Origin of the sequence: Sulfitobacter sp. 1A13421 (assembly GCF_043557285.1) — a bacterium.
Classification (GTDB): domain Bacteria; phylum Pseudomonadota; class Alphaproteobacteria; order Rhodobacterales; family Rhodobacteraceae; genus Sulfitobacter; species Sulfitobacter faviae.
The window spans coordinates 508,036-561,814 of record NZ_JBIFFQ010000002.1 but is presented as its reverse complement, the minus strand read 5'-3'; the positions used below and the strand labels follow the sequence as shown (position 1 = coordinate 561,814).

Genomic DNA, 53,779 nt, shown 5'->3' with positions numbered 1-53,779 from the left:
TTTGCGTAGATCGCGGCGAAAGCTGCGGGCGCTGAGCATCAGCAGGCAGACCGCAAGGCCCAGCAGAATGCCGATCAGCGCCACCGATCCGCCGGTAAGCGCGGCGACCACATGGGCGATACCATCTGGCGGCCCGGCGTTCATCTGGCGCGGGAAGAGCAGAGCGCGCGCCGGGGCAAGGGGGCCGGAGAGCACGGTAAAGGCCGCAAGCCCCATGATCAAGACAATCACGAAGGCGCGCAGATCACCGCCGCCCAACCGCGCCAAAGCGCCAAAGCCGCAGGTGCCCGCCAGCGCCATGCCATAGCCGAAGATCAGCCCGCCAAAGACCGCAGGCGCCCATGAGAAGGCAATCGTCAGGTGAAAGGCGCGGTCGAGGTTGATCAGCCCCAAGCTGGCAAGGGTGAAACTGCCCAGCATCGCTACCCCGATGGCCAGCCCCCACATTCGCATTCGGTCGCCCGATCCGCCATAAAGCAGATCTTCGATCGCGCCGAGGGTACAAAACCGCCCCAGTCGTGCGGCGAGGCCCAGCAACACGCCGCCCAGCCCGCCCAGAAGGGCGGCGGTCAACGGCTGGCCCCAAAGCTCAATCATCCTTGCAGAACAATTCGTAGACCAGTTCCAGCATCCTGCGCGGGCGGTCGTCGGCCAGCCGGTAATAGATCGTCTTGCCATCGCGGCGCGGCGTGACCAGACCTTCGAGTCTGAGCCGCGACAGCTGCTGCGACACCGCCGCCTGCCGGGTGGACAGCAGCGCCTCCAACTCACTCACCGATTTTTCGCCAGAGACGAGGTGGCACAGGATCATCAACCGACCCTCATGGCTGATCGCCTTAAGGAAATTCGACGCGGTCACGGCATTTGTCAGCATCCGGTCCATGTCCTCTTGGGACATGTCGGGGGTCATCACGGGCAGGCTTGTCATTCGGTCGGGTCCTCGAAATCGGTCTTGTCGTGCAAGAGCGTATCAAGCATGGGCCAGAAGAACTCCGCACCGGGGTAGCCTTCGAGGCGACCCAATTCGACATCGTCTTCGACCAGCAAAAAGGTCGGGGTGAAGATCACCGCACGCTGCGGGGTGACGCTCTCTTCCACGGCGGAGATATCGACGCGGCGCAGCGGGGCAAAAGCCCCTTCGGCGGTCTTGGGGTAGGCGGGGGCAATCTCTTCGTCCCAACGTTGGCAATAGATGCAGCCGGGCTGTTCGACCATGACCAGTTCCACCGCTCCAAGGGGCAGGGCGGTCAGGGCCGCGAGGCTCAAGGCGGTCACTGTGCGGATCATTGGCTTGCCTGATTGACGTTTGGACGACACACAACGTAATTTGAATATGTGAATTGTTCAAGCGCGGCGGACCAGCGCGGCGCGGGCGGGGGGTAACATGTTCGACATCACCTATGCAGGCGCGCTTTTCGCAGGGCTGCTCAGCTTCTTTACGCCCTGCATTCTGCCGATGGTTCCATTCTACCTCAGCTATATGGCGGGGCTCAGCGTGACCGAATTGCGTGGCGATGGCGCAATCGCACCGGGGGCGCAGCGGCGCTTGGTGCTGTCCTCGGTGCTCTTCGCGCTTGGGGTCACGACGATCTTCGTTCTGCTCGGCATGGGCGCTACGGCCATCGGGCAGGTGTTCACCCAGTACCTTGAGCCGCTGAGCTGGGTGGCGGCAGCGATCCTGACGGTCTTTGGCCTGCACTTCCTCGGCGTGATCAAAGTGCCGCTGCTCTACCGCGAGGCGCGGTTGGAGGGGGGCGGCAAGCCCACCTCGGTCTGGGGCGCCTATGTCATGGGGCTGGCCTTCGGCTTTGGCTGGACACCGTGTGTCGGCCCCGCGCTGGCGGCGATTTTGATGATCGCCTCAGGCATGGGCGATATCGCCCGGGGCGGGCTGTTGCTGGCCGCCTATGGCGCGGGGATGACCGCGCCTTTCGTGGTGGCCGCGCTGTTTGCCAAACCGTTCCTCAACTGGGCCGCGCGGCATATGGCGCTGGTGCAAAAGGTGGAAAAGGCGATGGGGGTGATGCTGATCCTCTTTGCCGTGCTGATCGTGACCGGCGGGGTGCAACTGATCGCGGATGCGATGATCCGTTGGTTCCCCAGCTTCACGACGTTAGGATAGACGCAACAATCAGGAGGAGGACGCCAAGATGATCGGATCGAGGATAGGGGCCGCAGTGGCGGCGGCGATGCTGGCATGGCCTTTGGCCGCGGCGGAACTGGGCGACGACGGGCTGCACAAGACGCCCTGGATGCGCGACACCTTCAAAGACCTGCGTGAGGATCTGGAGGAGGCTAGGGGCGAGGACAAACGTCTGATGCTGATGTTCGAACAGCGCGGCTGCATCTATTGCACCAAGATGCACGAAGAGGTTTTTCCCACCCCCGAAATCGCCAATTACATCGAAGAGAATTATTTCGTTGTGCAGCTGAACCTGCATGGCGATATCGAGGTGACCGATTTCGACGGGGAGACGCTCTCGGAAAAGCAGATGGCGCGGAAATGGGGGATTCTCTTCACCCCGACGCTGATGTTCCTGCCCCATGAGGTGGCCGAAGACGCGACCGCGCCGCAGGCGGCGGTCGCGGTGATGCCGGGGGCGTTCGGCAAGGGCACAACGCTAGATATGCTCACATGGGTAAACGAGGAACGCTACGCGCTCGACGGCGATGAGGATTTCCAACGCTACCACGCGCGGATGATCCAAGAGCGCAACAATGGCAGCACGGATTGACCTACGAAAAGCGGCGCTGCGCGTGTAAAGCTATTCAAAAGTTTGAATTTGTTGTTGCGCCGCGCCGCGTCCCTGTCTTAGGGTCAGGTAAACCGGATCACACATCACCGTGATCGGCACTGGGAGGAAGTTTTCGATGATGAGATGGATCGCCGCCGCAATTGTGTCGGGCGCGCCCGTTCTGGCCGCCGCTGAAACCGTGGCACCTGCCGACGTGACCTATGATGACTATGGTTCGGTTGAACAATCCCTGACCGGGACACCCGGCGATGCCGCCAAGGGTGCGGCCATCGTCGGCAGCAAGAAGGCGGGCAACTGCGTGGCCTGCCACCAGATCACCGCGCTTAGCGAGGTTCCCTTTCAGGGCGAAATAGGTCCGATGCTCGACGGGGCTGGCGACCGCTGGAACGAGGCCGAGTTGCGCGGCATCGTGGCCAATAGCAAGATGACCTTCGAAGGCTCGATGATGCCGTCCTATTACAAGACCAGCGGCTATATCCGCCCCGGCGACGGCTTCACTGGCAAAGCGGGGACCGAACCTTTGCCGCCGCTGCTGGACGCGCAGCAAATCGAAGATGTCGTGGCCTTTCTGGCGACGCTTAAGGAAGAGTAACGCGGCCCCGCCGCCCTGCGAGAGCAGGAGGCGTCGGTGGACCGGTGCAAGAGATCGCGAGCCCAAGCCTCGTGGAACGGAATGACGGCGCCCCGCGCCGCAGACGAACAAGGAGATGAGAGATGAACTTCTCAAGACGTGAAACTCTGGGCCTCGGCCTTGGCGCCATGGCGCTGACCATCCTGCCGGTGGGGGCTTCGGCCGCCACGGTGGACGAACTGATCGCAGAATTCACCGGCGGGGCCGACATGGCCGACACCGGCGTGACCCTGACCGCACCTGAAATTGCCGAGAATGGCAACACCGTGCCGATCTCGGTCGAGGCACCGGGCGCCTCGGCGATCATGGTGCTGGCTGCGGGCAACCCGACACCGCCCGTGGGCACCTTCAACTTCGGCCCGCTGGCGGGCAGCCGCAGCGCCTCCACCCGGATCCGACTGGCCAAGACGCAGGACGTCATCGCCATCGCCAAGCTGGAAGACGGCACCTTCGCCCGCACCAGCGCCGAGATCAAAGTTACAATCGGTGGCTGCGGCGGCTAAGCCCGCGCGCCCCAAATCAGGAGTTTAGAAAATGGCAGAAGGTGTAACACCCCGCGTCAAAGTGCCGAAAAAGGCCGAGGCCGGCGAGGTCGTCACGATCAAGACGCTGATCAGCCACCCGATGGAATCGGGCCAGCGCAAGGACAGCGACGGCAACGTCATCCCGCGTTCGATCATCAACCGCTTCACCGCCGAGTTCAACGGCGAGAGCGTGATCGATGTGAAGATGGAACCGGCGATGTCGACCAACCCCTATTTCGAATTCGACGCCACCGTTCCGGAAGCGGGTGAGTTCAAATTCACGTGGTACGACGACGACGGTTCGGTCTACGAAGAAGTCAAATCCATCGCCATCGGCTGACCCATCGGGTCAGCCAAGCGGCGCATGGAACAGGGAGGAAAGACATGAATTTCAAGGCAATGACCGCGGTCGCGGCGCTTTTGGTGGCCGCCCCCACGCTGGGGGCCGCCGATGAGGAGGCCGAGCTTGTCGTCAACGGCGAGATCGAGATGGTGACCAAGACCGATGCGCCTGCGCATCTCGACGGCGCCTTGCCCGAGATCATGTCTGGCTGGCGTTTCCGCTCGGACGAGACGCAGCAGCTTCAAATGGACGACTTCGACAACTCTGGCATGATCTTCGTCGATCAGGCGCAGGCGGCTTGGGACACGGCAGAGGGCAGCGAGGGCAAGTCTTGCGCCTCCTGCCACAACGATGTCGAAACCTCGATGAAGGGGGTCCGCGCGGTCTATCCGAAGTGGAACGAGGATGCCGGTGAAGTGCGCACGCTGGCGCAGCAGATCAACGACTGCCGCGAGAACCAGATGGGCGCGGAGCCCTACAAGTACACCGGCAACCAGATGACCGCGATGGAGGCGCTGATCTCGGTCCAGTCGCGCGGCATGCCGGTCAACGTGGCAATCGACGGCCCGGCCCAGAGCACATGGGAGCAGGGCAAGGAGATGTACTACACCCGCTACGGCCAGCTGGAACTCAGCTGCGCCAATTGTCACGAGGACAACTACGGCAACATGATCCGGGCCGACCACCTGAGCCAGGGCCAGATCAACGGCTTCCCGGTCTACCGTCTGAAAAACACCAAGCTCAACAGCGCCCATGCGCGTTTCAAGGGCTGCGTGCGCGACACGCGGGCCGAGACCTTCAGCCCCGGCAGCCCCGAGTTCGTGGCGCTGGAACTCTACGTCGCCAGCCGCGGCAACGGCCTGTCGGTCGAAGCCCCCTCGGTGCGTAACTGATTTAATTTCCGGGCGTTTCGCCTGACCTGATCCCGCCCCCCGCATGGGGGCGGGGCCTTTCCCTGTTTTCAAGTGCTGGAGCGTAACATGCTGTCTCGCCGTGATTTTCTGCAAATGTCAATGGCCGCGGCCTCCATCTATGGCGGCTCGGGCTTCGGCAACTGGGCGCGGCTGGCGGCGCAGGACCGCTTTGATCAGGATGCGCTGCTGGAGTTCGAGAAGTTCGGCAATGTCACCCTGATGCATGTGACCGACATCCATGCGCAGCTGAAACCGATCTATTTCCGCGAGCCGTCGGTCAACATCGGCGTGGGCGAGAACCGCGGCAAGGTGCCCCATATCACCGGCGAGGATTTCCGCGTCCGCTACGGCATCGGCGGCGGCACGCCGTTGGATTATGCCCTGACCTACGACGATTTCGTGGCCCAAGCACAGGCCTACGGGAAGGTCGGCGGGCTCGACCGCGTGGCCACCGTGCTGAACGCCATCCGCGCCGACCGTCCCGACGCGCTGCTATTGGATGGCGGCGATACATGGCACGGCTCGATGACCTGTCTCAAGACCGAAGGGCAGGACATGGTTAACGTGATGAACGCGCTGAAGCCCGATGCGATGACCTTCCACTGGGAGTTCACGCTGGGCTCCGAGCGGGTACAGGAGATCGTCGAGGGGCTGCCCTTTGCCGCCCTCGGCCAGAACATTTTCGACCGCGAATGGGACGAGCCGGCGGAGCTGTTCAAGCCTTACGAATTCTTCGAGCGCGGCGGCGTGAAGATCGCCGTGATCGGGCAGGCCTTTCCCTATATGCCCATCGCCAACCCCGGCTGGATGTTCCCCGAATACTCCTTTGGCATCCGCGACGAGCATATGCAGCAGATGGTCGACGAGGTGCGCAGCAAGGGCGCCGAACTGGTCGTCTGCCTCAGCCACAACGGTTTCGACGTCGACAAGAAGATGGCCGGGATCGTCAAAGGGATCGACGTGATCCTCTCGGGCCACACCCATGACGCGCTGCCCGAACCGGTGCTGGTGGGCGAGACGCATATCATCGCCTCCGGCTCGAACGGGAAATTCGTCTCTCGCGTCGATCTGGACGTGCGCGACGGCAAGATGATGGGGCTGCGGCACAAGCTGATCCCGATCTTCTCAGATCTCATCACGCCCGATGCCGAGGTGGCAAAGCTGATCGACGCACAGCGCGCGCCCTTCCTTGAGGATCTGACCCATGTGGTGGGGCAGAGCGATGCGCTGCTCTACCGCCGGGGCAATTTCAACGGGACGTGGGATGACCTCATCTGCGACGCGCTGCTGAGCGAGCGCGACGCCGAGATCGCGCTCAGCCCCGGGGTGCGTTGGGGGCCGTCGATCTTGCCCGGTCAGGACATTACGCGCGAGGATATCTTCAACGTCACCTCGATGACCTACCCAAATGCCTATCGCACCGAAATGACAGGCGAATTCCTGAAAGTCGTGCTGGAAGACGTGGGCGACAACCTGTTCAACCCGGACCCCTATTACCAGCAGGGCGGCGACATGGTGCGCGTCGGTGGCATGGGCTTCAAGATGGACATCGCCAAGCCGCAGGGCGAGCGGATTAGCGAGATGACCTTGCTCAGCACCGGCGAGCCAATTGATCCGCAGCGCAGCTATGTCGTGGCCGGCTGGGCCTCGGTCAACGAGGGCACCGAAGGCCCGCCGATCTGGGATGTGGTGGAAAGCCATATCTCGAAACTGAACACCGTGGGCGAAGGCGCCCGGACCCCGGTGAAAATCGTTCTGCCAAAGTAAGAAAAATGAGAATAGGGGTTCTCACATAGATACAAATTCAATAAAATGAATTTGAATATGTGAGGGCCACGACATGACAGAAGAGAACCATAAGGGGCCATCGCGCCGTGCCTTTCTAACGGGGGCAGGGGCGGCGGCCGCGGGGACGCTGGCGGGCCAAGCCAGTGCTGCCCAGTCCGACAAAGGCATCGCGATCCATCCTTGGATGCAGGAATTGGGCGACGGCGTCGATGTCGCCCCCTACGGCATGCCCTCGCCGCATGAGGCGGATGTGAAACGCCGCACCGTGGAATGGCTGACCGCCGACCCGGTGAGCTCGATCAACTTCACCCCGCTCCATGCGCTGGATGGCACGATCACCCCCAACGGCGTCTGCTTCGAGCGGCACCACTCGGGGGTGGCCAAGGTCGATCCGGCGGAACACCGCTTGATGATCAATGGTTTGGTGGACCGCGAACTGGTCTTTACCATGGAAGACCTGATGCGTTTCCCGCGTGAGAACCACGTCTACTTCCTCGAATGCGCGGCCAACTCCGGGATGGAGTGGCGCGGATCGCAGCTTAATGGCTGCCAGTTCACCCATGGCATGATCCACAACGTGCAATACACCGGCGTGCCGCTGCGGCTGGTGCTGGAGGAGGCGGGTGTGAAGCCCGAGGGCAAGTGGCTTCTGGCCGAGGGCGCGGATGCCGCGGCGATGAGCCGGTCGATCCCAATGGAAAAGGCGCTCGACGATTGCCTCGTGGCCTTCAAGATGAACGGCGAGGCGCTGCGCCCCGAACAGGGCTACCCGGTGCGCCTTGTCGTGCCCGGTTGGGAGGGCAACATGTGGGTCAAATGGCTGCGCCGGCTTGAGGTCGGCGATCAGCCTTGGCACCACCGCGAGGAGACCAGCAAATACACCGACCTCATGGCCGACGGTGTGGCGCGGCGCTTCACTTGGGAGATGGACGCGAAATCGGTTATCACCAGCCCCAGCCCGCAGGCGCCGATCACCCATGGCCCGGGGCCGACGGTTCTGACCGGTCTGGCATGGTCGGGCCGCGGTACGATTCCGCGCGTGGACGTGACGCTCGACGGTGGCATCACATGGCATCAGGCGCGGATGGACGGGCCGAGCACGCCAAAGGCGCTGCACCGCTTCTACTTCGACTTCGAATGGGACGGCAAACCCCTGCTGCTGCAAAGCCGTGCACATGACAGCACCGGCTACGTCCAGCCCACGAAGGACGCGCTGCGCGCGGTCCGGGGCGAGAATTCGATCTACCACAACAATGGCATCCAGACCTGGGCGGTCGATGCAGACGGAAAGGCCGAAAATGTCGAGATTTCTTAAAGCTGCCCTCCTGAGTACCGCGCTGGCAAGCCCGCTGGCCGCTGAGCCTTTGGGCCTTGGCCGCGCCGCCACCCCCGAGGAAGTGGCGCTGTGGGATATCGACGTGCGCCCTGACGGCACAGGTCTGCCCGAGGGCCGTGGCGACGTGATGACCGGGGATGAGATTTACACCGTGAAATGCGCCTCCTGCCACGGCGTCTTTGGCGAGGGCACGGGCCGTTGGCCGGTGCTCGCGGGCGGGCAGGGCAGCCTGACCGATATGCGCCCCGTCAAAACGATCGGCAGCTATTGGCCATACCTTTCAACGGTTTACGACTATGTGAACCGGGCGATGCCCTTTGGTGATGCGCAGTCGTTGAGCGATGATGAGGTCTATGCGATCACCGCTTATCTGCTCTATCTCAATGACGAGGTGGATGAGGATTTCGTGCTCTCGTCAGAGAACTTCGCCGAGCTGCGCTTGCCGAATGAGGAGGCCTTCAAACCCGATGACCGGGCGGAGGTCGAGTTTGCGTCCTTCAAGCAAGAGCCCTGTATGAGCGATTGCAAACCCTCGGTCGAGATCACCATGCGCGCAGCCGTGCTGGACGTGACGCCCGAGGAGACCGCCGCCAAGGCCGCAGCCGAACAGGCTAAGGCCGAAGAGGTCAAAACCGCGGCAGAGCCTGCCCCCGAAGAGACCCCCGCGCCGGTCGAGGTGGCCGAAGCCCCCGCCGCCGATCCCGCGCTGATCAAGGCCGGGGAGAAGGCGTTTCGCAAATGCAAATCCTGCCATCAGATCGGCGCCAAGGCGAAGAACCGTGTCGGCCCGATGCTGAACGGCATCGTGGATGGCCCGGCGGGCGCGGTTGACGGCTTTCGCTACTCCAAAGCCATGCAGGCCGCGGCAGCGGAGGGGTTGGTCTGGTCTCACGATGAGTTGAGCGCCTTTCTGGCGGACCCTAAGGGCTTCATGAAAGGCACTAAAATGTCGTTCCGGGGTGTGCGCAAGCCCGAGGATATCGACGCGTTGATCGCCTACCTGCGCGACGCGTCGGAGTGATCGGCGCGATTAGCGCAGACTGTCGTGCCTGCCCCCCTTGAACCCCCATACCGGGGGGACTAATCTCTGGGTAACAGTTTTGCGGGTATGGTCCCGCGAACAGGAACTGAGGCAGGCACGCATGAACGATCCGATCAACACCTATATGAACACGCTTGTCCCGATGGTGGTTGAGCAAACCAGCCGGGGCGAGCGGTCCTACGACATCTTCTCGCGTCTGTTGAAAGAGCGGATCATCTTCGTCAACGGCCCGATCCACAGTGGGATGAGCCATCTGGTCGTCGCCCAGCTGTTGCACCTTGAGGCCGAGAACCCCTCCAAGGAAATCAGCATGTACATCAACTCGCCCGGTGGCGAGGTGACGGCGGGCCTGTCGATCTACGACACGATGCAATATATCAAGCCCAAGGTCTCGACCTTGATCTGCGGCATGGCGGCCTCCATGGGGTCGGTCATCGCGATCGGCGGCGAAAAGGGCATGCGTTTCGCGCTGCCCAATGCCGAAGTGATGATCCACCAGCCCTCCGGCGGCTCGCAGGGCATGGCCGAAGATATCCTGATCTCGGCGCGGCACATCGAACGCACCCGTGAGCGGATGTATCAGCTTTATGTCAAACACTCCGGCCAGCCGCTGGAAACCGTTCAAAAAGCGCTCGACCGTGATCTGTGGATGACGCCCGAGGAAGCCAAGGAATGGGGCCATCTGGATGAGATCGTCGAAAGCCGTGGCAAGGCCGATGAGGCTGCCGCCGGTGGCAAGGACAAGAAAGACAAGTAATCGAAGGGGCCCGGCGCTGCATATTTTGCGATTGTAGCGCCGGGGTCACTGGCCTAAGCTTGAGGCCAAATCTCGCGGCCCCAAGACCGGGGCGGACATACACGACAGACCTGAAAGGTTTGAGATGGCGAATAATTCCGGCAACGACAGCAAAAATACGCTCTACTGTAGCTTCTGCGGCAAGAGCCAGCACGAGGTGCGCAAGCTGATTGCGGGGCCGACCGTGTTCATCTGCGACGAATGCGTCGAGCTGTGCATGGATATCATCCGAGAAGAGACCAAGGCCTCGGGCCTCAAGGCGACCGATGGCGTGCCCACGCCCCGCGACATCTGCGGCGTGTTGGACGACTATGTGATCGGTCAGGCGATGGCCAAGCGCGTGCTCTCGGTGGCGGTCCACAACCACTACAAGCGGTTGAACCACGCCCAGAAGGGCGGCGATATCGAACTGGCGAAATCCAACATCCTGCTGATCGGCCCCACCGGCTGCGGCAAGACGTTGCTGGCGCAGACGCTGGCGCGCATCCTTGATGTGCCCTTCACCATGGCCGATGCGACCACGCTGACCGAAGCCGGTTATGTGGGCGAGGATGTGGAGAACATCATTCTCAAACTGTTGCAGGCGTCGGAATACAACGTCGAGCGGGCACAGCGCGGCATCGTCTATATCGACGAGGTCGACAAGATTACCCGCAAGTCTGAAAACCCCTCGATCACCCGCGATGTATCGGGGGAGGGCGTGCAGCAGGCGCTGCTGAAGCTGATGGAAGGGACCGTGGCCTCCGTGCCGCCGCAGGGCGGGCGCAAGCATCCGCAGCAGGAGTTCCTGCAGGTGGACACCACGAACATCCTCTTCATCTGCGGCGGTGCTTTTGCCGGTCTCGACAAGATCATCGCGCAGCGCGGCAAAGGCTCTGCCATGGGTTTTGGTGCCGATGTGCGTGACAATGACGCCCGCGGCATTGGTGAGATTTTCACCGACCTCGAACCCGAAGACCTGCTGAAGTTCGGTTTGATCCCGGAATTCGTGGGCCGTCTGCCGGTTCTGGCGACGCTCGAAGATCTGGACGAGGACGCTCTGGTCACCATCCTGACCGAGCCGAAGAACGCTCTGGTCAAACAGTATCAGCGTTTGTTCGAGTTGGAAGACACGCAGCTGACCTTCACCGACGATGCGCTGCAAGCGATTGCCAAACGTGCCATCGAGCGGAAAACCGGCGCGCGGGGGCTTCGCTCCATCCTCGAAGACATCCTGCTCGACACGATGTTCGAACTGCCGGGGCTGGAGACGGTGAGCGAAGTGGTCGTCAACGAGGAGGCCGTCACATCCGAGGCCAAGCCGCTGATGATCCACGCCGACAGCGAAAGCAAAGAACCAGCCAGCGCGGGCTAAGCGCGTAGGGCAAAGTCATCGGGGCGGGCCATCAGGTCCGCCCTTTCGCGTTTCAGGGGAGGGTTTCATGCGGCGCATTTCATCTGGCGGTATCTATGAGGACAAGATCGGCTACAGCCGCGCGGTAGTGGCGGGGGGCATGGTCCATGTCTCGGGCACCGTGGGTGAGGGGGCAGAGGTGACAACGCAATGCGCGGCGGCACTAGCAACGATCAAGGCGGCCTTGGCCGAGGCAGGAAGTGATTTCGCCCATGTGGTGCGCGTCACCTATATGCTGCCCGACGCGGCGGAGTTCGAAGCCTGCTGGCCGCTTCTACGCGCGGCCTTCGGCGCGCATCCGCCCGCCGCGACGATGATCGAATGCGGGCTGATCGACCCGAAATACCGGATTGAGATCGAATGCACGGCCCTTTTGCGCGCGGCGGCAGATGGCTGATTTTCGGCGACGAATCCTGCCGCGCGTGGAACCTCCTGCGCGGTGAGGCTAGACGCCCAAGCCTCCATGGTGCATATAACGGGCAACAGGAACGGAGACCTCAATGGGCATTCTCAATTCACTTCTGCGCAGTGTCACGTGGTGGAACGGCCAGACGCTGAACACCCAGCTTTTCACTTGGCGCAAGGGCAGCAAGGTGGGCGAAGACGCGCAGGGCAACGTCTATTACCGCAACGCCGATGACAGCAAACGCTGGGTCATTTTCAACGGTGAAGCCGAGGCGAGCCGCGTGAGCCCCGATTGGCATGGCTGGCTGCACCGCACATGGGATGAGCCGCCGACCGACAAGCCGCTGGCGCATAAGCCCTGGGAAAAGGCCCATGTCGAGAATCAGACCGGCACCGCCATGGCCTATGCGCCCGCAGGATCGCTGCGCCGCGCCGAACCTGTCGAGCGTAAGGACTATGAGGCCTGGCAGCCTGAATGATCGGTTGGCCGCGCCTTCCGCGCGGCCCCAAAGCTCACGCAATCCGGGTGGACCCATGAAAAAGCTTCTCTTGGCCGCGCTTGTGCTGGCCGCGCCGCTTCACGCTCAAGAAGGGGGGCAGGTCGCCAGTGCCTCGGGCGGTGTATTGCGTGCCTTGGACAAGATTTCGGGCGATACGACCGATTTGGAGATCGCTAAGGGTGACCGCCTGACCTTGGGCAATTTGCAGATCACCATGGTCGACTGCCGCTATCCGGCGGGGGATCCGGCGGCCAATGCCTATGCCGCGCTTGAGATCACCGAAAAGGGCAGCGAAAGCGCCTTGTTTTCCGGTTGGATGATCGCCTCGGCCCCCGCGCTGCACGCGCTGGAGCATTTTCGCTATGACATCTGGGTCATGCGCTGCAGCACGTCCTGAAAGCTGTCCAACTCAGGCGCGCTGAACCGCGCATTGCCGCGTTTCGCCGCATCGAGCTGCGCGTGATATTCCGCCCGCGAAATCTCCACCGCGCCGAGAGAGGCGAGATGATCGGTCAGAAACTGCGTGTCAAAGAGGATGAACCCCGCGCGGCGCAGCCGATCCACCAGCGCTGCCAGCGCCATTTTTGACGCATTGGTCCGGCGCGAAAACATGCTCTCGCCGAAAAACGCCCGGCCCAGCGTGACGCCATAGACACCGCCCACCAACGCGTCACCGTCCCAAACCTCAAGCGAATGGGCATAGCCCGCGCGGTGCAGTGCGGTGTAAAGCGCGGTGATCTCGGCATTGATCCATGTGTCTTCGCGGTCGGCACAACCGGCGACGACAGCTTGGAAATCACGGTTGATCGTGTGGTGAAAGGGGCTGCGCCGGATGGCGCGGGCCAGAGAGCGCGAGATGTGGAAACCATTGAGCGGCATCACCCCACGGTGCCGCGGATCGACCCAGAAAATTTCCGGGTCGTCGCGGTGTTCCGCCATGGGGAAAATCCCGATGGAATAGCCGTGGATCAGGATCTCGGGCGTCAGATCCGACATGTCATGTCAGCCGTCGCCGAGGTTGGTTTCCAGCCAATGCTCAAGCCAGTGGATGTTGTAGCCGCCCGATTGGATGTCCTCCTCGGCCAGCAACGCGTGGAACAGTGGCACGGTGGTATCGACACCGTCCACGATCAGCTCACCCAGAGCGCGCCCCAGACGCGCCAGCGCCTCGGGCCGGTCGCGGCCATGCACGATGAGCTTGCCGATCAGGCTGTCGTAGAAGGGCGGGATCGAATAGCCGTCATACAACGCCGAATCCATCCGCACGCCAAGCCCGCCGGGGGCGTGATACTGCGTGATCTTGCCCGGGCAGGGCGCGAAGTTCGGCAATTTCTCGGCATTAATGCGCACCTCGATGGCATGGCCGTTGATCTGCAAATCCTCCTGCGTGAAGGACATCGGCAGGCCTTCGGCCACGCGAATCTGTTCGCGCACCAGATCGACGCCAAAGATCGCCTCGGTCACCGGGTGTTCCACCTGCAGACGTGTGTTCATCTCGATGAAGTAGAACTCGCCGTTCTCATAAAGGAACTCGATCGTGCCGGCACCGATGTAGTTGATGTTGGCCACGGCGTCGGCGCAGGTCTTGCCGATGCGCGCGCGTTCCTCGGCAGTGATCGAGGGGCCGGGGGCCTCCTCAAAGACCTTCTGGTGGCGGCGTTGCAGCGAACAGTCACGCTCGCCCAGATGCACGGCATTGCCCTTGCCGTCGCCAAAGACCTGAATCTCGATGTGGCGCGGCGTGGTGAGGTATTTCTCGATGTAGACTTCGTCGTTGCCGAAGTTCGACTTGCCCTCGGCGCGGGCGGTCTGGAAGGCTTTCTCCATGTCGGCTGCGGTCTGGGCCACTTTCATGCCCTTGCCGCCGCCACCGGCGGTCGCCTTGATGATGACCGGATAGCCAATCTCCTCACCGATGCGCTTGGCTTCCTCCAGCGAGGTGACCCCGCCGTCGGAGCCGGGCACGCAAGGCACGCCGAGCTTTTTCATCGTGTCCTTTGCGGTGATCTTGTCGCCCATGACGCGGATATGCTCGGCGGTGGGGCCGATGAAGGTGAGCCCGTGATCTTCGATCACCTGCACGAAATTCGCGTTCTCGGACAGGAATCCGTAGCCGGGGTGGATCGCCTCGGCGCCGGTGATCTCGCAGGCCGCGATGATCGCGGGGATCGAGAGGTAGGATTGGGTCGAGGAGGGTGGGCCGATGCAGACGGATTCGTCGGCCATACGCACGTGCATCGCGTCACTGTCGGCGGTGGAATGCACCGCGACGGTCTGGATGCCCATCTCGCGGGCCGCGCGGATGACGCGCAGCGCGATCTCTCCCCGGTTGGCGACTAGGATTTTGCTGAACATGTCCGGCCCTTATTCCAGAATGACCAGCGGGGCGCCGAATTCTACCGCATCGCCGTCGCCGACGAGGATGCGCTTGACGGTGCCAGCGCGGGGGGCGGGGATATGGTTCATGGTCTTCATCGCCTCGACGATCAGAAGCGTGTCACCTTCGGAGACCGAGGCCCCGACGGAGATGAAGGCGGGCGCGCCCGGCTCGGCCTGAAGATACACGGTGCCCACCATCGGCGAGGTCACGGCGCCGGGGTGATCAGCCGGATCGGCGTCGGCAGCAGGGGCCGGAGCAGCGGGGGCGGCAGCGGCGGGCGCCGGTGCGGCGGCAGGCGCCGGGGCGGCTTGGTACTGCTGCTGGGGGGCGGCCATGACCTGCTGCGGCGGCTTGCGGCTGACGCGCACGTTCAGGCTGTCATCCTCGGCATAGTCGCGTTTCACCTGAAGCTCGGTCAGGTCGTTTTCGTTCAGCAGCTCGGCGAGGGCCTTGATGAAGGCCACGTCAGCGTCATGGGTGTTGTTTGTCATTGGATCCTCGAAGATTTCGGCAGGCCTGCGGCCCGTCGCTGCGCGATTGATTGGCACGCTTATAGGGCATGGGCAAAGCCATGAAAAGCCAACTGTTGTCTAGGGGGTAGGATCGGTTTTTTGTCGCGCAAAGCGGTCCGGGGCGCGAGAAAGAGGCTGTGCCTCAGCCGCGCGCGCCGGACCTGAGTGACCTTAGGTCAGATCGCGAGGTATTCTGCGCGCAGTTCCGCGTTGTCCAGCACCTCGGCGGCGGTGCCGTCAAAGACCACGCCGCCGGTGTCGAGGATCACCGCCCGGTCGGCCAGTTTCAGCGCCCGCACCGCGTTTTGTTCGACCAGAATCGTGGTGATGCCCTGCGCTTTGATCAGCCCCAGCGTTTTCTCGATCTCATCCACGATCACCGGCGCCAGCCCTTCGTAGGGTTCATCGAGCAGCAACACCTTGATGTCACGGGCCAAAGCGCGGGCGATGGCAAGCATCTGCTGCTCCCCGCCCGAGAGGGTCACCCCCTCTTGATGGCGCCGTTCGCGCAGGCGGGGGAAGAGGTCATAGAGCCGGTCGAGCGACCAGCCGATGGGCGGGGCGATCTGGGCGAGTTTGAGGTTCTCTTCGACCGTGAGGCCGGAAATGATGCGCCGGTCTTCGGGAACCAGCGCCAGCCCTGCGGCAGAGGCTTGGTGGCTGGCCATATTATGCAGCGGCTGATGGTCGAGCCAGACCTCGCCGCGTTTCAGCTCCGGGTCGCTCACCCGCGCGATGGCCCGCAGGGTCGAGGTTTTGCCCGCCCCGTTGCGGCCCAGCAGGGCGAGAATCTCCCCTTCATGGACGTTAAAGCTCACCCCCTGCACGATGTAGCTTTCGCCGTAATAGGCGTGAATGTCCCAGACCGAGAGGAAGGCGGGGGCGGTTTGGGCGTGGTTGGCGTTCTTGTCGAGCGTGCTGGTGGTCATATGCTGTCCTAGATCTGCGGCAAAGGGAGGGGGTCAGGCGGCGTCTTGGCTTTCGCCGAGGTAGGCTTCGCGCACCTTGGGGTGGCCCTTGATCCGGTCGGGCGTGTCTTCGACCAGCGGCGTGCCTTGGGCCAGCACGGTAATCCGCTCGGCGAGTGAAAAGACGACATGCATGTCGTGTTCGATGATGGCGATGGTGATGTCGCGCTCGTCCTTGATCTGTTTGAGCAGGTCGATGGTGTTGTTGGTGTCGGCCCGCGCCATCCCGGCGGTCGGTTCGTCCAAAAGCAGCAGGCGGGGGTCTTGGGCGAGACACATGGCGATCTCCAACCGCCGTTTGTCCCCGCGCGACATGGAGGCTGCGGGCATGTGCCGTTTGTCGATCATACGCATGTCGCGCAGCATTTCCTCGGCCTTGTCGATCATGTCGCGCTGGCCCACGACCCGCGACCAGCCGTTCAGTTGAAATGCCCCGTCGCGTTTGGCAAGGCAGGGGATCAGCATATTCTCCATCACCGTCAGATCACCAAAGATCTCGGGCGTTTGGAATACGCGGGAAATGCCCATCTGGTTGATCTCATAGGGTTTGCGCCCCAGCACCGACTGCCCGTCGAACATGACAGAGCCGGTGTCGGGGATGAGCTTGCCCACCAGACAGTTCAGCAGCGTGGATTTGCCCGCCCCATTGGGGCCGATGATCGCGTGGACGGAGTTCTCCGCCACGCTGAGGTTTACATCGCTCAGCGCCTGCAACCCGCCAAAGCGCTTGCCGACATTTTTGACTTCGAGAATGGCCATGATGTCTCTCCTATTCCGCGGCTTCGCTGCGCTGTTGGGCGGCGTCGGCCTCGACCGAGCCTGCGTTCTTGTCACGGCGGCGGAAGACCCGGCCCAGACGTTGGCCACCCTCGACCAGCCCCCCGGGCAGGAAGATCACGACCAGCATGAACAGAAGGCCAAGCGTCAGGTGCCAGCCCTTGCCGACGAAGGGGTGGATGATCGCGACCATCGCGTCTTCGATCCCGTCGGGCATGAAGGCGAACCAGCCGTGCAGCACGTTGTCGTTGATCTTGGCGAAGATGTTCTCGAAATACTTGATGAAGCCTGCACCCAGCACCGGCCCGATCAAAGTGCCCGCGCCGCCAAGGATCGTCATCAGCACCACTTCGCCCGATGCGGTCCATTGCATCCGCTCGGCCCCCGCCAGCGGGTCCATCGCCGCCAGCAGACCGCCCGCCAGCCCGGCATACATGCCCGAGATGACAAAGGCCGCCAGCGTGTAGGGCCGCGTGTTCAACCCGGTGTAGTTCATCCGCTGCTGGTTCGATTTCACCGCCCGCAGCATCATGCCGAAGGGCGAGCGGAAGATGCGGATCGCCAGATAGAAGGCGAGGATCAGGAAGACCGCGCAGAAATAGTAGCCGACTGAGAAGGTGAAGGTCCAACCGCCGAAGAACAGCGTCGTCGAGGAGTTCATCGCGGCACCGAAGAGATTCGGGAACGAAGGCGCGTCGACGGATTGGAGGTACTGCGGATCGGAGGTGTAGATCTGCAACCCCGTCTCACCGTTGGTGATCGGCGTCAGCACCGAATAGGCGAGGTTGAAGGACATCTGCGCGAAGGCCAGCGTCAGGATTGAAAAGTAGATGCCCGAGCGCCGCAGGCTGATGTAGCCGATCAGTGCGGAGAAAAGCCCCGCCATGATGACGGCCAGCACCAGCGCGGGCACGACGTTGTAGCTGAGCAGTTTGAACATCCAGACGGCAGAGTAGGAACCGACCCCCAGAAAGGCTGCATGGCCAAAAGAGAGATAGCCGGTCAGCCCGAAGAGGATGTTGAACCCGATGGCAAATATGCCAAAGATCACAAAGCGTTGCATCAGGTCGGGGTAGCCCGCGTTAAACTGTGCAAGGCCCGAATCCGCCGGAAATGGGTTGAGGATGAAGGGGGCGAAGAGCGTGAGGACGATCACGACCCCCAAAAGAAGCGTATCGCGTTTTTCCAGTCCGAACATGTCTTATTCCTCCATCACGCCGCGGCGTCCCATCAGACCGCGCGGGCGGACCAGCAGGATCACGATGGCAACGACGTAGATGATGATCTGGTCGATACCGTAGATGATGCTTTTGATTTCATTCATGGAAGCGAGGCTTTCGAGGATTCCCAGCAGGAACCCCGCCAGCACCGCGCCGGGCAGAGAGCCCATGCCGCCGACCACGACGACGACGAAGCTCAGCACCAGAAAGTCCATGCCCATGTGATAATTGGGTGAGTTGATCGGCGCATACATCACGCCCGCAAGCCCCGCCACGGCGGCGGCGATGCCGAACATGATGGTAAAGCGGCGGTCGATGTCGATGCCCAAAAGCCCAACGGTTTCGCGGTCTGCCATGCCGGCGCGGACAACCATGCCGAAGGTGGTGAATTGCAAAAAGGCAAAGACCGCGGCGATGATGAGGGTCGAAAAGCCAAAGTAGACCAAGCGCCAATAGGGGTAGGCCAAAGACGTGTCCAAACCCAAGAGCGGCGCGAAATCGAAGCTGCCGACAAAGGCCTCGGGCGCGGGTGTGGGGATTGGGTTGGCGCCGTAGAAATATTTGACGACTTCCTGCAAAACGATGGCAAGGCCGAAGGTCACGAGGATCTGATCCGCATGGGGGCGTTTGTAGAAATGTTTGATCAGCCCGCGTTCCATGATGAAGCCAATGAGCAGCATCACCGGGATCGCAAAGAGGATCGCCAGCGGCACCGACCAATCAATGATCGCCTGTCCCGTTTCCGGCCCGAACCACTGTTCGACATAGGGGGTTTTGACCTTCAGCGGATTGCCGAGGAAATCCTTCTTGGTCTCGTCGATGGTCTCGACGCTGAGCGTCAGAATGCGTTGCAGCGTGACCGAACAGAAGGCCCCGATCATGAAAAGCGCCCCATGGGCGAAATTGACCACGCCAAGGGTGCCGAAGATCAGCGTCAGCCCAAGCGCGATCAGCGCATAGGCCGAGCCTTTGTCGAGGCCGTTGAGTATTTGCAGAAGGATTGCGTCCATGGTCCCCACCTGTAAGGGAAGCGTTTACAAGCGGCTTGGCCGCTTGCAGCGATAAAAAGGGCGCGCAGGATCAGGCCCGCGCGCCATCTGATGTCAGCGGATCAGGCGCCGGGGTTGCATTTGCCCAGATCACCGCCCGCGAACATCGGGTGATCGGGGGCATATTCGACCTGAGCACGGGGCGTCTGCTCGACGATCTCCAGCGTGTCGTATTCGCTGGTCGGGTTCTCTGCCCCCTTCATCACGAGCACGTCTTTGAAGCACTGGTGATCGTCGGCGCGGTAGAGCGTGGGCCCGTTGCCCAGCCCGTCGAACTCATAACCCTCAAGCGCCTCGACCACGGCGCAGGGGTTGAACGAGCCCGCCCGTTCCACCGCATCGGCATAGAGCAGGGTCTGCACGTAGCAGGTATGCGCGGAGTTCGACGGCGGACGGCCATATTTCTCACCAAAGGATTTGGTAAAGGCCTTGGACCCTTCGTCTTGCAGCTGCCAGTTCCAGTTCATCGAGCCGATAACCCCTTGCACGTTGGCCCCGGCACCGGCAGCCATCAGCTCGGAGTAGAGCGGCACGACGATCTCGAATTTCTTGCCGTTGACCTGTTTGTCGAGAAGGCCGAACTGCACCGCATTGGTGAGCGAGTTCACCATATTGCCGCCGTAGTGGTTCAACACCAGCACATCGGCGCCGGAGTTCAGCACCGGCGCGATATAGGAGGAGAAATCGGTCGAGGCGAGCGGCGTCAGCACGTTCTCCACGGTCTCCCAGCCCATCGCCTCGGTCGCGGCGGCGATGGATTCTTGCTGGGTCCAGCCCCAGTTGTAATCCGCCGTCAGGTGATAGGCGCGACGCTCAGAGCCATAGGCGTTCTTGAGCACCGGGGCGAGAGCGGCGGCGGACATATAGGCGTTGAAGAAATGCCGGAAGCCATTGGCCTTGCGGTCTTTACCGGTGGTGTCATTGGCATGGGTGAGACCCGCCATAAAGATCACGCCCGCCGATTGGCAAAGGTCTTGCACCGCCACGGCCACGCCCGAGGACGAGCCGCCGTTGATCATCACCGCGCCGTCTTTTTCGATCATCGACTTGGCGCTGGCGCGGGCGGCGTCGGATTTCGTCTGGGTGTCGCCGGTGACATATTCGACCTTCTTGCCCAGAATGCCGTTCCCTTTCAGCGCCTTGGAGCTGAAGGTGTTCATCATGCCGCCGTCGCCCCCGCCATTGAGGTGTTCGACCGCAAGCTCTTGCGCGCGCAGCTCATCCAGACCTTCTTCGGCATAGGGGCCGGTCTGGGGCACGTTGAAGCCAAGCGTCACGGTGCTGCCCGTGGGGGCATTGGTGAAGCCCGCGTGATTTTCCGCGCGCAGATAGGTCGGCAGCGCCAACCCCGCACCGGCAACCGCGCCGGTCTGGATCAGCCCGCGGCGTGTCAGTTTCGTAAACGACATGAAGTCCTCCCATTTTTGTAAGTCGCGGCACCGGAACCTCCCCCCGATGCCACAACACGCAATAGTGCAAAGAAACTATGGCGCGGAAAATGAAAACCAATCAATAAGGCGCTTGATCAAAACGATTTTTTTGTAAATATATTCGCAATCGCATCGGTGGGCCTGTAAAGAATATGATATTGCGGCGCAGAAAGACCTTGAAACAACGGGCGAAAAATCACGCGGGGCCGTCCCATGCGTGAGGGGCTGACCGGCAGCCGCATCCGTGAGCGGCGCGTGATGGCGGGGCTGAAACAGGCGGAGCTTGCGCAGCAAAGCGGCATCTCGGCCAGCTATCTCAATCTCATCGAACACAATCGGCGCAGAATCGGCGGCAAGCTTTTGCTCAATATCGCCCACGCGCTTGGGGTCGAGCCGCAGGCGTTGACGGAAGGGGCCGAAGCCGCGCTGATCGCCACCCTGCGCGAGGCGGCAGAGGATGCGGGGCTGACCGGGCCAGAGAGCGACCGGGCGGATGAATTCGCGGGGCGGTTTCCGGGCTGGGCCAAGGTGCTGGCCAACAGCCAGCGCCGCATCGCGGCATTGGAGCAGACGGTCGAGGCGCTCTCGGATCGTTTGGCCCATGACCCGCAGCTTGCCACCTCCATGCATGAGTTGCTCAGCACCGCCGCGGCGATCCGGTCGACTGCCGCGATTCTGGCAGAAACGGACAGTTTGCAAGCGGAATGGCGCGATCGGTTTCACGCCAATATCCACCAAGACAGCCGCCGCCTGTCCGACAGCGCGCAGGCGCTGGTGACCTATTTCGACAATGCCGCCGAGACCCGCGAGGTGGCCCATTCGCCCCAGGCCGAGGTTGAGAGTTTCCTCGCCGCGCATGACTACCGTTTCGACCCTTTGGAAGAGGCGTGCGCCCCGCAGGCGGCGATTGCGGCGCTGGTCGAACAGGCCGATACGCTCAAGACCAAGGCTGCGCAGCACATCGCGACGGGCGTGTTGCAACAGATCGCCCGCGATGCAGCGGCGCTACCCTTGGCGCGGCTGGAGCGGGCGGCGGGGGAGATGGGGCATGACCCTGCCGAACTGGCCCGGACACTCGACCAGCCGATGGGCCGGGTGCTGCGGCGCTTGGCGTCACTGCCTGACCTCGGCGCGGGGCTGGTGGTCTGTGACCGTTCTGGCAGCGTGACATTCGCCAAGTCGATCGAAGGGTTCACCGTGCCGCGCTTTGGCGCCTGCTGCCCGCTTTGGCCGCTCTTTGCGGTGCAGGGGCAGCCGGGGCTGGTGATGAAATCCCGCGTCATGCAGATGGCGCGCGGGCAGGCGGAGTTCGAGGCGATTGCCACCTGCGAAGTGCAGGCTGCGGCTGCCTATAACACGCCGCCGCTCAGCCAATCGGTCATGCTGCTCTTGCCGGTGCCCTCGGGGGCAGCGCCTGCGCAGCCGGTGGGGGCGACCTGTCGCATTTGCCCGGTCGAAGGATGCCGCGCGCGGCGCGAGCCTTCGATCCTGCGCGAGGGGATCTGAGGCCGCGCGGCAGGCAGTTTTTGACAGGGCTGGCAAACCGATGCATGCTCGCCCCGGTGCGCGAGACACCGCAGCAAGACGGGGCCGCCGCACACCGAGGGGGGAGACTTTTTGCCGATGAGCAAACTCGTAGTTCTGGTGGAGGACGAGGTGAATATCGCCGAGGCCATCCGCTTTTTGCTGAGCCAAGAGGGTTGGCGTGTGGAGACCTTGGCCAATGGGACAGGCGCGGTGGAGGTGATCCGCAAGGCATCGCCGGATCTGGTCATGCTCGACGTGATGCTGCCGGGCAAGAGCGGTTTCGAGATATTGGACGAGCTGCGGGGTGACCCCGAAACCGGCGCGTTGCCGGTGCTGATGCTGACCGCGCGGGGCCAAAGCCGGGACCGCGCCATGGCCGAAAAGGCGGGTGTCAGCCGCTTCATGACCAAGCCGTTCTCAAATGCCGAGATGCTGGACGCGGTGCGCGACCTGATCGCCAGTTGACCTGCCATGCCCCGTAGGCCGATCTTTTTGGAAAAACGCGGCTACCGTCAGCGACGGATGATGGATGCAGTGCGCCTGTTGCCGTTTTTGGGGCTGATGCTGTGGATGGTGCCGCTGCTTTGGCCCGTGCCAGCGGGCAGTACGGACCCCACCGCGCCGACCATCCCGATGAGCGTGGCGCTGCGCTATCTTTTCGGGGTTTGGGCGCTGCTGATCTTGGGGACATGGGCGCTCTGGCGGCGGACGCGGGATGTGGCCTCGGGTGAGGATGCAGCACAGCCGGACGGGCCGCGCTGATGGTATCGCTCAACCAGTTGGTGGCGGTCTGCCTGATGTATGTGGCGGGGCTGTTCATCGTGGCCTTCGCCGCCGAACGCGCGGCCCTGCGCGGGCAGGGCGGCTGGCTGCTGCGCTCGCCACTGGTTTATACCCTGTCGCTGTCGATCTATTGCACCGCTTGGACCTTTTACGGCGCGGTGGGATATGCGGCGCGCTCGGGGCTGGAATATGTGACCATCTACCTCGGCCCTTCGCTGGTGATGATCGGCTGGTGGTGGGGGCTGCGGCGTTTGGTGCGGATCGGGCGAAGCCATCGCGTCACCTCGATCGCGGACCTAATTTCATCGCGCTACGGCAAGTCCAACACGCTGGCGATCGTCGTAACGGTCATGGCCGTGATAGGCGTCACACCCTATATCGCGCTGCAATTGCAATCGGTTATCCTGTCGCTGTCGATCTTCGCGGCTGCCGACGTGCCGCTGGCCGAGGCGGGGGGCGATGTGATCAACCGGGGGCAGGCGGCGCTTTGGGTCGCGGCGGGGCTGACGCTCTTTACCGTGCTTTTCGGCACCCGGAACCTGAACGTAAACGAACGGCATCACGGCGTGGTCATCGCTATCGCGGTGGAGGCGGTGGTCAAGCTCTTGGCGCTGGTGGCGGTGGGGGTCTACGTCATCTGGGGTCTGGCCGGGGGCTTGGGCGAGACTTTGGCGCGGATCGACGCCTCCGACATCGGGCAATGGGAGGTGCAGGGCAGCCGTTGGGCCGCGTTGACCGTGCTTTCGGGGGCCGCGCTTTTGTGCCTGCCGCGTATGTTTCAGGTCATGGTGGTCGAGAACGACGACGAGCGGCAGTTGCAGATCGCAAGCTGGGCCTTCCCGCTGTACCTGATGCTGATGAGCCTTTTCGTCGTGCCCATAGCGGTGGTGGGGCTAGACCTGATGCCCGAAGGCGCGAACCCCGATCTTTTTGTGCTGAGCCTGCCGCTCTCCCAAGGGCAAAACGGGCTGGCGATGCTGTCTTTCTTGGGCGGTTTCTCTTCGGCGACCTCGATGGTGATCGTCGCCACGCTGGCGCTCTCGACCATGGTGAGCAACCATATCGTCATGCCGATCTGGCTGGCGCTGCGCCGCGATGGGGCGACGCAGTCTGGGGATGTGCGCAATATCGTCATCCTTGCGCGGCGGCTGTCGATTTTCTGCGTGGTGGGCTTGGGTTATCTCTACTATCGGGCCTCAGGCGGCAGCGGGGCGCTGGCCGCGATTGGCACGATTTCCTTCGGCGGGGTGGCGCAGTTTCTGCCCGCGATGCTGGGCGGGGTGCTCTGGCGCGGGGCAACGCGGACCGGCGCACTTTGCGGGCTGGGCACGGGCTTTGTGCTTTGGGTCTTTACCATGCTGCTGCCCAGCTTTGGCGCGGATGTGGCCCTGTCGACCGCAACCTTGGAGCAGGGGCTTTGGGGGCTCGCTTGGCTGCGCCCCGAGGCGCTTTTTGGCATCGCGGGGATCGACCCGACGGTCCATGCGGTGGTTTGGAGCCTCGCGCTCAACACGCTGGTTTTCGTCGTCGTCTCCCTCTTTAGCTTCCCCACGCCGTTGGAGCGGCTACAGGGCGCGCAATTCGTTAATGTTTTTGACCATTCCGGCCCGGCGCGGGGGTGGACGGCCTCGGTCGCGGGCAGCGAAGACCTGATGATCATGGCGCAGCGCATCTTGGGCGCAACGGAGGCGCAGGCGTTTTTCACCCGCGAGGCCGAGCGGCAAGGGCAGGGGCAACGTCTGCCCGAGCCCACGCCACGATTCGTGCAGGCGCTGGAGCGGGAGTTGGCGGCCTCGGTCGGGGCGGCCACGGCCCATGCGATGGTGGCGCAGATCGTCGGCGGGGCCTCGGTCTCGGTCCAAGACCTGCTGGCTGTGGCCGACGAATCCGCGCAGATGCTGGAGTATTCCAGCCAGTTGGAGGCCAAGTCGCGGGAGTTGACCGAGACGGCAGCGCAGCTGCGCGCGGCGAATGAGAAGCTGACGCAGTTGTCGCTGCAAAAGGATAGTTTCCTCAGCCAGATCAGCCATGAATTGCGCACGCCGATGACCTCGATCCGCTCGTTTTCCGAGATCCTGCGCGATGCGCCCGGCCTCACGGACGCCGACAAGAACCGCTATGCCACGATCATCCATAGCGAGACGATCCGTCTGACGCGGCTGCTCGACGATCTGTTGGATCTCTCGGTGCTGGAAAACGGGCAGGTGACGCTGAACCAGCGCGAGGGCAACCTGCGCGATCTGCTGGATCTGGCGGTGACCACGGCGCAGGCGGGGACCACGCGGCCGCTCAAGGTGCTGCGCGATCCGCAGGCCGAGGATATTGTGCTGACCAGCGATCTCGACCGGCTGGTGCAGGTCTTTATCAACCTCGTCACCAACGCCCGCAAATACTGCGCTGCGGTTGACCCGCAACTGGTGATCACGCCGCAGGTGACGGCGCAGGGACTGGTGATTGATTTCGTCGACAACGGCCATGGGATCGACGCGGGGTCGGAGGCGCTGATTTTCGAGAAGTTCTCGCGCATCACGGGGGAGGGCGATGGCGCGGGGCTTGGCCTTGCCATCTGCCGTGAGATCATGTGCCGCTTGGGCGGAGAAATCAGTTTCCTGCGGGATGTGCCCGGCACGGCCTTCCGGGTGCAACTGCCCGCGCGCGCACTGACCCTGTAGAATACCGGCCCCCAACGGGACCGGCAGAGACCTCAGGTATAGCTTTGTCCCAGCATGGGGCGCATGTTTTCAAGGTCATACCCGCCTTGTCGGGCAGCTTGGATGATCGCGTCGCTGTCCATCTCACCGGCTTGGCCCAACGCCCAAGCGATGGTCGAACGGGTGCCCGAGGCGCAATAGGCCAGCACGGTGTCGTCGGTCTCCACGCCGAGGGCGCGGTTCTTGGCGACGACGTCAGGCGTCATGGTCTGATGGGTCAACGGCTGTTCGGCAAAGGCAATCCCCGCGGCCTCGGCGGCTTCGCGCATGGCAGCGGCCTGATGGCTGGGCGGCACTTCCGCGTCGGGGCGGTTGCACAGGATGCGGGTGATGCCTTGGGCGCGCAGGCTTTCCATGTCACCGGGCTCGATCTGCGGGGCGACGAAATAGCGGGGGGTGATTTGGCGAATATCCATGGGCCGATTTAAGCAGATGCAGCGGCCCTGTCCAGCACCGCCGGGGCGGGCCGTTCAAACGCGCCGATCAGCCCAGCGAAATCCCGAGGATCACCAGCATCAGACCGATCACGGACAGAAACAGCGCGCCCATATTCAGCGGCACGACTTTGCGCAGCACCACGCGCATCTCCTCATCGTCGAGCTGCGCGCGTTTTGCACGGCTCACCTTGATGATGCACCAGCCCAGACCGAGCAATCCCAAAAGGGACAGACCCGCGCCGCCCCAGACCATGAGATCGAAAATAGATGTGTTTGCGCTTTCCATGGCGGCAGAGCTACGCCAAACCGCCAAGGGGGGCAAGTCCCGCTTGCGGGCTGGGCGTGCAGCCTGTAGTCAAACCCGCCAGAGCCAGCCATTCCGTGAGGACTTCCCATGAGCGATACCAGCACCAATCCCGATGTCGTCGAATCCCAAGGCGATGCGACCTACCGGGTCACCGCCAATGAGCTGCGCCAGTTCGTCGAGCGGATCGAACGTTTGGACGCCGAGAAGAAAGACCTTGCCGAACAGCAAAAAGAGGTGATGGCCGAAGCGAAATCGCGCGGCTACGACACCAAGGTGCTGCGCAAGGTGATCGCCCTGCGCAAGCGCGACAAGGACGACATCGCCGAAGAAGAAGCGGTGATGGAAATGTACAAAGAAGCCTTGGGCATGTGAGCGCCCTGCCGCGGCGGGACTGAATTTTCCGCGCGGCCTTGAATGCCTCCGGCCCATCCCCATTTGCATCGGGCGTCTGCGCGGTCTCCGCGGCGCCCGATGGTCTGAGGCCGGTGAGTTTTTTTTCCCGTGAACATTCTGTTTGTCCTTGGTGGTCTGCTGGGGCTCGTGCTCGGTGGTGAGTATCTGGTGCGCGGCGCCGTGGTGCTGGCGCAGAGGGTTGGCATGTCGCCCTTGGTGATCGGGCTGACGGTGGTGGGCTTTGGCACCTCGGCTCCTGAATTGGTGACCTCGGTTCAGGCGGCTTTGCTGGGCGCGCCGGACATCGCGCTTGGGAATGTCGTGGGATCGAACATCGCGAATATCCTGCTGATTCTCGGCCTTGCGGCGGTGATCGCCCCGGTGGCCATCTCCGGACGTAGTTTCGCGCGGGACGGGACGGTCATGCTGGCGGCGAGCCTGCTCTGCCTCGGCACTGTGCTGCTGGGGCAGGTGGATCGGCTTGCGGGGGGCGCCGCCCTCGTTGGGCTGGCGGCCTATCTGATTTACACCTTTCGCAGCGATCGAAGCGGGGCAGAGGCGATGGAGCCGCTGCCGGATCAAGCGCCGTCTTGGCTGGCGCTTGTCTGGCTGCTGGGGGGGCTTTTGCTAGCCATTGTCTCGGCGCATTTTCTGGTCACCGGCGCCGTGGCGCTTGCGCAGGCCGTGGGGCTGTCCGAGGCGGTGATCGGCCTGACCATCGTGGCCGTTGGCACCTCCATGCCGGAATTGGTCACATCGGTCATCGCCGCAAGGCGCGGACAGAGCGATGTGGCATTGGGCAACGTGGTCGGCTCCAACATCTTCAACATCCTCGGCGTTCTGGGCATCACCGCGCTGATCCAGCCGGTGGGGGTGACTATGCAGATCGCCACGCTGGACATTTGGGTGATGCTGGGGGCCACGGTGGCGCTGATCGCCTGCGCCTTTGGCGGGCGCGTGACACGCGGGCAGGGGGCGCTCTTTGCGCTGGCCTATGTGGCTTATGTCGCAGTGCTTTTAGTCTAGCCCGACACTGGGCTGCCCGGCGGGGGTGGGCGCGATTTCTGCGGATGTGGCGCGATGGGCCGCGGACCCCCTTGCGCAGGCGGTTCAACACCCATAGAAGGACACAAATTTTCGCCCGCGCCCCGGCCGCGCGGCCTTACCCTATGGAGCACACATGCAGGTCAACGAGACGCTGAACGAAGGTCTGAAACGCGGTTACAACATCACCGTCACCGCCGATGAGCTTGAAGCCAAGGTCAACGAGAAGCTGGCCGAAGCGCAGCCCGAAGTCGAGATGAAGGGCTTCCGCAAGGGCAAGGTGCCGATGGCGCTGCTGAAAAAGCAGTTCGGCCAGCGGATCATGGGCGAAGCGATGCAGGAAAGCATCGACGGTGCCATGAACGAGCACTTCGAAAAGACCGGCGACCGCCCCGCGATGCAGCCCGAGGTCAAGATGACCAATGAGGACTGGAAAGAAGGCGACGACGTCGAAGTCTCCATGTCCTACGAAAAACTGCCTGAGATTCCCGAAGTTGATCTGAGCAAGATCGAACTGGAAAAGATGGTGGTCAAGGCTGACGATGCGGCTGTCGAAGAAGCGCTGGCAAGCCTTGCCGAAACCGCGCAGGACTTCAAAGCCCGTGAAGAGGGTGCCAAGGCCGAAGATGGCGATCAGGTTGTGATCGACTTCAAAGGCTCGGTCGACGGCGAAGAATTCGAAGGCGGCGCGGCGGAAGATTACCCGCTGGTGCTGGGCTCCAACTCCTTCATCCCCGGCTTCGAAGAGCAGCTGGTTGGCGTGAAAGCGGGCGAAGAGAAATCCGTCGTCGTGAACTTCCCCGAAGAGTATCAGGCCGCACATCTGGCCGGTAAGGAAGCGACCTTCGCTTGCACCGTGAAAGAAGTGAAAGAGCCCGTCGCCGCCGAGGTTAACGACGAGATGGCCAAGAAATTCGGCGCCGAGGATCTCGACGCGCTGAAAGGTCAGATCGCTGAGCGTCTGGAAGCGGAATATGCCGGTGCATCGCGCGCCGTGATGAAGCGTAACCTGTTGGACGCGCTGGACAAAGAGGTTAGCTTTGACCTGCCGCCGTCGCTGGTTGACGCCGAAGCCAAGCAGATCGCGCATCAGCTGTGGCACGAGGAAAACCCCGATGTGGAAGGCCACGATCACCCCGAGATCGAGCCGACAGACGAGCACAAGACATTGGCCGAACGCCGCGTCCGTCTGGGCCTGCTGCTGGCCGAGCTGGGTCAGAAAGCCGACGTTCAGGTGACCGACGCCGAGATGACCCAAGCGATCATGAACCAGGCGCGCCAGTACCCGGGGCAGGAGCGTCAGTTCTTTGAATTCGTACAGCAGAACCAGCAGATGCAGCAGCAGATGCGCGCGCCGATCTTCGAGGACAAGGTTGTCGATCACGTGGTCGAACAGGCCAAGGTGACCGAGAAAGAGATCTCGAAAGAAGAGCTTCAGAAAGCTGTTGAAGAGCTGGAAGACGAATAAGTCTTACCGGATCGGATTTTGGAGCAAGGGCGACGGGAAACCGTCGCCCTTGTTTCGTTTGGGCTGCGCGAGAAGCGTGGCCTTTGCCTGTCACACTGGATGGGCGTGAAGAATTTCTGAACCTACTGTCGATGTCCCGCCCGAGGGCACCCCGGGGGGCGATTTGCAAGGTCTCGGAAATTCGCAGCGGTCTCATGCGATGGGGGCGACCGCAGGCCACCATCGTTGCAACGCCCCCAGGAGGGGCGCTGCCTTTTGTGTCAGTGTCAGATGCCGATACGCACCGGGGACGTCACAAAGTAATCCGGAACTGCGCGAAGCCGTCTTCCGTGTCGCCTACCTGTTCCATCTCTACCCCTGTCACTTCATCGACGTAGTCCGCCGCCTTTGGCCCGGTTTCGAACATCACGCTCGTTTCCTCCAACGGCGCGAAGCGCCAGTTGCCATCGGCGCGGGGGCTAATGGTGCCTTTTTCGACGATATAGCGCACAATCACATCGCGGTTGGTGTCGGGCCCTTCAAACACGATGGTATCGCCCATCGCGCCGGGGAAGGCCCCGCCGCCGCTGGCGCGGTAGTTGTTGGTGGCGATGATGAACTCGGCCTCGGGATCAAGGGGTTGCCCTTCGAACTCAAGGTTCACGATCCGGCTCGCCTCAGGGTTTGCCACGGTGCCCTTGGGACCGAATTTGGAAGGCTGGCTAAGGTCGATCTGATAGGTCACCCCGTCGATCACATCGAAATTGTAGCTGGGGAACTCGGGGTTCAGCAGCGGCTGGTTGGCCTTGCCGGGGGTGATCTGGTTGAACATGCCGGCAGAGCGTTCGAGCCAGTCTTTCACCTGCGCCCCGGTCACGCGCACCGCGCGGGCGGTGTTGGGGTAGAGGTAGAGGTCCGCGACATTCTTGATCGCTACATCCCCATTCGGGACGTCAGTGTAATACTCCGGCCCGCCACGGCCACCGGCCTTGAAGGGGGCGGCGGCAGAGAGGATCGGCAACCCCTCATGTTCGGTCCCCTTCAGCATCTGTTCGATATACCAGCGCTGCGCGTTGGAGACGACCTGCACGGAAGGATCATCCGCCACCAGCGCGAAATAGCTGTGCAGATTGGCGTCGGTCTTGCCCACGGCACGGCGGACATGGGCCAGCGTCTCATCATGTTCCTGTTGGACGGAGGCAAGCACCGCGGCATCGCTTTCCACCAGCGGCATCACAGAGCGGTCTTCGTTGCGCTGTGAAATTGCGCGGGCCTCGGCGCTGTGGCTGGCGATGCGCCAGCCGCTGCCGTCACGCTCAAGCATCAGGTCGATCAGGCCGAGGTGGCTGCCCCAGAAGCCGCCCATGGTGGCGGGTTTGCCGTGGATCGTGCCCTCGCTAACGTCCACGCCCGGATAGTCCGCATAGCTGCCCGAGGGGAAGACGAGGTGGCTGTGCCCGGTCATGATGGCGTCGATCCCCTCCACCGCGGCGAGGGGGACAGAGGCGTTCTCCATCATATCCTCTTCCTTGGCTGCACCGATGCCCGAGTGCGACAGCGCGATGATGATGTCGGCCCCTGCCTCTTTCATCTGGGGCACCCATGCGCGGGCGGACTCGAGGATATCGCGGGCCTGCACCTTGCCTTCGAGGTGGCGGCGGTCCCAGTTCATGATCTGGGGCGGGACAAAGCCGATGATGCCGATCTTGATCGGATGCGTCTCACCTGCGCCATCGGTCAGCATCCGGTCGAGCAGGACATAGGGTTTGACCAGCGTGTCATCGTCGCTCGGCTTGGCGCCGATCTTCTTTACGACATTGGCACTGACCACCGGGAAGTCGGCCCCGGCGAGGGATTTCATCAGGAAGTCGAGCCCGTAGTTGAACTCGTGGTTGCCCAGGGTCGAGGCGTCATAGCCAAGCGCGTTCATCGCTTGGATCACCGGGTGCATGTCGCCTTCTTTCATGCCGCGCTCATAAGCGATGTAATCGCCCATCGGATTGCCCTGCAAAAAGTCGCCGTTATCGAGCATCAGCGTATTGGTCGCTTCGGCGCGGATCGATTTGACGATGCTGGCGGTGCGGGCAAGGCCCACGGTGTCGACCTCTTTGTCGGCGTAATAGTCGTAAGGAAAGACATGCACATGCAGGTCCGTCGTCTCCATCAGCCGCAGATGCGCCTGATTGGCCGCGGCACGGAGAGAAAAGGGGTGGAGGGCCAGCAATCCGGCAGTGCCGGCGAGGAAGTGACGGCGGTTGAGGCGGAGGGTCATGCGGCGTTCCTTCTTGACGTGATTAACACCTACCTGAGGCGAAGCGAGAGGCCGCGCAAGCCCGAAAATTAATCACCCGTCCCGTAGGCCGGTTTCCACAAGCATGCCGCGGCGCTTGGCCTCGTAATAGTAGCCGCGGGCGTACCATTTGATGGCGGTGCCATGGTCGCCGTCCGACAAAAGCCAGGCGCCGCGCAGGTATTTTAGCGCGTATTTCAGATTGGTATCGGCGTCCAAGAGATCGGAAGGTTTGCCCCGGAACCCCATCGACCGCGCGGTGGCGGGCAGGATCTGCAGCAGCCCGTAATAGGGGCCGTTGCGGGCGCGAGGGTTGTGGGTGCTTTCGCGGATGGCCAGACGGTGCACCAATGGGCGCGGCAGGTCGTAGAAGTCGGCCCAGTGGTTGATCTTGCGCCGCAACTCGGGCGTCTCATTCGGGTGCAGGGGCAGAGCGGGGCGCTTCGGCGGCGCGGGGGAGACTTCGGGCGCAGCGCTGCACGCGGTGATCGTGCTGGCGGCGATGAACGAAAGGAACATGCGGCGTGTGGTCTGAGGCATGATGCACCGGGGCTTGTTATTTCGCCCGAGGTTCGCCCCAAGGGGGCCATCGGGCAAGAGCGCAGGCGCAGGATACGCGGCCCCTTGCCCAAGCCTTGGACCCTCAGGCGCGGCTTTCCGCCACGCTTAAACGTCGGTGACGATTTCGCCTTTCATTTCGCCGGTCATGCGGCTCTGATCTTCGCGTTTTACCGAACGTCGGACCTCGTCGATCTTGAGTTCGGCGGCGTCGCGCGTGGCCCTGTCGGGCCATTCGGTGATTGCGGCACTTGTGCGCTCAGAGGTGCGGACCACGGTGATGCGGCTGGCGCCAAAGCCCTTGAGGGCGGGCAGGCGCTTTTCTTCGATGGCGCGCAGGGCCACGTCGTAATCCGCCGTCGGCGAGTTCCCAAGTGGTGATGGTGATGTAACGCATGTGGCATCCTCCATGCTGAATGGAGGTATCATAGCATAAATCGCGCTGTTTCTGCAGGGGTTTGCGTCAGAGGCGCGCGCGTGGCGGTTGGAGGGACTGCGCAAAAGAAAACGCCGCGCGGAGGACCGCGCGGCGTTTCATGTCAGATCGGACAGGCCGGATCAGCTGTTGCTGTCGTCCTGTGCGTCGCCCTCGGGGGTGCGCACCACGTCCGAGTCGCCGTCTTCGTCAGCGGCAGAGCCGATGTCGTCGAAGAGTTCGGAGATCTCGAATTCAGCGGCGGCTTCCTCTTCGGCGGCCAGTTCCTGAATCGATTTGCCCGATGCCTGAAGCTCGGCCTCTTCGGGCGAACGTGCAACGTTCAGCTCGATTGTGGCGTCGACTTCGGGGTGCAGGATGATGCGCACGTCATGCACGCCCAGTTCCTTGATCGGGTTGCCCAGAACGACCTGCTTGCGGTCGATCGAGAAACCTTCGGCGGTCGCGGCTTCGGCGGCGTCACGGGTGGTGACGGAGCCGTAGAGCGCGCCGGCGTCGGAAGCGGAGCGAATCACGACGAACTGCTGACCGTTCAGCTTCTCGGCGAGTTTCTCGGCTTCTTTCTTGGTCTCAAGGTTCTGTGCTTCGAGCTGGGCTTTCTGGCCCTCAAAGGCTTCGACGTTGGCCTTGGAGGCCGACAGCGCCTTGCCCTGCGGCAGCAGGTAGTTGCGGGCATAGCCGGGCTTTACGTCCACGACTTCGCCCATCTGGCCCAGTTTGGCCACACGTTCCAGAAGGATAACTTGCATGTGCTCTCTCCTTACTTAACGGCGTAGGGCAGCAGGGCGAGGAAACGAGCGCGTTTGATGGCACGGGCCAGCTCACGTTGTTTCTTGGCCGAGACGGCGGTGATGCGGGAAGGAACGATCTTGCCACGCTCAGAGATGTAGCGTTGCAGCAGACGTGTGTCCTTGTAGTCGATCGCAGGTGCGTTGTCGCCCGAGAAGGGGCACACTTTACGACGACGGAAAAATGGTTTTGCAGCCATGATTTAAGTCCTTTTGTTCAAGCGTTGATCAACGGCGTTCGCGGCGGTCGGACCGCTCGTCACGCTTTTGCATCTGTACGGACGGCAGTTCTTTGTGCTCGTCGACCTTGATGGTCAGAACACGCATCACGTCGTCATGCAGGCGCATCAGGCGTTCCATTTCCTGCACGGCGGTCGCGGGGGCGTCCGAACGCAGGAAGGCATAGTGGCCCTTGCGGTTCTTGTTGATCTTGTAGGCCATCGTCTTGACGCCCCAGTACTCGCTGTCGACGAGCTTGCCGTCGTTGTCCGCGAGGACGGTGCCAAAGTGTTCGATGAGGCCTTCTGCTTGCGTGTTGGACAGGTCCTGACGCGCAATCATAACATGCTCATAAAGCGGCATGTGCACTCCTATTTGTATCAAGGCGCATTTCATAGGCGGGGCGTTGATCCTTGCTCCCCACCACGAGAGTCTGCGCGGTTCATATGCTGTGCAAGGAAGCGCCCGTATACACGGTTTCACGCCCACGACAAGCCCCGATGCCCGCCGCGCCAGAGACCGGCGGTGCGGCGCAAGGCTTGCCCTTACGGCATGGGACGCGATACATCAGGCCAAATCGCTAATAAGAGGCTGCAACCATGAGCATCGCATTCGTTTTCCCCGGGCAGGGCGCCCAGACCATCGGCATGGGCCGCGATCTGGCCGAAGCCTATCCTGAGGCCCGCGCCGTTTTCGACGAGGTCGATGCGGCCTTGGGCGAGAAACTGTCGGAGCTGATCTGGGAGGGCGACATCGAGACGCTGACCCTGACCGAGAACGCCCAGCCCGCGCTGATGGCGACCTCGATGGCTGCCATGGCCGCGCTGAGGGCCGAAGGTGTCAGTGTAGAGAAGGCGGCCTTCGTGGCCGGGCACAGCCTTGGCGAATACTCGGCACTCTGCGCTGCGGGGGCGCTGTCACTGGCTGACACCGCGCGGCTGCTGCGCATCCGCGGCAAGGCCATGCAGGCCGCCGTGCCGGTGGGCGAAGGCGCCATGGCGGCGATTCTCGGCCTCGGCATCGAAGAGACCGAGAAACTGGCCGAAGCCGCTGCCGAAGGGGCCGTCTGTCAGGTCGCCAATGAGAATGACCCGAGCCAGAACGTGCTCTCCGGCGAAAAGGCCGCGGTGGAGCGCGCTGTGGCCATGGCGAAAGAGGCCGGGGCCAAGCGCGCGTTGCTGCTGCCCGTCTCCGCCCCTTTCCATTGCCCGCTGATGGGGCCGGCTGCGGAAGAGATGGCGAAGGCATTGGGCGAGGTTACTTTCAACGATCCAGTCGTGCCGCTGGTCGCCAATGTGACAGCCGAGGCGGTCTCTGACGCCGCCCGCATTCGTGAATTGTTGGTCGAACAGGTCACGGGCCGTGTGCGCTGGCGTTCCTCGGTCGAGTGGATGGCCGCGCAGGGCGTGACAGAGGCGTGGGAGATCGGCGCGGGCAAGGCGCTTTCGGGCATGATCCGGCGCATCGACAAGAGTGTCGCCACCCGCAGCATCGGCACGCCGGACGAGGTGAAGGTCGCACCCGAATCCTAAGACATAGAAAAGTGGCATCTCGCCGCGCCGGGGCACAGCGCCTCGTGAGAGAATAAAGGAAGAGACATGTTCGATATTACAGGAAAGAATGCCCTGATCACCGGCGCTTCGGGCGGCATCGGCGCGGATATCGCGCGCAAGCTGCACGCCCAAGGGGCCACCGTTGGTCTTTCCGGCACGCGGACTGAACCGCTTGAGGCGCTGAAGGCCGAGTTGGGCGAACGCGCCCATGTGCTGCCGTGCAACCTCAGCGATATGGAGGCGGTCGACGCGCTGCCGAAGCAGGCGGCGGAGGCCATGGGCTCGGTCGATATTTTGGTGAACAATGCGGGCATCACCCGCGACAATCTTTTCATGCGCATGTCGGATGACGAGTGGAATTCGGTGCTGAACGTGAACCTCACCGCGACCTTCAAGCTCTGCAAAGGGGTGATGCGCGGCATGATGAAGGCGCGTTGGGGCCGGATCATCAATATCTCCAGCGTGGTGGGCGCCACCGGCAACCCCGGTCAGGCGAATTACGCGGCCTCGAAGGCGGGTGTCGTGGGCATGTCCAAGTCGCTGGCCTATGAGGTGGCAAGCCGCGGGATCACCGTGAACGCCGTGGCCCCGGGCTTCATCACCACCGCCATGACCGACAAGCTGACGGACGAGCAAAAGTCTGGAATCATGGGGCAAATTCCCGCAGGCCGCATGGGCGACCCGGACGAGATCGCCGCCGCTGTGGTCTATCTTTCCAGCCCCGAGGCCGCCTATGTGACAGGGACCACCTTGCATGTGAACGGCGGTATGGCCATGTTGTGACCCTGCGCCTCAATAGCGTTTGCCAAGCCCGGCGCATGTGCTAAAGGGGGCGCAGAATCGAAACGGAGGGTGCTTGATCACCCCCTGCGCCTTGTGCGAACAAGGAAATAGCCGCCCCTTTTGGGGCATCCTCCAAACGCCGATTACCGGCGGGCGGAAACCAAAAGGGGCCTTGAATGGCCCGAAGACATGAGGACTTATTATGAGCGACGTCGCAGACCGCGTGAAAAAGATCGTTGTAGAACACCTGAGCGTGGAAGAGGACAAAGTGACTGAGAATGCGTCGTTCATCGACGATCTCGGCGCAGACAGCCTCGACACCGTGGAACTGGTGATGGCGTTCGAAGAAGAGTTCGGCATCGAGATCCCTGATGACGCGGCTGAGAACATCCAGACCGTTGGCGATGCGGTCAAGTTCATCAAAGAAGCCTCCTAAGGCTTTGCCGGGCAACCGGCGGATTTGAGTTTTGAAAACGGCGTTGTTCCTAGCGGAATGACGCCGTTTTTATTTGCCTGAACGGGGTGGGCTTGTCCCTTTGGAGCTGAGGTCGCATGTCTGCGCCAAGAAGTTTCAAGCGTGAAGGCAATTCACCCCATGTCCCGCACGATCCCGACCATCAACACCGCCAGACTGACCCTGCGCGCCATGCGTGCCGAGGATTTTCAGCGCTATGCCGAGATTTGGGCGATGCCCGATGTGGCGGACCGGATCCTCGATCAGCCCCGGCCCAAGGGGCAGTCATGGGACGCTTTTCTGCGCAACGCGGGCCATTGGCAGATCACCGGCTTTGGGCAGTGGGCGGTGCAGCTCCACCGCCAGCGCGAGATGTTGGGTCAGACCGGTTTCGTCTTTGGCTCCCGCAATCTCGGCGAGGATTTCGACACTTACCCCGAGGCGCGGCTGGTCTTGGCCCCTCAGGCCCAAGACCAGCGGCTTGGGGCCGAGGCCGCCCGGGCGGCGCATGAGTGGTTTGATCGGGTGATCACGGGCCGCACGGTCTGTATGATCTCGGCGGGGAATGAGGCCGCTTTGCGGATCGCGGGGGCGCTTGGCTATCAGGGGCTGCGCGACGTCAAGACGGCGGGCGGTGCGGTGCATCTGATGACCCGGCGCGGCCCGCCGGGCTGAGCTTATGAGCCGCGAAGGCCCCTGAGATTCGACCCATCGGCGTTTTTGCGCTCTGCCTGCGGACCCCCGCCGATATGCTTGTGCCTACAGGCTTTTGCAGGGTAAGAGGTTCGCCGAGACATTATCGGCAAGGGGCACTGAGATGCGCAGAGTTGTAGTAACGGGTTTGGGTTTGGTTACCCCGCTCGCGGACGGCGTGGAAGAAAGCTGGAAACGGATCCTCGATGGGAAATCCGGGGCCGGGCCGATCACCGGCTTTGATGCCAGCAAACTGGTGACTCAATACGCTTGCGAAGTGCCTTTGGGCGATGGCAGCGATGGCACCTTCGACGCCAATAAATACATGGAGCCGAAAGAGCAGCGTAAGGTTGATACCTTCATCCTCTTCGGGATGGCCGCCGCCCAGCAGGCGGTTGAGGATTCGGGTTGGAAGCCGACCGAGCAGGAAGATCAGGAACGCACCGGCGTTCTGATCGGCTCGGGCATCGGGGGGCTGAACTCCATCGCCAATACCGCCGTCATGATGCACGAGAAGGGCCCGCGCCGCGTGAGCCCCTTCTTCGTGCCGGGCGCGCTGATCAACCTAATCTCGGGTCAGGTCTCGATCCGCTATGGGTTCAAGGGGCCGAACCACTCGGTCGTGACCGCCTGTTCAACCGGCGCCCATGCCATCGGCGATGCGGCGCGGCTGATCAAATACGGTGATGCGGATGTGATGATCGCAGGCGGTGCCGAGGCGGCGATCTGTGAGATCGGCATGGCGGGCTTTAACGCCTGCAAGGCGCTCTCGACCAAACGCGGCGACGATCCGCAAAAGGCCAGCCGCCCCTATGACGTGGACCGCGACGGTTTTGTCATGGGCGAGGGCGCGGGCATCGTGGTGCTGGAAGAGTATGAACACGCCAAGGCGCGCGGTGCCAAGATCTATGCCGAGGTGCTGGGTTATGGCCTGTCGGGCGACGCGCATCACATCACCGCCCCTTCCGAGGATGGTGAGGGCGGCGAACGCTCCATGCGGGCTGCGCTGAAGAACGCTGGGCTGGAGCCTGCGGATGTGGATTACATCAACGCGCATGGCACCTCGACCATGGCTGACACCATTGAGTTGGGCGCGGTCGAGCGTCTGATGGGCGATGCGGCGGGCAATGTGACCATGTCCTCGACCAAATCCGCCACCGGGCACCTTTTGGGTGCGGCGGGTGCGATCGAGGCGATCTTTTGCATGCTTGCGATCCGCGATCAGGTGGCGCCGCCGACGATCAACCTCGACAATCCGGCGGTGGAAACCCCGATTGATCTGGCGCCGAACAAGAAGGTCGAGCGCAAGATTGACGTGGCGCTCAGCAATTCCTTTGGTTTCGGCGGCACCAACGCATCGGTTCTCTTCGGGAAAGTCAGCTAAATGTGGCGTCATATCGCCTCTAACGCCGTGACGTTTCTGTTGGTCGGCTTGTTTCTGCTTGGGGGGATCATCCTCTGGGGCAAGTCGACCTATGTCTCCGAAGGGCCGTTGGAACAGGCGATCTGTGTGCAGGTCGAGCGCGGCTCGAACATGCGGCAGGTCAGCCAGAACCTTGAGGAGCAGGGCGCGGTTTCCTCGCCCGCGATCTTTCGCATGGGCGCGGATTACGAGGAGAAGTCGAGCAGCCTGAAAGCGGGCAGCTTTCTTGTTCAGCCCGGCACCTCGATGCAGGGGATCGTGGATATCGTGACCCAAGGCGGGGCCAGCACCTGCGGCACTGAGGTTGTTTATCGCATCGGGGTGAACCGGGTGAGCGTGCAGGTCCGTGAGTTGGACCCGGTCACCAGCCGTTTTGTTGAACGCGCGGAATTCACTCCGGGTGAGGAAGAAGCTCCCGAAGCCTATACCGAAATCTCAAGCGCCAATGACACGCGGTTCCGTGTGGCATTGGCCGAAGGGGTGACCAGCTGGCAGGTAGTAGAAGCGCTCAAGCAGGTCGAGCAATTGACCGGCGAGGTTGAGGAGCTTCCGGCAGAGGGCAGCCTCGCGCCCGATAGCTATGAGGTGCGCCCGGGCGACGACCGCGCCGAGGTGATCGGACGGATGGCCGCGGCGCAGGAGGTGCTCTTGGCCGAAGCCTTTGAAGCGCGCGATCCCGATCTGCCGATCGAGACGCCCGAGGACCTGCTGATCCTTGCGTCGATCATCGAAAAGGAAACCGGTGTCGCCGCCGAACGTGAGCAGGTGGCGAGCGTTTTCGTGAACCGTTTGAACCAAGGGATGCGGCTTCAGACCGACCCCACGGTGATCTACGGGGTGACCGAGGGCAAGGGCGTGCTGGGCCGGGGGCTGCGCCGTTCGGAACTGCGGGCAGAGACGCCATGGAACACCTATGTGATCGACGGTCTGCCGCCCACGCCCATCGCCAATCCGGGCCGGGCGAGCCTGATGGCCGCAGCGCAACCGGCGGAGACGGACTACGTCTTTTTCGTGGCGGATGGTACCGGGGGGCACGCTTTTGCGGAAACCTTGGACGAGCATAACCGCAACGTTGCACGCTGGCGTCAGATCGAGGCGGAGCGCGGCGCGGAAGCGGCGGGCAATGCCTCAACCGGCGGAAACTGAGACCACTAAAAACCCCGCTGGAGACAGCGGGGTTTTTATTTGCGCGAAGTCCTTGCCGCGCGGTGCTGTAAGGTCTTGTTAATACAGTTTTTCTTGACTTTGCGCACGGTCTGGCGTAGGACTTGTGGCACGCTAGAGGACATGGGCGAACGGCCCCGGGGTAACCCGGTGGTCGTTTTTTGTGTCTGCTCGGTTGGGGATAACCAACAAGAGGTAAAGCGATGACGATCATTACCCCGGAGCAAGAGACGGAAGACAGCGCGGAAATCCTGCGCGGTCTCCAAGAAGCAATCGGCGCGTTGCGCCGGGAAATCGAAGGTCTGACGGAACAGGCTCGGTCCGGGGGGGAACTCAAGGAAACTGCGGTGTCTGGCAAAACGTCCAAAGTGGCGGGACTGCTGGCGCATTGCCTGAAAGCGGAGAACACGCTGAATGACTGTCGAAACCGACAAACTGGAATCGCGCGCGGGGGCTATGCCCTCGACATGGACAAAGCGCGGGCTGACATCGGGTGCAAGCTGGATCGCCTGCGCCGATGCTCAGACCCAAACGCAGTTTCTGAATGAACTCGGTGAGGGAGAGCTTCTGGCTCTCCCTTTTTTGTTTGAGTTTTGGGCGCTTGACCACCAACTGCCGCCCGAGGGCGATTGGCGGACATGGGTGATCATGGGCGGGCGCGGCGCGGGCAAGACGCGGGCCGGGGCGGAATGGGTGCGCAGCAAGGTTGAGGGGAGCCGACCGCTCGATGCTGGGGAGTGCAGCCGCGTGGCGTTGGTGGGTGAGACCATCGAGCAGGTGCGCGAGGTGATGATTTTTGGCGACAGCGGCATTCTGGCCTGCAGCCCGCCGGATCGGCGGCCCGATTGGGAGGCGACGCGCAAGCGGTTGGTCTGGCCGAATGGGGCGATTGCCACGGTGCATACGGCGCATGACCCCGAAGGGCTGCGCGGGCCGCAGTTTGATGCGGCTTGGGTGGATGAATTGGCGAAGTGGAAACGCGGGCAGGAGGCCTGGGACCAGTTGCAGTTTGCGCTGCGCTTGGGGGAGCGGCCTCAGGTTTGTGTCACCACGACGCCGCGCAATGTGGATGTGTTGAAGGCGCTTTTGGCCGCGCCTTCGACGGTGACGACCCATGCGCCGACGGAGGCGAATGCGGCCAATCTGGCGGGATCGTTTCTTGAGGAAGTACGGGCGCGTTACCGCGGGACGCGGTTGGGGCGGCAGGAGTTGGATGGTGTGCTCTTGGCGGACGCGGAGGGGGCGCTGTGGACCTCGGGCTTGTTGGAGGCGGGGCGCCTGCGAGAGGCGCCGGAGTTGGACCGCATCGTGGTGGGCCTCGACCCGGCCACGACCAGCGGGGCGGGCTCGGATGAGTGCGGCATCCTGGCGGTCGGAGCGCAGACCAAGGGGCCGCCGCAGGATTGGCGGGCGGTGGTGCTCGCTGATTGCACGGTGCAGGGGGCCACGCCCAATGGCTGGGCGCAGGCGGCGATTGCGGCGATGACGCGCTACGGAGCGGATCGGTTGGTGGCGGAGGTCAATCAGGGCGGGCAGTTGGTGGCCGAGGTCCTGCGACAGGTCGATCCGCTGGTCTCGCTCAAGACCGTGCATGCGGCGCGGGGCAAGGTGGCGCGGGCGGAGCCTGTGGCCGCGCTTTATGAACAGGGGCGGGTGAGCCATTTGCCGGGGCTCGATGCGCTGGAGGATCAGATGTGTCTGATGACGGCGCGGGGGTACGAGGGCAAGGGCAGCCCGGACCGCGTCGATGCGCTGGTCTGGGCGCTGCATGAGCTGATGATCGAACCTGCCGCGCAGTGGCGCAGCCCGGGGGTGCGGAGCCTGTGAGCGGGCTGTTGCGTGGGACAGCGCACGGTGGGTTTCTCCAGCGTTAAGGGATTTCGGGGAAAGTCTGACAACGCCGGGCAATGCGGGGCAGGTCTTCGCCGCCGGGGCCGGGCAGAATGAGGAGCGACGACATGGTATTCGATTTTCTACGGCGTGGCGCGGCAGGTGAGACAGCGGAGCGCAAAGCATCCGCCACGGGGCCGGTCGTCGCCTATCAGACCTCGGGCCGTGTCGCTTGGAGCCCGCGCGATAGCGTGAGCCTGACGCGCGCCGGGTTCTGCGGCAATCCGGTGGGGTTCCGCTCGGTCAAGCTGATTGCCGAGGCTGCGGCGGCGCTGCCGCTGGTCGTGCAGGACAGCGTGCGGCGCTACGAGGAACACCCGCTGATCGAGCTGATGCGCCGCCCGAATGCGGGTCAAGGCCGGGCGGAGATGCTTGAGGCGCTGTATGGGCAGATGCTTTTGAGCGGCGATGGCTATGTCGAAGCCGTGGGCGGTGAGAGCGGTTTGCCGGTAGAACTGCATGTACTGCGTTCGGACCGGATGAGCGTGGTGCCGGGGGCGGATGGCTGGCCTGTCGCCTATGAATATGCGGTGGGCGGGCGCAAGCACCGTTTTGATGCGAGCGGTGCGGCGACGCCGGTTTGTCATATCCGCAACTTTCACCCGCAGGACGATCACTATGGGTTCAGCCCCATGCAGGCGGCGGCCATGGCGATGGATGTGCATAACGCGGCGAGCCGTTGGTCGAAGGCGCTGTTAGACAATGCCGCGCGGCCCTCCGGCGCGATCGTGTATCGGGGGGCCGAGGGGCAGGGCAAGCTGAGCGAGGATCAGTATGACCGGCTGGTGAGCGAGATGGAGAGCCACCACCAAGGCGCGCGCAATGCCGGGCGGCCGATGCTGCTGGAGGGCGGGCTCGACTGGAAGCCGATGGGCTTTTCGCCCTCGGATATGGAGTTTCAAAAGACCAAGGAGAGTGCGGCGCGGGAGATCGCGCTCGCCTTTGGGGTGCCGCCGATGCTGATCGGGGTGCAGGGCGATGCCACTTACGCAAATTATCAAGAGGCGCATCGGGCGTTCTATCGTCTGACAGTGCTGCCTTTGGCGACACGGGTGACGGCGGCGCTGGCGGAGTGGCTGAGCGGGTATTTGGGGGCGGCGGTGAGTTTAAAGCCGGACCTCGACCAAGTGCCTGCATTGGCGGCGGAGCGTGATGCGCAATGGGCGCGGGTGTCTGCGGCGGCGTTTCTGAGCGATGCGGAGAAGCGCAGCCTGTTGGGGCTTCCGGCGGAGGCCGATGATGCCTGAGCTGCGTGAGATCGAGCGCTTCGAATGCGCGCCGGGGTTGCGGCTTCAGGCGCATGAGACGCTCAGCGCGGTGCATCGCGAGAACATGCAAAAGCGGCTCGACCGGATCGAGCAGATGATGGAGCGGTTGGAACGGCGGCTGTGGCTGACGGTCTACGGCGTGGTGGCGGTGATCTTGGCGCAGGCGGTGCAATCCTTTCTGGCGGTGGCGCCGTAGCGGGCTGAACGAGGGAAAATACGATGACTTATCAATTGGATGCCTCCGGCGGCTGGCCGGAGAACGGGGAAGCTGTGCCTGCGGGCAGCGGGTTGGAGCATAAATTTGCCCGCTTCGGCAGCGTGACGCCGGTCGAGGATGGGCTGGAGATCAGCGGCTACGCCAGCCTTTTTGGCGCGGTCGATCAGGGCGGCGATGTGGTTGAGGCGGGGGCCTATGCAGCGAGCCTTGCGGCCATCGCGAAGGCGGGACGCAGCGTCAAGATGCTGTGGCAGCATGACCCGGCCCAGCCCATCGGCGTCTGGGACGAGGTGCGCGAGGATGGCCGGGGTCTTTGGGTCAAGGGGCGCATCCTTAGCACTGTGGCCAAGGGCCGGGAGGCGGCGGCGCTGATCGAGGCGGGGGCCATCGACGGGCTCAGCATCGGCTACCGCACCGTGAAGGCGGGCAAGACCACCAAAGGGCTGCGGCTGTTGTCGGAACTGGAGCTTTGGGAGGTGTCTTTGGTGACCTTTCCGATGCTGCCCTTGGCGCGGGTCGGGGCGAAGGGGGAGTTCAGGGCCGTGGGTCATGTGCTGCGCGAGATGGCGGCGGCCTTTGATGCCGCGCGGGCCGAGATGGTGCGGGGCTGAGCCTGAGTTTGACTGAGCAGATCGAAGGAAAAGCGATGACCAAGAGTGAGATGAGCACAAAGGCGGGCAAAGACCTGTCTCCGGCGGAGGAAGTGCGGCAGGCCGTGAGCGGTTTTGTCAGTGACTTCAATGGCTTTCGGGCCGAGATCAATACGAAACTTCAACAATCAGAAGAGCGAATTGCCATGATGGACCGCAAGATGACCCTGCCTGCCCGCAGCCCCTTGGGGGGCGCGATCGATCACGATGCGCCGCATAAGAAAGCCTTTGACGCCTATCTGCGCAACGGCGATGACGACGGGCTGCGGGGGCTGGAACTGGATGGCAAATCGATGTCGACGGCGGTCAATTCGGATGGTGGCTATCTGGTGGATCCGCAGACGGCAGACCGGGTGCAATCTGTGCTGAACGCAGGGGCGTCGATCCGCGCGATTGCCTCGGTGGTGCAGGTGGAGGCCACCTCTTATGACGTACTGGTCGATCACGCCGATGTGGGCGCTGGTTGGGCGACCGAAAGCGGCGCGCAGGCCGAGACGGACACGCCCCAGATCGACCGGATCACTGTGCCGCTGCATGAGCTGAGCGCGCTGCCCAAGGCGAGCCAACGTCTGCTGGATGACAGTGCCTTTGATATCGAAGGTTGGCTGGCGGGGCGTATCGCCGACAAATTTGCACGGGCCGAAGCGGCGGCCTTTGTCAGCGGTGACGGCATCGACAAGCCCACCGGTTTTCTGAGCCATCCGGCGGTCAACAACGACGTCTGGACCTGGGGCAATCTGGGCTATGTCCCCAGCGGCACCAACGCCAACCCCGAGGCGGATGCGATCATCGAGTTGGTCTATGCCCTTGGCGCGGCTTACCGCAAGAACGCGGTTTTCGTGATGAACTCAAAGACCACGGCCAAGGTGCGCAAGTTGAAAGACACCGATGGGCGGTTCCTGTGGTCCGACGGGTTGGCGGCAGGCGAGCCTGCGCGGCTCATGGGCTATCCGGTGCTGGTGGCAGAGGACATGCCCGATCCGGCGACCGATGCGATGGCCATCGCCTTTGGCGACTTTTCCGCAGGCTACACCGTGGCCGAGCGCCCCGATCTGCGGATCCTGCGCGACCCGTTCAGCGCCAAGCCGCATGTGCTGTTCTATGCCACCAAACGTGTCGGCGGCGACGTGAGCGATTTCGCGGCGATCAAGCTGATGAAATTCGGCCTGGCGTAAGCCGGTGCCGAAGCCGGGGCCGGGGCAACTTGGCCCCGGTCCGGACGTGCGCCTGCGAGGTTGCGTTGTCTAGCTGCTCCCCTCCGACCGAGCAATGCAACCGGTGCGCGTCCGGGAACAACCGCATGGCCCCAAGGGGCGCGGGAGCGATTTTTGGAGACGTTCGATGATGTTGATCGAAGAGACAAATGTGCCGGATGCGGTCTTGCCGGTTGAGGCCTTCAGAATGCATCTGCGCCTTGGCACCGGCTTTGCGCAGGACGGCCTTCAAGACCCGGTGTTGCGCAGCTTCCTGCGCGCGGCGATGGCGGCGGTGGAGGCGCGGACGGGCAAGGTGTTGATCATTCGGCGTTTTGCCCTGTCGCTGACCTTTTGGCGCGATGCCGCGGCGCAGGTCTTGCCCGTGGCCCCGGTGCAAGAGATCGTGCGGCTGGCGCTTGTGGCGCGGGACGGGATGGAGACGGCGGTGGACCCCGAGCGCTACTGGCTGGAACGCGATGCGCAAGCGCCGCGTCTTCGAGCCAGCACCGCCGCCCTGCCGCGCATCCCAAGCGCGGGGGCCGCGCTGATCAATTTCGATGCGGGCATGGCCGCCGATTGGAGTGGAATGCCGGATGATCTGGCCCAAGCGGTGATGCTGCTGGCGGCGCATTACTATGAATACCGCGACGACACGGCGCTTGGCGAAGGGTGCATGCCCTTTGGCGTCAGCAGCCTGATCGAACGCTACCGCAGGGTGCGCCTCGGCTTTGGGGGAACGGCATGAGCCGCCCGCAGTTGAACCGGCCCCTTGTATTGGAAGCGCCGCAGCGCGTGAGCGATGGCGCGGGAGGGCATCGCGAGGTCTGGCAGCCCGTGGGCACCCTTTGGGCCGAGGTGCGCGCGCGGACGGGGCGGGAGACTGCGCAGGGCGGGGTGGCCGTCAGCCGGATGGGGGTCAAGATCACAGTGCGTGCGGCGCCGGAAGGTGCTCCGCAGCGACCAACCCCCGAGCAGCGGTTTCGCGAGGGCACGCGGGTCTTCGTGATCCGGGCGGTGGCCGAAAGCGATGCGGGCGGGCGGTATCTGATCTGTTTTGCCGATGAGGAGGTGGCGGTATGACCTATGCGCTTTCAGGGGCATTGCAGGCGGCGGTTTATGACCTGTTGCAGAGCGATCCGGGGGTCACCGCGCTGATCGGTGACGCAGTCTTTGACGCGGTGCCGGGGGGGAGCCTGCCAGAGACCTATGTGCTCTTGGGCCAAGAGGTGGCGAAGGACCTGTCGGACCCGCAGGGCGCGGGGGCGGAGCATCGCCTGACCCTGTCGGTGGTCACCAGCGCGCCGGGGTTCAGCACGGCGAAGGGCTGCGCGGCGGTGATCTCAGACCTGCTGCATGGGGCGGAACCGGCGCTTAGCCGCGGGCATGTGGTCGATATGGCCTTTCTCAAGGCGACGGCGCGGCGGATCGACGGGGCCTCTGCCCGGCGGATCGACCTGCAATTCCGCGCCCGGGTCGCGGACGCATAAGACTTTAGATTTCAGATTGGTGCGAGGAGACAGTGATGGCAGTTCAAGCGGGCAAGGACCTTTTGGTCAAAGTGGATATGACCAGCGACGGACAGTTCGAGACGATCGCCGGGCTCAGGGCCAAACGGGTGAGTTTCAATGCCGAAACGGTGGATGTGACCTCGCTCGATTCCAGCGGCGGTTGGCGGGAATTGCTGGCGGGTGCCGGTGTCCGCTCGGCCGCGATCAGCGGGTCGGGGGTGTTTCGCGATGCGGGCACGGATGAACGGGCGCGGCAGTTGTTTTTCAACGGGCTGACGCCGGACTTTCAGGTGATCATTCCGGATTTCGGCGTGGTGCAGGGGCCGTTTCAGGTCTCCACTTTGGAATACGCGGGGTCGCTGAATGGGGAGGCCACCTTTGAACTTAGCCTGCAATCGGCGGGGGAGCTGATCTTTACCCCCGACGTGGTGGTGTGAGCATGACGAACCCATGGCGCGGCGAGGTGAGCCTCGTGATTGATGGTGAACGTCATGAGGCGCGGCTGACCCTTGGGGCCTTGGCCGAGTTGGAGGCGGCGTTGCAGGCCGACAGCCTCGTGGCCTTGGTAGAGCGGTTTGAAAACAATCGTTTTTCGAGCCGCGATGTCTTGGCCCTGTTGCTTGCCGGGCTGCGCGGGGGTGGGGCGGAGATGGATGCCGCCACGCTTGAGCACGCGCAGATCGAGGGCGGGCCGATGGCGGCGGCGCGGGCGGCGGCGGAATTGCTGGCGCGGGCCTTTACGGTGCAGCCGTGAGCGCGGCAAGCGGCTTTGACTGGCCCGCGTTGCTGCGTGTGGGGCTGTCGCGATTGGGGCTGCCGCCGGAACAATTCTGGGCGCTGACGCCGGCGGAGTTGCAGTTGATGCTGGGGCCGAAGTCTGGCCCCACGCCGCTGCTGAGCGACGGTCTCGCCGCGCTGATGGCGGCCTATCCAGATGAGACGAAAGGGGCCGGTGATGGCTGACTTTGACGATTTCGAGAACCTTGAGAGCCGGGCCGAGGGGCTGAATGAGACGCTGGCGCAGACCAGCGGTTTGGTGGCCGGGTTCGACGGTGAGCTACGGCGGATGCGCGGCGCGCTTGCCGCGACGGGCAAAGACGTGGCGACCCTTGAGAAAGGGCTCAGCCGTGGATTGAGGCGGGCCTTTGATGGGGTGGTCTTTGACGGGGCCAAACTCTCGGACGCGCTAAGCGACTTGGCGCAATCGATGATCCGCACGACTTACAATGCCGCGATGCGCCCGGTGACGGACCATTTCGGCGGGCTGATCAGCGAGGGCGTGGGCAGCATTGTGGAGGGGATATTGCCCTTCGCCGATGGCGCGCCTTTCTCGCAAGGTAAGGTCATGCCCTTCGCGCAGGGCGGTGTGGTGACCTCGGCCACGGCCTTTCCCATGCGCGGCGGCACGGGGCTGATGGGAGAGGCCGGGCCGGAGGCGATCATGCCCTTGGCGCGAGGGGCGGATGGCAAGCTGGGCGTGCGCGGCATGGGTGGCGGCGCGACGACCATCGTGATGAACATCACCACCCCCGATGTGCAGGGGTTTCAGCGCAGCCAAAGCCAGATTGCCGCACAGTTGAGCCGTGCCCTCAGCACCGGCAACCGCAACCGATAGGCCGCGCGGCTGATAAAGGAGCAGATCATGCAGTTTCACGAGGTCAGATTTCCCCCGTCGCTAAGCTTTGGCTTTGTCGGGGGGCCGCAACGGCAGACAGATGTGGTCAGCTTGGCCAATGGTCATGAGGAGCGTAACACGCCCTGGGCCCATTCGCGGCGGGTCTATGACGCCGGGTTGGGGATGCGCTCGATCGACGATCTACAGGTGCTGATCGCCTTTTTTGAGGCGCGCATGGGGCAGATGTACGGGTTTCGCTGGAAGGATTGGGCCGATTATAAGTCGGGCAAGATGGCGCTTCCGGTGGCTTTCGACGACCAGAGCATCGGCTATGGGGATGGGGTCCGGGCGGCGTTTCAACTGACCAAGACCTACCGCTCGGGGGCGCAGTCCTATCGCCGTCCGATCACCAAACCGGTCGCGGGGACCGTGCGCGTGGGGCTGGAGCAGGATGCGCTGCGCGAGGGCGTCGAATATGAGGTCGACGCAGAGAGCGGGATCATCACCTTTGCCCATCCGCCCGACCCTGAGATCGAGATTTTCGCGGGCTTCGAGTTCGACGTGCCGGTGCGCTTTGATACCGACCGAATTCTGGTCTCGGTCGAGAGTTTTCAGGCCGGGCAGGTGCCCGACGTGCCGGTGATCGAGGTGCGGGTCTGATGGCGGGGCTGAACGGGGGCTTTGCAGCCCATATCGCGCAGGGGGTGACGACGCTCTGCCATTGCTGGCAGGTCACGCGCGCGGATGGGGTGGTATTTGCCTTTACCGACCACGACATGCCGCTGATGTTCGACGGGGTCACCTTTCGCGCCGATACAGGGCTGAGCGCGAGGGCGCTGGACCAGACCAGCGGGTTGTCGGTTGATAACACAGAGGCGCTTGGCGCGCTCAGCGATGATGCGATCCGCGAGGATGAAATCGAACAGGGGCGCTTTGATGGCGCCGAGGTGCAGGCGTGGCTGGTGAACTGGGCGGAGCCCGCGCAGCGGCGGCTGCAATTTCGCGGCTCAATCGGTGAGTTGCACCGCGCGGGGGGCAGCTTTCGCGCCGAGTTGCGCGGGCTGACGGAACCGCTCAACCGGCCCATGGGGCGGGTCTATCAAAAGCCCTGTTCGGCGGTGTTGGGAGATGGCAAGTGCCGGTTCGATCTCACCGCACCCGGCTATGCTGAGACGCGTGTGGTCGAGACGATTGCGGAGGCGCAGTATTTCCGTTGGACCGCGTTCCCGGGCTACGAGGAAGGTTGGTTTGCCCGGGGGCGGCTCGATGTGCTGGAGGGGCCAGCGGCGGGGCTCTGGGGCATGGTCAAACGTGACTACCATGAGGACGGGCAGCGCGTGATCGAGCTTTGGCAGCCGATCCGCGGCGCGGTGGCGGCGGGCACCCGTGTCCGGCTTACCGCAGGCTGCGACAAGCGGATGGAGACCTGTCGGCTGAAATTCAACAACCTGCTGAACTACCGCGGCTTTCCCGATTTGCCGGGGGAGGATTGGATGATGGCGGTGCCCCGAGCAGACGGTGCGAATGGCGGCGGGTCACGCCGATGAGTGCTGCGGGGGAGCGTTTGGTGCAGGCCGCCCGCGGATGGATCGGCACGCCCTATGTGCATCAGGCCGCGACAAAGGGGGCGGGCTGCGATTGTCTGGGGCTGATCCGGGGGCTTTGGCGGGAGTTGCTTGGCGCGGAGCCTGAGGCGGTCCCGGCCTATTCGATGGATTGGTCCGAGCCGCAGGGGGAGGAGCGGCTCTGGGCGGCGGCGCTGCGGCACATGGCGATGAAAGACAGCGATGATGCGGCCCCCGGTGACGTGCTGCTTTTCCGAATGCGGCAGGGCGCGGTGGCAAAGCACCTTGGGCTGCAGGCGAGCGTCGGGGTCAGCGCCAGTTTCATTCACGCCTATGCGCGGCATGGAGTGGTGGAAAGCCCGCTCAGCCCGCCATGGCAGCGGCGCATCGTGGCGCGATTTGTATTTCCTGAGGAGGTCTCCTGATGGCGACGATTGTTCTTTCGGCAGCGGGGGCGGCGGTTGGCGGCTCCATCGGGGGCACGCTGGCGGGGCTGTCTTCGGTCGCGGTGGGCCGCGCAGTGGGGGCGAGCCTTGGGCGATTGGTGGATCAACGCTTGCTGGGCCAAGGCGGGGAGGCGGTCGAGACCGGTAAGGTGGATCGCTTTCGCCTGACAGGCTCGGGCGAGGGGGCGGCGATCCCGCAGCTTTACGGGCGGATGCGACTGGCGGGGCATGTCATCTGGGCCTCGCAGTTCCAAGAGGTCACCCAAGTCAGCGGCGGCGGCAAGGGCGGCCCGCCGACGCCGAAGACGACCGAATACAGCTATACCGTCAGCCTTGCCATCGCGCTTTGCGAAGCGGAGATCACCAGCGTCGGGCGCATCTGGGCGGATGGGGAGGAGATTGCCCCGGACGATCTGAATATGCGCGTTTACCGAGGCGCCGCGGACCAGCAGCCTGACCCGACCATCGCCGCGATCGAGGGCGCGGACCGGGCGCCCGCCTATCGCGGCACGGCCTATGTGGTGATGGAAGACCTCCCGCTTGCGCAATTTGGCAACCGGGTGCCGCAGTTCTCTTTCGAGGTGCTGCGCCCAGAGCAGCCGCAAGCGCCGGGGTGGGAGCATGCGCCCGCCTATGGTGTTCAGGGGGTCGCCTTGATCCCCGGCACGGGGGAATACGCGCTGGCGACGACCCCGGTGCATTACACCGACGGCCCCGGCAGCCGGTGGAGCGCCAATGTGAACTCGCCCGCCGCTAAGACCGATTTTGCGGTGTCGTTGGAAAGCTTGACCGAGGAATTGCCACGGTTGGAAGCGGCCTCTCTCGTCGTGTCGTGGTTTGGCGGCGATCTGCGCTGCGGCGACTGTCGCCTGCGGCCCAAGGTCGAAGACCCGGATATCGATGGGGAGAACATGCCTTGGCGAGTCTCTGGCCTGACGCGTGGCACGGCACAGGTGATCACCCAGCAAGACGCGCGCCCGATCTACGGCGGCACGCCCGCCGATGCGGCGGTGGTCGAGGCCATTCACGCGCTGAAGACAGCGGGCAAGGCGGTGATGTTCTATCCGTTTATCTTGATGGATCAGATCGAAGGAAACGGGCTCCCGGACCCCTATAGCGATGCCGAGGACCAGCCCCGCTTGCCGTGGCGCGGACGGATCACGCTTTCGGTGGCCCCGGGGCGACCGGGCAGCCCGGGCGGTACGGCGGCGGCAGAGGCTGAGGTGGCGGCGTTTTTCGGAACCGTCACGGCTGCGGATTTCGCGGTGGGCGAAGGCTCGGTCGTCTACAGTGGCCCCGAGGAATGGACCCTGTCGCGCTTCATCTTGCACTATGCCGCGCTTTGCGCCGCGGCAGGCGGGGTCGAGGCGTTTTGCATCTCCTCGGAGATGCGGGGGCTGACGCAGATACGCGCGGCAGGCAACAGCTTTCCCGCGGTGGCCGCGCTGCGGGCCTTGGCCGGCGAGGTGCGCGCCTTGTTGGGGCCGGAGGTCAAGATCAGCTATGCCGCTGATTGGTCTGAGTATTTCGGCTATCATCCACAGGATGGCAGCGGCGATGTCTTCTTTCACCTTGATCCGCTATGGGCAGATCCGCAGATCGATTTCATCGGGATCGACAACTACATGCCGCTGTCCGATTGGCGCGATGAGGAAGGGCATCTGGACGGCGAGAACTGGCCCGCGATCTATGATGTCGGCTATCTGAAATCCAACATCGAAGGCGGCGAGGGCTATGACTGGTACTACCATTCGCCCGAGGCCCGCGACGCGCAGATCCGCACGCCGATCACCGATGACGCGCATGATGAGCCTTGGGTGTATCGTCACAAAGACCTGCGTCGTTGGTGGGAGAGCCCGCACCACCCCCGTATCGGCGGGCAGCGGCAAGCCGCTCCAACGGAATGGCAGCCGATGTCGAAACCGATCTGGTTCACGGAATACGGCTGCGCGGCCATCGACAAAGGGGCGAACCAGCCCAACAAGTTCCTCGATCTGAAAAGCTCGGAAAGCGCCTTGCCGCATTATTCCACCGGCGCACGGGACGATCTGATGCAGATGCAATATCTGCGGGCGATCTCGGACTACTGGCGCGATCCGGCGCATAACCCGATCTCGGAGGAATATGGCGCGCCGATGCTGGATATGACGCGCGCCTTCGTCTGGGCATGGGACACGCGGCCGTTTCCCTTCTTCCCCAACAATGTCGATCTCTGGAGCGATGGGGAGAATTACAGCCGTGGCCACTGGCTGAACGGGCGCGCCTCGGCGCGGTCGCTGGCCTCGGTTGTGGGCGAAATTTGCCGCCGGGCGGGTGTGGTGCATTTCGATACCTCCGCGCTGTTCGGCTATGTGCGCGGCTATACGGTTGCCGAGGTTGGCGAGGCGCGGGCCGCGCTGCAACCGCTGATGCTGCGTTATGGTTTTGACGCGATCGAACGCGATGGGGTCTTGCAGTTTCGGATGCGTGACGGGGCAGATGCGCTGCCCCTCGACCCTGATCGTCTCGCGGTTCACCCCGACCTGAGCGGGCTAACCGAGCAGTTGCGTGAGGCGGAGGCCGAAGTCTCGGGCCGTGTGCGGCTGCGGTTCGTTCAGGCCGATGCGGATTTTGACCCGATTGCCGAAGAGGCGGTTCTGGCGGATGAGGCGACCCATGCGGTTACCGGGACCGACCTGAACATGGCCTTGACCCGGGGCGAGGGGCGGCAGGTGGCCGAACGCTGGCTGACCGAAGCGCGTGTCGCGCGTGAGACGCTGCGGCTGGCATTGCCGCCGTCGCGGATGGCTGTCGGGGCGGGGGATGTGATCGAACTGCCGGGAGATGGGGCGGAGGGGCCGGGGCGCTACCGCGTCGACCGGGTGGAACAGGCCGGTTCCCTGCTGATCGACGCCGTTCGAATTGAGCCCGAAGTCTATGATCCCGCACCGCTTGATGAAGAACTTGCAGCGCTGCGCCCCTTCGTTCCGCCGCTGCCGGTTCTGCCGCAGTTCATGGACCTGCCGCTTTTGCGCGGAGATGAGGTGCCCCATGCGCCGCATCTGGCGGTGACGGCGACCCCTTGGCCGGGGTCCGTCGCGGTCTACCGCTCTGCCGTGGATTCGGATTATGCGCTGAACGCCATCGTGGCGAACCGGTCGATCATGGGCGTTACCCAAACGCCGCTAAGCGCGGCACGACCAGGGTTGATTGACGCGGGGCCGGTGCTGGAGGTCAAATTAACCAGCGGCAGCCTTCAGTCCGTTAGCAGAGAGGCGCTTTTGAATGGGGCGAACCTTGCCGCCATTGGGGATGGGAGCGCGGACCGTTGGGAGTTGTTCCAGTTTGAGGAGGCGCAGCTTGTCGCCCCGATGACCTATTGGCTGACGGGTCGTTTGCGCGGGCAGGCGGGCAGCGATGGGTTGATGCCCGAGGTTTGGCCCGCCGGGTCCCGCTTTGTGCTGATGAACGGGACGCCACAGCAGGTCGAGCTGAGCCCGCATCTGCGCCGTGTGGCACAGCATTACCGCATCGGGCCTGCGCGGCGACCGGTGGATGACCCCTCTTACCTGCATCAGGTTCATGCCTTTGACGGGAATGGTCTGCGGCCCTACAGCCCCTGTCATCTGCGGGCCGAGGCTGGGGCCAGTGGCGATATCACCCTTAGCTGG

Annotated in this window: 63 protein-coding genes (2 of these 63 running past the window's edge); 44 read left to right on the top strand and 19 right to left on the bottom strand. The window is 63.3% G+C overall.

Going from position 1 to position 53,779, the window contains the following annotated elements:
- The 3 genes in view from ACGYLI_RS06530 to ACGYLI_RS06520 are tightly spaced (each overlapping or abutting the next) and all read right to left on the bottom strand, a layout consistent with a single transcriptional unit that may run on beyond the window.
- A protein-coding gene (locus ACGYLI_RS06530) for a YeeE/YedE family protein (protein WP_394418260.1) crosses the window boundary here: on the bottom strand, window positions 1-597 show its 5' portion. It extends 462 nt beyond the left edge of the window; only the first 597 of its 1,059 coding nucleotides appear in the window; its start codon is at window positions 595-597; the stop codon falls past the left edge of the window.
- Window positions 590-928, bottom strand: coding sequence for an ArsR/SmtB family transcription factor (locus tag ACGYLI_RS06525; RefSeq protein ID WP_394412690.1), 339 nt, complete (start codon window positions 926-928; stop codon window positions 590-592). The genes ACGYLI_RS06530 and ACGYLI_RS06525 overlap by 8 nt, the downstream gene beginning before the upstream one ends.
- Window positions 925-1,287, bottom strand: coding sequence for a hypothetical protein (locus ACGYLI_RS06520; RefSeq protein WP_271691559.1), 363 nt, complete (start codon window positions 1,285-1,287; stop codon window positions 925-927). The genes ACGYLI_RS06525 and ACGYLI_RS06520 overlap by 4 nt, the downstream gene beginning before the upstream one ends.
- Before the next feature lie 97 nt (window positions 1,288-1,384).
- On the opposite strand from ACGYLI_RS06520, the gene ACGYLI_RS06515 reads away from it, so the two are divergent.
- The 14 genes from ACGYLI_RS06515 (at window position 1,385) to ACGYLI_RS06450 (ending at window position 12,825) form a co-directional block, all read left to right on the top strand.
- Window positions 1,385-2,122, top strand: coding sequence for a cytochrome c biogenesis CcdA family protein (locus tag ACGYLI_RS06515; RefSeq protein WP_394412684.1), 738 nt, complete (start codon window positions 1,385-1,387; stop codon window positions 2,120-2,122).
- Between the two features lie 28 nt (window positions 2,123-2,150).
- Entirely contained in the window at window positions 2,151-2,735 is a 585-nt protein-coding gene (locus ACGYLI_RS06510) for a thioredoxin family protein (RefSeq protein WP_394418258.1), read from the top strand.
- A gap of 136 nt (window positions 2,736-2,871) precedes the next feature.
- Window positions 2,872-3,348, top strand: coding sequence for a sulfur oxidation c-type cytochrome SoxX (gene soxX, locus ACGYLI_RS06505; RefSeq protein WP_394418256.1), 477 nt, complete (start codon window positions 2,872-2,874; stop codon window positions 3,346-3,348).
- Between the two features lie 122 nt (window positions 3,349-3,470).
- A complete protein-coding gene (soxY, locus tag ACGYLI_RS06500) occupies window positions 3,471-3,890 on the top strand; it encodes a thiosulfate oxidation carrier protein SoxY (RefSeq protein ID WP_394418254.1) in 420 nt (139 codons plus the stop codon).
- Between the two features lie 31 nt (window positions 3,891-3,921).
- A complete protein-coding gene (soxZ, locus tag ACGYLI_RS06495; RefSeq protein WP_394418252.1) occupies window positions 3,922-4,251 on the top strand; it encodes a thiosulfate oxidation carrier complex protein SoxZ in 330 nt (109 codons plus the stop codon).
- Between the two features lie 44 nt (window positions 4,252-4,295).
- Window positions 4,296-5,147, top strand: a complete 852-nt coding sequence (gene soxA / locus ACGYLI_RS06490) for a sulfur oxidation c-type cytochrome SoxA (protein WP_394418250.1) — start codon at window positions 4,296-4,298, stop codon at window positions 5,145-5,147.
- Between the two features lie 87 nt (window positions 5,148-5,234).
- Window positions 5,235-6,935, top strand: coding sequence for a thiosulfohydrolase SoxB (soxB, locus tag ACGYLI_RS06485; protein WP_394418247.1), 1,701 nt, complete (start codon window positions 5,235-5,237; stop codon window positions 6,933-6,935).
- A gap of 73 nt (window positions 6,936-7,008) precedes the next feature.
- Window positions 7,009-8,271 (top strand): sulfite dehydrogenase, encoded by a 1,263-nt coding sequence (gene soxC, locus ACGYLI_RS06480; protein ID WP_394418244.1) that lies wholly within the window; start codon window positions 7,009-7,011, stop codon window positions 8,269-8,271.
- Complete coding sequence (locus ACGYLI_RS06475; protein ID WP_394418242.1) at window positions 8,255-9,313, top strand: c-type cytochrome; 1,059 nt, start codon at window positions 8,255-8,257, stop codon at window positions 9,311-9,313. Before soxC ends, ACGYLI_RS06475 begins: the two co-directional genes overlap by 17 nt.
- Window positions 9,314-9,434: 121 nt before the next feature.
- On the top strand, window positions 9,435-10,091 hold the full coding sequence (locus tag ACGYLI_RS06470; protein WP_067267539.1) for an ATP-dependent Clp protease proteolytic subunit: 657 nt from the start codon (window positions 9,435-9,437) through the stop codon (window positions 10,089-10,091).
- A gap of 124 nt (window positions 10,092-10,215) precedes the next feature.
- Entirely contained in the window at window positions 10,216-11,484 is a 1,269-nt protein-coding gene (gene clpX / locus ACGYLI_RS06465; RefSeq protein WP_271689851.1) for an ATP-dependent Clp protease ATP-binding subunit ClpX, read from the top strand.
- A 67-nt stretch (window positions 11,485-11,551) separates the two neighbouring features.
- Complete coding sequence (locus ACGYLI_RS06460; protein WP_394418240.1) at window positions 11,552-11,920, top strand: Rid family hydrolase; 369 nt, start codon at window positions 11,552-11,554, stop codon at window positions 11,918-11,920.
- A 103-nt stretch (window positions 11,921-12,023) separates the two neighbouring features.
- Complete coding sequence (locus ACGYLI_RS06455; protein ID WP_394418238.1) at window positions 12,024-12,407, top strand: NADH:ubiquinone oxidoreductase subunit NDUFA12; 384 nt, start codon at window positions 12,024-12,026, stop codon at window positions 12,405-12,407.
- 55 nt (window positions 12,408-12,462) lie between these two features.
- Window positions 12,463-12,825 (top strand): DUF2155 domain-containing protein, encoded by a 363-nt coding sequence (locus ACGYLI_RS06450; protein ID WP_394418235.1) that lies wholly within the window; start codon window positions 12,463-12,465, stop codon window positions 12,823-12,825.
- On the opposite strand, the gene aat is transcribed toward ACGYLI_RS06450, so the two are convergent.
- The 8 genes from aat to ACGYLI_RS06410 form a co-directional block, all read right to left on the bottom strand.
- A complete protein-coding gene (aat, locus tag ACGYLI_RS06445) occupies window positions 12,789-13,424 on the bottom strand; it encodes a leucyl/phenylalanyl-tRNA--protein transferase (RefSeq protein WP_394418232.1) in 636 nt (211 codons plus the stop codon). The two genes, ACGYLI_RS06450 and aat, sit on opposite strands and share 37 nt — an antisense overlap.
- Window positions 13,425-13,430: 6 nt before the next feature.
- Window positions 13,431-14,783, bottom strand: coding sequence for an acetyl-CoA carboxylase biotin carboxylase subunit (gene accC / locus ACGYLI_RS06440; protein ID WP_394418230.1), 1,353 nt, complete (start codon window positions 14,781-14,783; stop codon window positions 13,431-13,433).
- 9 nt (window positions 14,784-14,792) lie between these two features.
- Window positions 14,793-15,299 carry an acetyl-CoA carboxylase biotin carboxyl carrier protein gene (gene accB / locus ACGYLI_RS06435; RefSeq protein ID WP_394418228.1) on the bottom strand — a complete coding sequence of 169 codons (507 nt, stop codon included), beginning with the start codon at window positions 15,297-15,299 and terminating at the stop codon, window positions 14,793-14,795.
- A gap of 197 nt (window positions 15,300-15,496) precedes the next feature.
- Window positions 15,497-16,249, bottom strand: a complete 753-nt coding sequence (locus ACGYLI_RS06430; RefSeq protein WP_067261816.1) for an ABC transporter ATP-binding protein — start codon at window positions 16,247-16,249, stop codon at window positions 15,497-15,499.
- Between the two features lie 33 nt (window positions 16,250-16,282).
- The gene (locus ACGYLI_RS06425; RefSeq protein WP_067261818.1) at window positions 16,283-17,047 is read right to left on the bottom strand and encodes an ABC transporter ATP-binding protein; all 765 of its coding nucleotides are present in this window, start codon (window positions 17,045-17,047) and stop codon (window positions 16,283-16,285) included.
- Between the two features lie 10 nt (window positions 17,048-17,057).
- A complete protein-coding gene (locus ACGYLI_RS06420) occupies window positions 17,058-18,263 on the bottom strand; it encodes a branched-chain amino acid ABC transporter permease (protein WP_209218747.1) in 1,206 nt (401 codons plus the stop codon).
- Between the two features lie 3 nt (window positions 18,264-18,266).
- Window positions 18,267-19,295, bottom strand: a complete 1,029-nt coding sequence (locus ACGYLI_RS06415; protein ID WP_271689857.1) for a branched-chain amino acid ABC transporter permease — start codon at window positions 19,293-19,295, stop codon at window positions 18,267-18,269.
- Window positions 19,296-19,396: 101 nt separating this feature from the next.
- Window positions 19,397-20,743 (bottom strand): substrate-binding protein, encoded by a 1,347-nt coding sequence (locus ACGYLI_RS06410; protein ID WP_067261823.1) that lies wholly within the window; start codon window positions 20,741-20,743, stop codon window positions 19,397-19,399.
- A 234-nt stretch (window positions 20,744-20,977) separates the two neighbouring features.
- Here ACGYLI_RS06410 and ACGYLI_RS06405 point away from each other — a divergent pair, with 234 nt between their 5' ends.
- The 4 genes from ACGYLI_RS06405 (at window position 20,978) to ACGYLI_RS06390 (ending at window position 25,746) form a co-directional block, all read left to right on the top strand.
- Window positions 20,978-22,270 (top strand): helix-turn-helix domain-containing protein, encoded by a 1,293-nt coding sequence (locus ACGYLI_RS06405; RefSeq protein WP_394418225.1) that lies wholly within the window; start codon window positions 20,978-20,980, stop codon window positions 22,268-22,270.
- Between the two features lie 117 nt (window positions 22,271-22,387).
- Window positions 22,388-22,756 carry a response regulator transcription factor gene (locus ACGYLI_RS06400; protein ID WP_271689859.1) on the top strand — a complete coding sequence of 123 codons (369 nt, stop codon included), beginning with the start codon at window positions 22,388-22,390 and terminating at the stop codon, window positions 22,754-22,756.
- A 6-nt stretch (window positions 22,757-22,762) separates the two neighbouring features.
- Window positions 22,763-23,053 carry a hypothetical protein gene (locus ACGYLI_RS06395; RefSeq protein ID WP_394418222.1) on the top strand — a complete coding sequence of 97 codons (291 nt, stop codon included), beginning with the start codon at window positions 22,763-22,765 and terminating at the stop codon, window positions 23,051-23,053.
- Complete coding sequence (locus tag ACGYLI_RS06390; protein WP_394418219.1) at window positions 23,053-25,746, top strand: ATP-binding protein; 2,694 nt, start codon at window positions 23,053-23,055, stop codon at window positions 25,744-25,746. Before ACGYLI_RS06395 ends, ACGYLI_RS06390 begins: the two co-directional genes overlap by 1 nt.
- 32 nt (window positions 25,747-25,778) lie before the next feature.
- Here ACGYLI_RS06390 and ACGYLI_RS06385 read toward each other — a convergent pair whose 3' ends face one another.
- Together ACGYLI_RS06385 and ACGYLI_RS06380 are read right to left on the bottom strand one after the other, a co-directional pair.
- Window positions 25,779-26,201, bottom strand: coding sequence for a TIGR01244 family sulfur transferase (locus ACGYLI_RS06385; protein WP_394418215.1), 423 nt, complete (start codon window positions 26,199-26,201; stop codon window positions 25,779-25,781).
- 67 nt (window positions 26,202-26,268) lie between these two features.
- Window positions 26,269-26,508: a hypothetical protein gene (locus tag ACGYLI_RS06380; RefSeq protein WP_168612596.1), complete on the bottom strand. Its 240-nt coding sequence runs from the start codon at window positions 26,506-26,508 to the stop codon at window positions 26,269-26,271.
- Window positions 26,509-26,616: 108 nt separating this feature from the next.
- Here ACGYLI_RS06380 and ACGYLI_RS06375 point away from each other — a divergent pair, with 108 nt between their 5' ends.
- The 3 genes from ACGYLI_RS06375 (at window position 26,617) to tig (ending at window position 29,434) form a co-directional block, all read left to right on the top strand.
- Window positions 26,617-26,901 (top strand): DUF2312 domain-containing protein, encoded by a 285-nt coding sequence (locus ACGYLI_RS06375; protein WP_067261835.1) that lies wholly within the window; start codon window positions 26,617-26,619, stop codon window positions 26,899-26,901.
- Window positions 26,902-27,030: 129 nt separating this feature from the next.
- Window positions 27,031-27,948 (top strand): calcium/sodium antiporter, encoded by a 918-nt coding sequence (locus tag ACGYLI_RS06370; RefSeq protein ID WP_394418212.1) that lies wholly within the window; start codon window positions 27,031-27,033, stop codon window positions 27,946-27,948.
- A 154-nt stretch (window positions 27,949-28,102) separates the two neighbouring features.
- On the top strand, window positions 28,103-29,434 hold the full coding sequence (tig, locus tag ACGYLI_RS06365) for a trigger factor (protein ID WP_067261839.1): 1,332 nt from the start codon (window positions 28,103-28,105) through the stop codon (window positions 29,432-29,434).
- Window positions 29,435-29,726: 292 nt separating this feature from the next.
- Here the strand turns inward: tig and ACGYLI_RS06360 are convergent, their stop codons facing one another.
- The 6 genes from ACGYLI_RS06360 to rpsF all read right to left on the bottom strand — a co-directional run bounded on the left by ACGYLI_RS06360 (window position 29,727) and on the right by rpsF (window position 34,067).
- Window positions 29,727-31,685: a bifunctional 2',3'-cyclic-nucleotide 2'-phosphodiesterase/3'-nucleotidase gene (locus ACGYLI_RS06360; RefSeq protein WP_394418209.1), complete on the bottom strand. Its 1,959-nt coding sequence runs from the start codon at window positions 31,683-31,685 to the stop codon at window positions 29,727-29,729.
- Window positions 31,686-31,757: 72 nt separating this feature from the next.
- The gene (locus tag ACGYLI_RS06355; protein WP_394418206.1) at window positions 31,758-32,243 is read right to left on the bottom strand and encodes a transglycosylase SLT domain-containing protein; all 486 of its coding nucleotides are present in this window, start codon (window positions 32,241-32,243) and stop codon (window positions 31,758-31,760) included.
- Window positions 32,244-32,369: 126 nt separating this feature from the next.
- Entirely contained in the window at window positions 32,370-32,672 is a 303-nt protein-coding gene (locus tag ACGYLI_RS06350; protein WP_394418203.1) for a hypothetical protein, read from the bottom strand.
- A 147-nt stretch (window positions 32,673-32,819) separates the two neighbouring features.
- A complete protein-coding gene (gene rplI / locus ACGYLI_RS06345; RefSeq protein ID WP_067261846.1) occupies window positions 32,820-33,446 on the bottom strand; it encodes a 50S ribosomal protein L9 in 627 nt (208 codons plus the stop codon).
- Between the two features lie 11 nt (window positions 33,447-33,457).
- Window positions 33,458-33,685 carry a 30S ribosomal protein S18 gene (gene rpsR, locus ACGYLI_RS06340; protein ID WP_005852865.1) on the bottom strand — a complete coding sequence of 76 codons (228 nt, stop codon included), beginning with the start codon at window positions 33,683-33,685 and terminating at the stop codon, window positions 33,458-33,460.
- Between the two features lie 28 nt (window positions 33,686-33,713).
- Window positions 33,714-34,067, bottom strand: coding sequence for a 30S ribosomal protein S6 (rpsF, locus tag ACGYLI_RS06335; protein ID WP_174858684.1), 354 nt, complete (start codon window positions 34,065-34,067; stop codon window positions 33,714-33,716).
- 236 nt (window positions 34,068-34,303) lie between these two features.
- On the opposite strand from rpsF, the gene fabD reads away from it, so the two are divergent.
- The 23 genes from fabD to ACGYLI_RS06220 all read left to right on the top strand — a co-directional run.
- Window positions 34,304-35,236 (top strand): ACP S-malonyltransferase, encoded by a 933-nt coding sequence (gene fabD / locus ACGYLI_RS06330; protein ID WP_394418200.1) that lies wholly within the window; start codon window positions 34,304-34,306, stop codon window positions 35,234-35,236.
- A 66-nt stretch (window positions 35,237-35,302) separates the two neighbouring features.
- The gene (fabG, locus tag ACGYLI_RS06325) at window positions 35,303-36,040 is read left to right on the top strand and encodes a 3-oxoacyl-ACP reductase FabG (protein ID WP_394418197.1); all 738 of its coding nucleotides are present in this window, start codon (window positions 35,303-35,305) and stop codon (window positions 36,038-36,040) included.
- A 202-nt stretch (window positions 36,041-36,242) separates the two neighbouring features.
- Window positions 36,243-36,476, top strand: a complete 234-nt coding sequence (locus tag ACGYLI_RS06320) for an acyl carrier protein (protein WP_067261852.1) — start codon at window positions 36,243-36,245, stop codon at window positions 36,474-36,476.
- A 159-nt stretch (window positions 36,477-36,635) separates the two neighbouring features.
- Window positions 36,636-37,169: a GNAT family N-acetyltransferase gene (locus ACGYLI_RS06315; RefSeq protein ID WP_394400772.1), complete on the top strand. Its 534-nt coding sequence runs from the start codon at window positions 36,636-36,638 to the stop codon at window positions 37,167-37,169.
- 142 nt (window positions 37,170-37,311) lie between these two features.
- Window positions 37,312-38,571: a beta-ketoacyl-ACP synthase II gene (fabF, locus tag ACGYLI_RS06310; protein ID WP_271689878.1), complete on the top strand. Its 1,260-nt coding sequence runs from the start codon at window positions 37,312-37,314 to the stop codon at window positions 38,569-38,571.
- Window positions 38,572-39,756, top strand: coding sequence for an endolytic transglycosylase MltG (gene mltG / locus ACGYLI_RS06305; RefSeq protein ID WP_271691538.1), 1,185 nt, complete (start codon window positions 38,572-38,574; stop codon window positions 39,754-39,756).
- Between the two features lie 221 nt (window positions 39,757-39,977).
- Window positions 39,978-40,322, top strand: coding sequence for a hypothetical protein (locus ACGYLI_RS06300; protein ID WP_394418193.1), 345 nt, complete (start codon window positions 39,978-39,980; stop codon window positions 40,320-40,322).
- Complete coding sequence (locus tag ACGYLI_RS06295) at window positions 40,231-41,601, top strand: DNA-packaging protein (RefSeq protein WP_394418300.1); 1,371 nt, start codon at window positions 40,231-40,233, stop codon at window positions 41,599-41,601. Before ACGYLI_RS06300 ends, ACGYLI_RS06295 begins: the two co-directional genes overlap by 92 nt.
- Window positions 41,602-41,732: 131 nt before the next feature.
- Entirely contained in the window at window positions 41,733-42,911 is a 1,179-nt protein-coding gene (locus ACGYLI_RS06290) for a phage portal protein (protein WP_394418190.1), read from the top strand.
- Complete coding sequence (locus ACGYLI_RS06285) at window positions 42,901-43,128, top strand: hypothetical protein (protein ID WP_394374191.1); 228 nt, start codon at window positions 42,901-42,903, stop codon at window positions 43,126-43,128. The genes ACGYLI_RS06290 and ACGYLI_RS06285 overlap by 11 nt, the downstream gene beginning before the upstream one ends.
- 23 nt (window positions 43,129-43,151) lie before the next feature.
- Complete coding sequence (locus ACGYLI_RS06280; protein WP_394418188.1) at window positions 43,152-43,760, top strand: HK97 family phage prohead protease; 609 nt, start codon at window positions 43,152-43,154, stop codon at window positions 43,758-43,760.
- Between the two features lie 35 nt (window positions 43,761-43,795).
- The gene (locus ACGYLI_RS06275) at window positions 43,796-44,974 is read left to right on the top strand and encodes a phage major capsid protein (RefSeq protein WP_394418185.1); all 1,179 of its coding nucleotides are present in this window, start codon (window positions 43,796-43,798) and stop codon (window positions 44,972-44,974) included.
- Between the two features lie 166 nt (window positions 44,975-45,140).
- Entirely contained in the window at window positions 45,141-45,740 is a 600-nt protein-coding gene (locus ACGYLI_RS06270) for a head-tail connector protein (RefSeq protein ID WP_394418183.1), read from the top strand.
- Complete coding sequence (locus ACGYLI_RS06265; protein ID WP_168612782.1) at window positions 45,737-46,075, top strand: head-tail adaptor protein; 339 nt, start codon at window positions 45,737-45,739, stop codon at window positions 46,073-46,075. The genes ACGYLI_RS06270 and ACGYLI_RS06265 overlap by 4 nt, the downstream gene beginning before the upstream one ends.
- On the top strand, window positions 46,072-46,482 hold the full coding sequence (locus ACGYLI_RS06260) for a DUF3168 domain-containing protein (RefSeq protein ID WP_394418180.1): 411 nt from the start codon (window positions 46,072-46,074) through the stop codon (window positions 46,480-46,482). Before ACGYLI_RS06265 ends, ACGYLI_RS06260 begins: the two co-directional genes overlap by 4 nt.
- A gap of 35 nt (window positions 46,483-46,517) precedes the next feature.
- Complete coding sequence (locus ACGYLI_RS06255; protein ID WP_394418178.1) at window positions 46,518-46,940, top strand: phage major tail protein, TP901-1 family; 423 nt, start codon at window positions 46,518-46,520, stop codon at window positions 46,938-46,940.
- A gap of 2 nt (window positions 46,941-46,942) precedes the next feature.
- The gene (locus tag ACGYLI_RS06250; protein ID WP_394418175.1) at window positions 46,943-47,257 is read left to right on the top strand and encodes a gene transfer agent family protein; all 315 of its coding nucleotides are present in this window, start codon (window positions 46,943-46,945) and stop codon (window positions 47,255-47,257) included.
- Window positions 47,254-47,466: a rcc01693 family protein gene (locus ACGYLI_RS06245; protein WP_394418173.1), complete on the top strand. Its 213-nt coding sequence runs from the start codon at window positions 47,254-47,256 to the stop codon at window positions 47,464-47,466. The genes ACGYLI_RS06250 and ACGYLI_RS06245 overlap by 4 nt, the downstream gene beginning before the upstream one ends.
- Window positions 47,459-48,118, top strand: coding sequence for a phage tail tape measure protein (locus ACGYLI_RS06240; protein ID WP_394418171.1), 660 nt, complete (start codon window positions 47,459-47,461; stop codon window positions 48,116-48,118). The genes ACGYLI_RS06245 and ACGYLI_RS06240 overlap by 8 nt, the downstream gene beginning before the upstream one ends.
- Window positions 48,119-48,145: 27 nt before the next feature.
- A complete protein-coding gene (locus ACGYLI_RS06235; protein ID WP_394418168.1) occupies window positions 48,146-48,778 on the top strand; it encodes a TIGR02217 family protein in 633 nt (210 codons plus the stop codon).
- The gene (locus tag ACGYLI_RS06230) at window positions 48,778-49,665 is read left to right on the top strand and encodes a DUF2163 domain-containing protein (protein WP_394418165.1); all 888 of its coding nucleotides are present in this window, start codon (window positions 48,778-48,780) and stop codon (window positions 49,663-49,665) included. Before ACGYLI_RS06235 ends, ACGYLI_RS06230 begins: the two co-directional genes overlap by 1 nt.
- On the top strand, window positions 49,662-50,108 hold the full coding sequence (locus tag ACGYLI_RS06225) for an NlpC/P60 family protein (protein WP_394418163.1): 447 nt from the start codon (window positions 49,662-49,664) through the stop codon (window positions 50,106-50,108). The genes ACGYLI_RS06230 and ACGYLI_RS06225 overlap by 4 nt, the downstream gene beginning before the upstream one ends.
- Window positions 50,108-53,779 carry the 5' portion of a glycoside hydrolase/phage tail family protein gene (locus ACGYLI_RS06220; RefSeq protein WP_394418160.1) on the top strand. It continues 258 nt past the right edge of the window, so 3,672 of the gene's 3,930 nt are visible here — the first part of the coding sequence; it begins with the start codon at window positions 50,108-50,110; its stop codon lies beyond the right edge, outside the window. Before ACGYLI_RS06225 ends, ACGYLI_RS06220 begins: the two co-directional genes overlap by 1 nt.

Bases quoted from the DNA above. Each gene is read 5' to 3' on its own strand.
- ACGYLI_RS06525 (WP_394412690.1), bottom strand. From the start codon at position 928: ATGACAAGCCTGCCCGTGATGACCCCCGACATGTCCCAAGAGGACATG.
- ACGYLI_RS06520 (WP_271691559.1), bottom strand. From the start codon at position 1,287: ATGATCCGCACAGTGACCGCCTTGAGCCTCGCGGCCCTGACCGCCCTG.
- ACGYLI_RS06515 (WP_394412684.1), top strand. From the start codon at position 1,385: ATGTTCGACATCACCTATGCAGGCGCGCTTTTCGCAGGGCTGCTCAGC.
- ACGYLI_RS06510 (WP_394418258.1), top strand. From the start codon at position 2,151: ATGATCGGATCGAGGATAGGGGCCGCAGTGGCGGCGGCGATGCTGGCA.
- soxX (WP_394418256.1), top strand. From the start codon at position 2,872: ATGATGAGATGGATCGCCGCCGCAATTGTGTCGGGCGCGCCCGTTCTG.
- soxY (WP_394418254.1), top strand. From the start codon at position 3,471: ATGAACTTCTCAAGACGTGAAACTCTGGGCCTCGGCCTTGGCGCCATG.
- soxZ (WP_394418252.1), top strand. From the start codon at position 3,922: ATGGCAGAAGGTGTAACACCCCGCGTCAAAGTGCCGAAAAAGGCCGAG.
- soxA (WP_394418250.1), top strand. From the start codon at position 4,296: ATGAATTTCAAGGCAATGACCGCGGTCGCGGCGCTTTTGGTGGCCGCC.
- soxB (WP_394418247.1), top strand. From the start codon at position 5,235: ATGCTGTCTCGCCGTGATTTTCTGCAAATGTCAATGGCCGCGGCCTCC.
- soxC (WP_394418244.1), top strand. From the start codon at position 7,009: ATGACAGAAGAGAACCATAAGGGGCCATCGCGCCGTGCCTTTCTAACG.
- ACGYLI_RS06475 (WP_394418242.1), top strand. From the start codon at position 8,255: ATGTCGAGATTTCTTAAAGCTGCCCTCCTGAGTACCGCGCTGGCAAGC.
- ACGYLI_RS06470 (WP_067267539.1), top strand. From the start codon at position 9,435: ATGAACGATCCGATCAACACCTATATGAACACGCTTGTCCCGATGGTG.
- clpX (WP_271689851.1), top strand. From the start codon at position 10,216: ATGGCGAATAATTCCGGCAACGACAGCAAAAATACGCTCTACTGTAGC.
- ACGYLI_RS06460 (WP_394418240.1), top strand. From the start codon at position 11,552: ATGCGGCGCATTTCATCTGGCGGTATCTATGAGGACAAGATCGGCTAC.
- ACGYLI_RS06455 (WP_394418238.1), top strand. From the start codon at position 12,024: ATGGGCATTCTCAATTCACTTCTGCGCAGTGTCACGTGGTGGAACGGC.
- ACGYLI_RS06450 (WP_394418235.1), top strand. From the start codon at position 12,463: ATGAAAAAGCTTCTCTTGGCCGCGCTTGTGCTGGCCGCGCCGCTTCAC.
- aat (WP_394418232.1), bottom strand. From the start codon at position 13,424: ATGTCGGATCTGACGCCCGAGATCCTGATCCACGGCTATTCCATCGGG.
- accC (WP_394418230.1), bottom strand. From the start codon at position 14,783: ATGTTCAGCAAAATCCTAGTCGCCAACCGGGGAGAGATCGCGCTGCGC.
- accB (WP_394418228.1), bottom strand. From the start codon at position 15,299: ATGACAAACAACACCCATGACGCTGACGTGGCCTTCATCAAGGCCCTC.
- ACGYLI_RS06430 (WP_067261816.1), bottom strand. From the start codon at position 16,249: ATGACCACCAGCACGCTCGACAAGAACGCCAACCACGCCCAAACCGCC.
- ACGYLI_RS06425 (WP_067261818.1), bottom strand. From the start codon at position 17,047: ATGGCCATTCTCGAAGTCAAAAATGTCGGCAAGCGCTTTGGCGGGTTG.
- ACGYLI_RS06420 (WP_209218747.1), bottom strand. From the start codon at position 18,263: ATGTTCGGACTGGAAAAACGCGATACGCTTCTTTTGGGGGTCGTGATC.
- ACGYLI_RS06415 (WP_271689857.1), bottom strand. From the start codon at position 19,295: ATGGACGCAATCCTTCTGCAAATACTCAACGGCCTCGACAAAGGCTCG.
- ACGYLI_RS06410 (WP_067261823.1), bottom strand. From the start codon at position 20,743: ATGTCGTTTACGAAACTGACACGCCGCGGGCTGATCCAGACCGGCGCG.
- ACGYLI_RS06405 (WP_394418225.1), top strand. From the start codon at position 20,978: ATGCGTGAGGGGCTGACCGGCAGCCGCATCCGTGAGCGGCGCGTGATG.
- ACGYLI_RS06400 (WP_271689859.1), top strand. From the start codon at position 22,388: ATGAGCAAACTCGTAGTTCTGGTGGAGGACGAGGTGAATATCGCCGAG.
- ACGYLI_RS06395 (WP_394418222.1), top strand. From the start codon at position 22,763: ATGCCCCGTAGGCCGATCTTTTTGGAAAAACGCGGCTACCGTCAGCGA.
- ACGYLI_RS06390 (WP_394418219.1), top strand. From the start codon at position 23,053: ATGGTATCGCTCAACCAGTTGGTGGCGGTCTGCCTGATGTATGTGGCG.
- ACGYLI_RS06385 (WP_394418215.1), bottom strand. From the start codon at position 26,201: ATGGATATTCGCCAAATCACCCCCCGCTATTTCGTCGCCCCGCAGATC.
- ACGYLI_RS06380 (WP_168612596.1), bottom strand. From the start codon at position 26,508: ATGGAAAGCGCAAACACATCTATTTTCGATCTCATGGTCTGGGGCGGC.
- ACGYLI_RS06375 (WP_067261835.1), top strand. From the start codon at position 26,617: ATGAGCGATACCAGCACCAATCCCGATGTCGTCGAATCCCAAGGCGAT.
- tig (WP_067261839.1), top strand. From the start codon at position 28,103: ATGCAGGTCAACGAGACGCTGAACGAAGGTCTGAAACGCGGTTACAAC.
- ACGYLI_RS06360 (WP_394418209.1), bottom strand. From the start codon at position 31,685: ATGACCCTCCGCCTCAACCGCCGTCACTTCCTCGCCGGCACTGCCGGA.
- ACGYLI_RS06355 (WP_394418206.1), bottom strand. From the start codon at position 32,243: ATGCCTCAGACCACACGCCGCATGTTCCTTTCGTTCATCGCCGCCAGC.
- ACGYLI_RS06350 (WP_394418203.1), bottom strand. From the start codon at position 32,672: ATGGAGGATGCCACATGCGTTACATCACCATCACCACTTGGGAACTCG.
- rplI (WP_067261846.1), bottom strand. From the start codon at position 33,446: ATGCAAGTTATCCTTCTGGAACGTGTGGCCAAACTGGGCCAGATGGGC.
- rpsR (WP_005852865.1), bottom strand. From the start codon at position 33,685: ATGGCTGCAAAACCATTTTTCCGTCGTCGTAAAGTGTGCCCCTTCTCG.
- rpsF (WP_174858684.1), bottom strand. From the start codon at position 34,067: ATGCCGCTTTATGAGCATGTTATGATTGCGCGTCAGGACCTGTCCAAC.
- fabD (WP_394418200.1), top strand. From the start codon at position 34,304: ATGAGCATCGCATTCGTTTTCCCCGGGCAGGGCGCCCAGACCATCGGC.
- fabG (WP_394418197.1), top strand. From the start codon at position 35,303: ATGTTCGATATTACAGGAAAGAATGCCCTGATCACCGGCGCTTCGGGC.
- ACGYLI_RS06320 (WP_067261852.1), top strand. From the start codon at position 36,243: ATGAGCGACGTCGCAGACCGCGTGAAAAAGATCGTTGTAGAACACCTG.
- ACGYLI_RS06315 (WP_394400772.1), top strand. From the start codon at position 36,636: ATGTCCCGCACGATCCCGACCATCAACACCGCCAGACTGACCCTGCGC.
- fabF (WP_271689878.1), top strand. From the start codon at position 37,312: ATGCGCAGAGTTGTAGTAACGGGTTTGGGTTTGGTTACCCCGCTCGCG.
- mltG (WP_271691538.1), top strand. From the start codon at position 38,572: ATGTGGCGTCATATCGCCTCTAACGCCGTGACGTTTCTGTTGGTCGGC.
- ACGYLI_RS06300 (WP_394418193.1), top strand. From the start codon at position 39,978: ATGACGATCATTACCCCGGAGCAAGAGACGGAAGACAGCGCGGAAATC.
- ACGYLI_RS06295 (WP_394418300.1), top strand. From the start codon at position 40,231: ATGCCCTCGACATGGACAAAGCGCGGGCTGACATCGGGTGCAAGCTGG.
- ACGYLI_RS06290 (WP_394418190.1), top strand. From the start codon at position 41,733: ATGGTATTCGATTTTCTACGGCGTGGCGCGGCAGGTGAGACAGCGGAG.
- ACGYLI_RS06285 (WP_394374191.1), top strand. From the start codon at position 42,901: ATGATGCCTGAGCTGCGTGAGATCGAGCGCTTCGAATGCGCGCCGGGG.
- ACGYLI_RS06280 (WP_394418188.1), top strand. From the start codon at position 43,152: ATGACTTATCAATTGGATGCCTCCGGCGGCTGGCCGGAGAACGGGGAA.
- ACGYLI_RS06275 (WP_394418185.1), top strand. From the start codon at position 43,796: ATGACCAAGAGTGAGATGAGCACAAAGGCGGGCAAAGACCTGTCTCCG.
- ACGYLI_RS06270 (WP_394418183.1), top strand. From the start codon at position 45,141: ATGATGTTGATCGAAGAGACAAATGTGCCGGATGCGGTCTTGCCGGTT.
- ACGYLI_RS06265 (WP_168612782.1), top strand. From the start codon at position 45,737: ATGAGCCGCCCGCAGTTGAACCGGCCCCTTGTATTGGAAGCGCCGCAG.
- ACGYLI_RS06260 (WP_394418180.1), top strand. From the start codon at position 46,072: ATGACCTATGCGCTTTCAGGGGCATTGCAGGCGGCGGTTTATGACCTG.
- ACGYLI_RS06255 (WP_394418178.1), top strand. From the start codon at position 46,518: ATGGCAGTTCAAGCGGGCAAGGACCTTTTGGTCAAAGTGGATATGACC.
- ACGYLI_RS06250 (WP_394418175.1), top strand. From the start codon at position 46,943: ATGACGAACCCATGGCGCGGCGAGGTGAGCCTCGTGATTGATGGTGAA.
- ACGYLI_RS06240 (WP_394418171.1), top strand. From the start codon at position 47,459: ATGGCTGACTTTGACGATTTCGAGAACCTTGAGAGCCGGGCCGAGGGG.
- ACGYLI_RS06235 (WP_394418168.1), top strand. From the start codon at position 48,146: ATGCAGTTTCACGAGGTCAGATTTCCCCCGTCGCTAAGCTTTGGCTTT.
- ACGYLI_RS06230 (WP_394418165.1), top strand. From the start codon at position 48,778: ATGGCGGGGCTGAACGGGGGCTTTGCAGCCCATATCGCGCAGGGGGTG.
- ACGYLI_RS06225 (WP_394418163.1), top strand. From the start codon at position 49,662: ATGAGTGCTGCGGGGGAGCGTTTGGTGCAGGCCGCCCGCGGATGGATC.